The organism is Chitinophaga sancti, from assembly GCF_034087045.1.
GTDB lineage: Bacteria > Bacteroidota > Bacteroidia > Chitinophagales > Chitinophagaceae > Chitinophaga > Chitinophaga sancti_B.
Genome location: NZ_CP139247.1, coordinates 2,469,898 through 2,527,568, shown reverse-complemented (window position 1 = coordinate 2,527,568; position 57,671 = coordinate 2,469,898). Strand labels below are relative to the sequence as shown.

General features: G+C 45.6%; 35 protein-coding genes (2 of these 35 only partly in view). 5 read left to right on the top strand and 30 right to left on the bottom strand.

Features of this window, described 5'->3' with window-relative positions; all coding sequences use genetic code 11:
* From SIO70_RS10580 to SIO70_RS10485, 20 genes are all read right to left on the bottom strand, one after another.
* On the bottom strand, positions 1 to 1,000 hold the 5' portion of the coding sequence (locus SIO70_RS10580) for a TlpA disulfide reductase family protein (protein WP_320580838.1). It extends 140 nt beyond the left edge of the window; 1,000 of the gene's 1,140 nt are visible here — the first part of the coding sequence; it begins with the start codon at positions 998 to 1,000; its stop codon lies beyond the left edge, outside the window.
* 123 nt (positions 1,001 to 1,123) lie between these two features.
* Positions 1,124 to 2,212: a TlpA disulfide reductase family protein gene (locus SIO70_RS10575; protein WP_320580837.1), complete on the bottom strand. Its 1,089-nt coding sequence runs from the start codon at positions 2,210 to 2,212 to the stop codon at positions 1,124 to 1,126.
* 24 nt (positions 2,213 to 2,236) lie between these two features.
* Positions 2,237 to 2,842: a bifunctional phosphoribosyl-AMP cyclohydrolase/phosphoribosyl-ATP diphosphatase HisIE gene (gene hisIE, locus SIO70_RS10570; protein ID WP_320580836.1), complete on the bottom strand. Its 606-nt coding sequence runs from the start codon at positions 2,840 to 2,842 to the stop codon at positions 2,237 to 2,239.
* Between the two features lie 48 nt (positions 2,843 to 2,890).
* Positions 2,891 to 3,646: an imidazole glycerol phosphate synthase subunit HisF gene (gene hisF, locus SIO70_RS10565; protein WP_320580835.1), complete on the bottom strand. Its 756-nt coding sequence runs from the start codon at positions 3,644 to 3,646 to the stop codon at positions 2,891 to 2,893.
* Positions 3,647 to 3,658: 12 nt separating this feature from the next.
* Positions 3,659 to 4,801, bottom strand: a complete 1,143-nt coding sequence (gene hisA, locus SIO70_RS10560) for a 1-(5-phosphoribosyl)-5-[(5-phosphoribosylamino)methylideneamino]imidazole-4-carboxamide isomerase (RefSeq protein ID WP_320580834.1) — start codon at positions 4,799 to 4,801, stop codon at positions 3,659 to 3,661.
* A 3-nt stretch (positions 4,802 to 4,804) separates the two neighbouring features.
* Positions 4,805 to 5,401: an imidazole glycerol phosphate synthase subunit HisH gene (gene hisH / locus SIO70_RS10555; RefSeq protein WP_320580833.1), complete on the bottom strand. Its 597-nt coding sequence runs from the start codon at positions 5,399 to 5,401 to the stop codon at positions 4,805 to 4,807.
* Positions 5,402 to 5,406: 5 nt separating this feature from the next.
* Positions 5,407 to 6,177: a tryptophan synthase subunit alpha gene (gene trpA / locus SIO70_RS10550; protein WP_320580832.1), complete on the bottom strand. Its 771-nt coding sequence runs from the start codon at positions 6,175 to 6,177 to the stop codon at positions 5,407 to 5,409.
* 8 nt (positions 6,178 to 6,185) lie between these two features.
* Positions 6,186 to 7,397 (bottom strand): tryptophan synthase subunit beta, encoded by a 1,212-nt coding sequence (gene trpB, locus SIO70_RS10545; protein WP_320580831.1) that lies wholly within the window; start codon positions 7,395 to 7,397, stop codon positions 6,186 to 6,188.
* Positions 7,398 to 7,418: 21 nt separating this feature from the next.
* Positions 7,419 to 8,039 (bottom strand): phosphoribosylanthranilate isomerase, encoded by a 621-nt coding sequence (locus SIO70_RS10540; protein ID WP_320580830.1) that lies wholly within the window; start codon positions 8,037 to 8,039, stop codon positions 7,419 to 7,421.
* A complete protein-coding gene (trpC, locus tag SIO70_RS10535) occupies positions 8,040 to 8,840 on the bottom strand; it encodes an indole-3-glycerol phosphate synthase TrpC (RefSeq protein WP_320580829.1) in 801 nt (266 codons plus the stop codon).
* On the bottom strand, positions 8,837 to 9,832 hold the full coding sequence (gene trpD / locus SIO70_RS10530; RefSeq protein ID WP_320580828.1) for an anthranilate phosphoribosyltransferase: 996 nt from the start codon (positions 9,830 to 9,832) through the stop codon (positions 8,837 to 8,839). The genes trpC and trpD overlap by 4 nt, the downstream gene beginning before the upstream one ends.
* Positions 9,833 to 9,843: 11 nt before the next feature.
* The gene (locus SIO70_RS10525; protein WP_320580827.1) at positions 9,844 to 10,413 is read right to left on the bottom strand and encodes an aminodeoxychorismate/anthranilate synthase component II; all 570 of its coding nucleotides are present in this window, start codon (positions 10,411 to 10,413) and stop codon (positions 9,844 to 9,846) included.
* 1 nt (position 10,414) lies between these two features.
* On the bottom strand, positions 10,415 to 11,821 hold the full coding sequence (locus tag SIO70_RS10520; protein WP_320580826.1) for an anthranilate synthase component I family protein: 1,407 nt from the start codon (positions 11,819 to 11,821) through the stop codon (positions 10,415 to 10,417).
* 454 nt (positions 11,822 to 12,275) lie between these two features.
* Positions 12,276 to 13,412, bottom strand: a complete 1,137-nt coding sequence (gene hisB, locus SIO70_RS10515) for a bifunctional histidinol-phosphatase/imidazoleglycerol-phosphate dehydratase HisB (RefSeq protein ID WP_320580825.1) — start codon at positions 13,410 to 13,412, stop codon at positions 12,276 to 12,278.
* Entirely contained in the window at positions 13,412 to 14,461 is a 1,050-nt protein-coding gene (gene hisC, locus SIO70_RS10510; protein WP_320580824.1) for a histidinol-phosphate transaminase, read from the bottom strand. The genes hisB and hisC overlap by 1 nt, the downstream gene beginning before the upstream one ends.
* Positions 14,462 to 14,475: 14 nt before the next feature.
* Positions 14,476 to 15,750 (bottom strand): histidinol dehydrogenase, encoded by a 1,275-nt coding sequence (hisD, locus tag SIO70_RS10505; protein WP_320580823.1) that lies wholly within the window; start codon positions 15,748 to 15,750, stop codon positions 14,476 to 14,478.
* Positions 15,751 to 15,762: 12 nt separating this feature from the next.
* On the bottom strand, positions 15,763 to 16,617 hold the full coding sequence (hisG, locus tag SIO70_RS10500) for an ATP phosphoribosyltransferase (RefSeq protein ID WP_320580822.1): 855 nt from the start codon (positions 16,615 to 16,617) through the stop codon (positions 15,763 to 15,765).
* Between the two features lie 459 nt (positions 16,618 to 17,076).
* On the bottom strand, positions 17,077 to 19,368 hold the full coding sequence (bglX, locus tag SIO70_RS10495; RefSeq protein ID WP_320580821.1) for a beta-glucosidase BglX: 2,292 nt from the start codon (positions 19,366 to 19,368) through the stop codon (positions 17,077 to 17,079).
* 146 nt (positions 19,369 to 19,514) lie between these two features.
* Positions 19,515 to 20,963 carry an MGH1-like glycoside hydrolase domain-containing protein gene (locus tag SIO70_RS10490; protein WP_320580820.1) on the bottom strand — a complete coding sequence of 483 codons (1,449 nt, stop codon included), beginning with the start codon at positions 20,961 to 20,963 and terminating at the stop codon, positions 19,515 to 19,517.
* A 20-nt stretch (positions 20,964 to 20,983) separates the two neighbouring features.
* Positions 20,984 to 21,958, bottom strand: coding sequence for a pectinesterase family protein (locus SIO70_RS10485; protein WP_320580819.1), 975 nt, complete (start codon positions 21,956 to 21,958; stop codon positions 20,984 to 20,986).
* 111 nt (positions 21,959 to 22,069) lie between these two features.
* On the opposite strand from SIO70_RS10485, the gene SIO70_RS10480 reads away from it, so the two are divergent.
* The 5 genes from SIO70_RS10480 (at position 22,070) to SIO70_RS10460 (ending at position 31,543) form a co-directional block, all read left to right on the top strand.
* Positions 22,070 to 22,660 (top strand): RNA polymerase sigma-70 factor, encoded by a 591-nt coding sequence (locus SIO70_RS10480; RefSeq protein ID WP_320580818.1) that lies wholly within the window; start codon positions 22,070 to 22,072, stop codon positions 22,658 to 22,660.
* A gap of 123 nt (positions 22,661 to 22,783) precedes the next feature.
* On the top strand, positions 22,784 to 23,962 hold the full coding sequence (locus tag SIO70_RS10475; protein WP_320580817.1) for a FecR family protein: 1,179 nt from the start codon (positions 22,784 to 22,786) through the stop codon (positions 23,960 to 23,962).
* 235 nt (positions 23,963 to 24,197) lie between these two features.
* Positions 24,198 to 27,554, top strand: a complete 3,357-nt coding sequence (locus tag SIO70_RS10470; protein WP_320580816.1) for a SusC/RagA family TonB-linked outer membrane protein — start codon at positions 24,198 to 24,200, stop codon at positions 27,552 to 27,554.
* A 20-nt stretch (positions 27,555 to 27,574) separates the two neighbouring features.
* Entirely contained in the window at positions 27,575 to 28,954 is a 1,380-nt protein-coding gene (locus SIO70_RS10465) for a RagB/SusD family nutrient uptake outer membrane protein (protein WP_320580815.1), read from the top strand.
* Positions 28,955 to 28,981: 27 nt separating this feature from the next.
* Complete coding sequence (locus tag SIO70_RS10460; RefSeq protein WP_320580814.1) at positions 28,982 to 31,543, top strand: zinc-dependent metalloprotease; 2,562 nt, start codon at positions 28,982 to 28,984, stop codon at positions 31,541 to 31,543.
* 101 nt (positions 31,544 to 31,644) lie between these two features.
* Here the strand turns inward: SIO70_RS10460 and SIO70_RS10455 are convergent, their stop codons facing one another.
* The 10 genes from SIO70_RS10455 to SIO70_RS10410 form a co-directional block, all read right to left on the bottom strand.
* Positions 31,645 to 33,126 (bottom strand): RagB/SusD family nutrient uptake outer membrane protein, encoded by a 1,482-nt coding sequence (locus SIO70_RS10455; RefSeq protein ID WP_320580813.1) that lies wholly within the window; start codon positions 33,124 to 33,126, stop codon positions 31,645 to 31,647.
* Positions 33,127 to 33,150: 24 nt separating this feature from the next.
* On the bottom strand, positions 33,151 to 36,240 hold the full coding sequence (locus tag SIO70_RS10450; RefSeq protein WP_320580812.1) for a TonB-dependent receptor: 3,090 nt from the start codon (positions 36,238 to 36,240) through the stop codon (positions 33,151 to 33,153).
* A 311-nt stretch (positions 36,241 to 36,551) separates the two neighbouring features.
* Complete coding sequence (locus SIO70_RS10445; protein WP_320580811.1) at positions 36,552 to 41,756, bottom strand: family 78 glycoside hydrolase catalytic domain; 5,205 nt, start codon at positions 41,754 to 41,756, stop codon at positions 36,552 to 36,554.
* Positions 41,757 to 42,147: 391 nt separating this feature from the next.
* Complete coding sequence (locus SIO70_RS10440; protein ID WP_320580810.1) at positions 42,148 to 46,338, bottom strand: glycosyl hydrolase; 4,191 nt, start codon at positions 46,336 to 46,338, stop codon at positions 42,148 to 42,150.
* On the bottom strand, positions 46,331 to 47,308 hold the full coding sequence (locus tag SIO70_RS10435; protein ID WP_320580809.1) for a sugar phosphate isomerase/epimerase family protein: 978 nt from the start codon (positions 47,306 to 47,308) through the stop codon (positions 46,331 to 46,333). The genes SIO70_RS10440 and SIO70_RS10435 overlap by 8 nt, the downstream gene beginning before the upstream one ends.
* A complete protein-coding gene (locus SIO70_RS10430; protein ID WP_320580808.1) occupies positions 47,281 to 50,925 on the bottom strand; it encodes a family 78 glycoside hydrolase catalytic domain in 3,645 nt (1,214 codons plus the stop codon). Before SIO70_RS10430 ends, SIO70_RS10435 begins: the two co-directional genes overlap by 28 nt.
* The gene (locus SIO70_RS10425) at positions 50,925 to 52,673 is read right to left on the bottom strand and encodes an exo-alpha-sialidase (RefSeq protein ID WP_320580807.1); all 1,749 of its coding nucleotides are present in this window, start codon (positions 52,671 to 52,673) and stop codon (positions 50,925 to 50,927) included. The genes SIO70_RS10430 and SIO70_RS10425 overlap by 1 nt, the downstream gene beginning before the upstream one ends.
* A 12-nt stretch (positions 52,674 to 52,685) precedes the next feature.
* A complete protein-coding gene (locus tag SIO70_RS10420; RefSeq protein WP_320580806.1) occupies positions 52,686 to 54,389 on the bottom strand; it encodes a RagB/SusD family nutrient uptake outer membrane protein in 1,704 nt (567 codons plus the stop codon).
* A 10-nt stretch (positions 54,390 to 54,399) separates the two neighbouring features.
* Positions 54,400 to 57,204 carry a SusC/RagA family TonB-linked outer membrane protein gene (locus SIO70_RS10415; RefSeq protein ID WP_320580805.1) on the bottom strand — a complete coding sequence of 935 codons (2,805 nt, stop codon included), beginning with the start codon at positions 57,202 to 57,204 and terminating at the stop codon, positions 54,400 to 54,402.
* Between the two features lies 1 nt (position 57,205).
* Positions 57,206 to 57,671: the 3' portion of a glycoside hydrolase family 43 protein gene (locus SIO70_RS10410; RefSeq protein WP_320580804.1), read on the bottom strand. Its footprint extends 407 nt past the window's final position; 466 of the gene's 873 nt are visible here — the last part of the coding sequence; the start codon falls outside the window, past its right edge; the stop codon is at positions 57,206 to 57,208.

The following is a 57,671-nucleotide window of genomic DNA, read 5'->3' as shown; positions in this document are numbered from 1 at the left end:
CTTTCAAATCACTTACATGTGTCCATGGCAAATTATCTGCCTGCACAGCCGCCAGCCACTTATCTTTTTTATCATCCAGGCTCACACCTAAAATGTCAAATCCTTTATCTTTAAACCGGCTATAGGCCTTCACTACATTCGGATTTTCAGCACGGCAAGGACCACACCAGCTCGCCCAAAAATCAACCAATACATACTTACCTTTATAAGAAGCCAGACTAATCTGCTTACCATCGGCATCAGGCTGACTAAAGTCCATCGCCGGCTGCCCTATCGCTGTTTTACGGGCAGATTCCAGCCTTGCTGCAAATTCTTTTCCTGAAGGGCTTGTGCGCAATTTCTTACTCAGCTTATTATATATAGGCGTGATCTCGGTAGGATTTATTTCATAACCAGCATACTGGTTCAGTACGAACAATGCTATCGGGGAATTACTATTACTTTTGAGGTAATCGCCCAGAATCGTCTTCTGTTTAGCTTCCAGTTCATCAAATTTAGGCTCCAGCTTCTTCATTCCCTCTTCATCCTTCGCCATATACAACTGCCGGTACTGCTGTTGTAGTTCCTGCATCTGGCTGCTCACATCTTTTAAGTTCTCATTCAGCTGCTTAAAATCGTCATTCGCTTTAGAACCAGTCACGGTCGCTTTGCTGATAGAGTCCTGTGCTGAGATGTTCATCTTTCCTTTATCCAGGAATACGGTCAGGATATCCTTCTTCACCGGTCCTGTGAGCTCGGGTGCCGACGGATCCTGTACTTTTAGCAGCAGGCTGGCCATCATAGGCTCTTCCAAACTACCTGTAAAGGAGAATTTACCATCTTTTACTTCTGCACTATCCAGTTTATTCTTACTTGAATTACGGATACTCAGGTAAACTTTAGCTGGCTTTTGCAGTTGCGCGACAGATCCCTCAATGGTAAAGGGGTGCTCATTTTTCTTGTCCTGCGCAACTAAGACCACGGGCGACAATAGCGCCGCGGCCAATATTACTGACTTCATTAGTTTCTGATTTTATAACAAAAATCCCGATTACCATCAGGATAATCAAAGGGATTGTGATAAGCGGCCTAAAAATGCAAAAAGCCCGCAGAGCGGGCTTCAGCTATTATCTTTCTTACTTACTTATTTCAGTACCTGGGCAAGCTTCTCTTCCAGCGCCGCCCCTCTCAGGTTGCGGGCTATGATCCGACCCTTCGGGTCTATCAGCAGGTTCGCAGGGATCCCGTTGATGTTGTACAGCCGGGCAGCTTCGTTCCCCCATCCTTTCAGGTCCGATACCTGTGTCCAGTCCAGGTTATCATGCTTGATAGCAGCTACCCAGCGTTCCTTTTCCTGGTCCAGCGACACTCCAAGTATAGTGAAGTTCTTGTCTTTGAATTTGTTATACGCTTTTACCACATTCGGGTTTTCCTGGCGGCAAGGTCCACACCAGCTGGCCCAGAAATCTACCAGCACATATTTACCTCTGAAAGAAGACAGCTTTACTTTGTTCCCATTTACATCGGTCTGTTCAAAGTCTTCTGCTTCAACCACTTCTGTTTCACCTTTCAGATCACGCAGGTACTTACCCGCTGATTTGCCATACTTGGTTTCTTTCAGACCTGCGTCGAGAGAAGTATATAATGCTTCAAAGTCTTCAGGAGATAAACGGCTGCGCAGCTCATTCATTAATACCCAGATGCTGGCTATTTCCTTTGGATGGTCTTTTACCAGCTTTTTTCCGGTGGCAGTTACTTCATCGCTGAATTTAGCTGCTTTATCACGAAAGGCCTGCTTGGCAGCTTCATCGTCAGGATTAATGCCTTTGGCTTCTGCATTCAGTTCTCCCGCACGTTTCAGCAAGGGAGCAAAAGCCTTCTGGTATTCCTGCATGGCTTTGTCATCCGCACTACCCTTCATTGAAGTCGCAATGGGGAAGTCAGCAGCCGTGAGCACATAAGAAGTCTTCTCCTTGCCTGTTACAAACAGCAGGGGATTATTCACAGATTCCAGTACCAGGGCGTTTACCGCTGGTGCTTTGGTAGCATCGGTATTAAAGGTAAACTTGCCATCTTCTTTAATGACGAGGGAATCCTTTGGATTGTTGTCGTCATCACTATAGAGGTACAGCTTTTTGCCCTCCGCTCCCTTCAGGGATCCGGATACCTGCTGTGCAGTGATGGAAAGTGAGCATAGTACGCCTGCGGCGCAGATAACAGTAAGTCTTTTCACGCCCTAATATATGAAATATTTGTGTTACTTATGTCTTTGCTGCAATATCCCCAGTACGTCAGACAGTTGGTAGCCTTTGGCACTGAGCAATACCAGGTAATGGAACAGCAGATCTGCTGATTCATTCAGGAACAGTTCTTCACTGTCATCTTTTGCTTCGATCACCACTTCTACTGCTTCTTCCCCTACCTTCTGGGCAATCTTGTTGATGCCTTTGGCGAAGAGTTTAGAAGTATAAGAGCTGTCGGAAGGGTTATTTTTCCGATCGTTGATGACAGTTTCCAGTTTGGACAGAAAATCGTTGGAGATATTCTTTTCATCCCAACAGGTGTCCGCACCTGTATGACATACTACACCCGCAGGGTTTACCTTGATAAGTAGGGTATCGTTGTCGCAGTCTACCCGCAGGTCTACCAACATGAGGAAGTTACCACTCTCCTCTCCTTTTGTCCACAGCCTTTGTTTGGAACGGCTGAAGAATGTCACTTTTCCTTCCTGCAGGGTTTTGTCCAGGGATTCCTGGTTCATGTAGCCCAGCATCAGAACTTTGTGAGTAGCGGCATCCTGTATGATGGCCGGTACCAGTCCGTCTGCTGATTTTTGAAAATCTATCTGCTTGTAATTATACATTTGGTGCGCTCTTTAAAATTGACTTAGCAGTGCAAAAGTAGCTATTTATTAGAACCTGATGTTCACACCTTTTTGATAAAGATATGTCTTCAGGGCCGGGATCTCGATTTCTTTATAGTGAAAAATACTTGCCGCCAATGCTGCATCGGCCTGGGCATTTTCGAACACATCCGTAAAGTGCTCCATCGTACCAGCGCCTCCGGAGGCAATTATCGGTACATTCAGGTTCTGCGACAGTTTGCCGGTGATGTCCAATGCAAAACCCTGCTTGGTACCGTCATTGTTCATAGAAGTGAGCAGGATCTCGCCCGCTCCTCTTGACACCGCTTCCTTAGCCCAGTCATAGCATTTTACATCCGTTTTCACACGGCCACCATTCAGGTACACATACCAATCCCCGTCTTCAAAACGGGTATCGATCGCCAGTACCACACACTGACTGCCAAATTCCCTTGCCAGTTCATCGACCAGCTCAGGACGCCTGAAAGCAGAAGTATTTACTGAGATCTTATCAGCACCGTTCTGCAGCAATACACTTACATCTTCTACTGATGAGATGCCCCCTCCTACTGTAAACGGGATGTTTACATGCCTGGCAATACTTCTTACCAGTTCAGAGAGGGTCTTACGACGCTCGTTGGTAGCAGTGATGTCCAGGAATACCAGTTCATCCGCTCCCTGTTGCGCATACAGGGCACCCAATTCGATCGGATCCCCCGCATCGCGGATATTTTCAAAGTTCACCCCTTTTACTGTGCGGCCATCTTTGATGTCCAGACAAGGTATGATACGTTTTGTCAACATGGCTTGTGTTGTTTACTTCATTAATTGTTTCAACTCTTCCATTGAGATCTTTCCTTCATAGATCGCTTTCCCTACGATCACACCATTGCAACCTGCTTCCTGCAGTGCATAGATATCTTCCATATTGCTCACACCACCGCTGGCTACAAAGTCAATGTTGGGAAAACGCTCCAGGATCTTTTTGTACAGTGGGATGGAAGGCCCCTGCAGCAAACCGTCTTTCGCGATATCTGTACAGAAGATGTGATGCACACCTTCTTTGATATTAGATTCCAGGAAATCGTAAATAGTCAGGTCAGTCGTTTCCAGCCAACCTCCTACTGCGATCTTTTCTTCTTTTACATCTGCACCCAGGAAAATCTTGTCTGCACCATACGCTTTCACCCAGCTAAAAAACAGCTCGGGTTCCTTTACAGCGATAGAACCGATAGTAGCCAGGGCAGCACCGTTTTCATACACAATGCGGAGGTCGTCTTCTTTCTTGATACCTCCTCCAAAGTCTACTACCAGGCTGGTATGGCCAGCAATCGCTTCCAGCACTTTCCAGTTGACCACACTCCCCTTCTTAGCCCCATCCAGGTCTACCAGGTGCAGGCGGGTCACGCCAATACTTTCAAACTCTTTCGCCACCTCCAGCGGATGTTCATTATACACTTTCTTCTGTGCATAATCTCCTTGTGTGAGGCGAACACATTTACCATCTATAATATCGATTGCCGGAATCACGCTGAATTTTTGTGCGGATGCCTGACCCAGTTCAATTTTCATTTTGCGAAATGTATTATTTCCTTTTTTAAAAGGCGCACTGTCGTACACATAGCCTCTCTTTTCATAGAAGCCAAATGCCGAATCGCGGGCATCGCACCACAATGAAGGAATGCGTTCCCTGCGACAAAAGTCTTCCACATGAGCTAACAATATGCTCCCATAACCTTTTCCCTGGCAAGCCGGTGAAATAGCCAGCTTGCGAAAACGGGCGCTTACCCGCTCCAGGAACAAAGAAATGACACCGACTAGTGTAGATTGTTCAAACAATCCAAAGTGCAGGCCATCATCATCACCTTCTACCTTCACGGCATCCAGCGACTGATCAGGATACAGCACATCCCTGCGCAGGGTGAGTGTATCGACTGTATTGATTCTTCTTACCTGCATTGTTTATTGGATCTTCAGGAAGTTTTCCAGAATTTGCTGTCCTCCATCTGCTGACTTTTCCGGGTGGAACTGTACCGCATAAAAATTATCTTTCTGCAGGGCGCTGCTGTAGTTGATCACATAGTTCGTAGTCGCTACTGTATCTGCGCTCAGGGCCGCATAGTAGCTGTGTACAAAGTACATGTAACTGTTTTCACGCACATGCTCAAAGATAGCGCTGTACAATCCTGTAATATTGTTCCAGCCGATCTGTGGGATCTTCAGCAGGTTGTCTACCGGTGACTGGAATTTCTTTACTTCCACATCGAAAATTCCGAGGCAGGGTGTATTATTTTCTTCTGAGTGCTTACACATCAGCTGCATACCCAGGCAAATACCCAAAGTAGGTTGCTTCAGGTCCCTGATGAGGAGGTCGAGCTTTCTTTCTTTCAGGTAGTTCATGGCGGTGCTCGCCTCTCCTACTCCTGGAAAGATCACCCTGTCTGCAGCACGGATTTCGTCCGGGTTATCTGTAACCACACCTTCCACGCCAATGCGGTCCAGTGCAAATAATACAGAGCGGATATTACCGGCGTTGTACTTGATGATTACCGTTTTCATAAAAACTATTTTACGCTGCTGATAAAGTCTTTGACAGCAGTGTCGATATTGGTCGCATTTTCTATAGCGCGGATAAAGGCAGTACCTATAATTGCACCATTGCTGTGTGCACAGGCCGCCGCAAAGGTAGCTTTATCTTTGACACCAAACCCGATCAATACAGGGTTCTTTAACTGCAACTTTTCAAGTCTTTCGAAATATGCCTGCTGGTGGCCCATATTCTTGTCTGTACCAGTGGTAGAGGAAGATGATACAGCGTAAATAAATCCTTTGCTCAGGCTGTCGATCTTACGGATGCGTGCTTCGCTCGTTTCTGGTGTCACCAGGAAAATCAGGTGCAAACCGTAATGTTCAAAGACCGCTTTATATTCATTTTCGTACTCGTCCATTGGCAGGTCAGGCAGGATCAGACCATCTATCCCTACTTCAGCACATTTCTGGCAGAAAGCTTCAATACCATACAGCAAAACCGGGTTCAGGTACCCCATGAGGATCACAGGTACATGAATGCTTTTCCTGAAGTCTTTCAATTGCTCAAACAATACACGAAGTCCCATCCCATTTTTGATAGCGCGGGTGCTGCTCTCCTGTATCACCGGACCATCGGCCAGTGGATCGGAGAAAGGCATACCCAGTTCTATCAGGTCTGCACCATGCTGTTGCAGCGCCGTCATCACTGGCAGTGTATCATTCAATTCCGGGAAACCTGCTGTGCAGTATATATTGAGAATACCGTTTTTTTTACTGGCAAATAACTGATCTATACGATTGCTCATAAAATAATTTATTTATTGGGCAGATTACGAATGTATGTTTCCATATCCTTGTCACCACGACCACTCAGGCATACGACTACAACATCTGATGGTTTGAAAGGAATTTCACCCAGTTTCGCCAGTGCGTGGCTGGATTCCAGTGCAGGGATAATGCCTTCCAGTCGGGTTAGCTCATAAGCTGCCTGCAGCGCTTCATCATCTGTTGCAGCCAGGAAAGTACCACGGCCGGTTTCATACAAATGTGCATGCAATGGACCAATACCCGGATAGTCCAGACCTGCGGAAATGGAATATGGCTCAGTAATCTGTCCGTCGTCTGTCTGCATCAGCAGTGTTTTCGCAGCATGGATGATACCCAGTTTACCCAGTTGCGTAGTGGCTGCAGAGTGTCCGGAATGTACCCCTTTGCCCGCAGCTTCCACTGCAATGATCTTTACATCCGGTTCGTTCAGGAAGTGATAATATGTACCGGCAGCATTGCTCCCCCCACCTATACAGGCCACTACATAATCCGGATTCGGATTGCCGGTTTTTTCTTCCAGCTGTTTGCGGATCTCTTCGCTGATCACGGATTGAAAACGGGTCACCATATCAGGATATGGATGAGGACCTGCTGCTGTACCCAGTATGTAATGGGTAGTGACAGGATTATTGATCCAGTCACGGATAGCTTCGTTACACGCATCTTTCAGTGTTTGACTACCACTGGTAGCAGCTACTACTGTAGCACCCAGCATTTTCATACGTGCTACGTTCGGCGCCTGGCGCTGGATGTCGATGCTACCCATGTAGATCACACATTCCATATTCATCAGGGCACACACTGTAGCTGTCGCTACCCCGTGCTGACCTGCACCGGTTTCAGCGATGATGCGGGTTTTGCCCAGTCGCTTTGCCAGCAGGATCTGACCGATTGTATTGTTTACCTTATGTGCACCTGTATGGTTCAGGTCTTCCCTTTTCAGGTAGATCTGTGCACCATATTTTTCAGAGAGGCGCTTCGCAAAATATAAAGGAGAAGGACGACCTACATAATCCCGCAGCAATTGTTCAAACTCCTGCTGGAAGCTCGGTTCACGCAGAATTTCCAGGTACCTTTTTTGTAACTCATCCACGTTCGGGAAGAGCATCTCTGGCACATAGGCACCGCCAAAACGGCCATAGAAGCCTTTTTCATCTACATGATAGGGTAAGCCCAGCGTATTGTCAGCGATCTTCATGCTTGATTATTTTAAATAATTTTATAAAATCTTTATGGAGAACTGCTGCACGCTCACCATATCTTTCACTCCTGGTGCAGTCTCAAATTTACTGTTCACATCAGCTGCAAACAATGCCGGGTGTTCAAATGCCAGCAGGTCTTCCAGCTGCTCAGGGCCAATGCCGCCACTGAGGAAAAACGGATGATCGAATGGATAGGTGTGCAGCAACTCCCAGTTAAACAACCTGCCTGTACCACCATACGCCTTACCGGCAGCGGTGTCAAACAGGAAGTAGTTGGTCACAGGTACATACGCTGCCAGTGTATCCCAGTTCACATCCTCACCAATCCTGAAAGCCCTGATCACAGGCACCAATGACTGCAATGCTGCACAGTATGCAGGATCTTCGTCGCCATGCAATTGTACCAGGTGCAGTCCATAACTGCCGATGAGCTGTTTTACCTGCTCCAATGGTGCATTTACAAACACGCCTACTTTCAGGATCCCTTTCGTTTCGCGCACGGTGCGGGCATCCAGTCTATTCCCTACAAAACGGGGCGATTTCTCATAAAAGATAAAGCCGGCATAGTGTACACCCAGTTCGACCAGTTTATCCAGGTCTTCTTTTCTGGTGATACCGCATACTTTCAGTTGCATCATTTATCCTTTCAGTTTACCGGACAGCTCCGTTACAAAGTTTTCAAATGCCCTTGCAGGATTTTCTGTCTTCATAAAGTGTTCGCCAATGAGGAAACCATTAAAACCGGCTTTCTTCAACGTCACAATATTATCCGTGTTGCTGATACCGCTTTCCGCTACCTTACATTTGCCGGCAGGGATCTGTGACGCCAGTTCACAACTGCGGTTGAAATCTACCCTGAAAGTAGTGAGGTCACGGTTGTTCACACCTACGTTCTGAATATGATCTGTCACCTTGTCCAGCTGATCGCCACTGTGTACTTCCAGCAGTACTTCCAGTCCTATGTTGTGTGCAAAGGCAGCTAATCGTGCTACTTCTTCTTTTGTAAGACATTCTGCAATCAGCAAAATAACATCCGCACCAATTGCCTTTGCTTCCAGTATCTGGTATTCATCGATCACAAAATCTTTTCTCAGCACAGGAATATTATTCACTGCACGCGCCTGTACCAGATCGTCAGAACTACCACCAAAGAACTGCTCATCTGTCAATACTGACAGACCAGAAGCCCCATAGCGGGTATAGGCCATGGTCACATCATGTACGGTGGCAGTGCCATTGATCAGCCCCTTGGAAGGGGACTTCCTTTTGAATTCTGCGATGATACCTGTTTTCTCAGGGTTCAACAGAAAGCCGGACAATGACAAAGGCTCCCGTTTAAAGGCAGATGACTGTTCCAGCTCGGCTACCGGGCGTTGCAGTTTACGCGCGGCCACTTCTACATGTTTATGTGCGACTATTTCAGTAAGGATATTTTTCATGACTGCAAACTTATCAACTTCTTAAAAGAATTGTGTGCGGCACCGGATTCCAGCGACTCTACAGCTGCCAGGAAACATTCTTCGTACGTTGGGTAATTGCCCAGCGTATGCAAGCCCATAGCGGCATTCGCCATGACCACCGCATTCTGTGCCCAGGTACCTTCGCCCTTTAAAATTTTCATAAAGATTTTGGCGGCTTCTTCAATAGAGTTGCCTCCGTAAATATCTTCAGGGAAAACCTTGCGTTTACCCAGCTGCTCAGGCGTCCAGTCACGCTCACCTTTGTTGGTGATGACGCGGGTATCAGAGGTCAGCGAGATTTCATCATATCCGTCCAGGCTATGCACGATAGCATATTGCTTGTCCGTCTGCTGAAACAGGTAGTTATATACACGGGCCAGTTCCAGGCTATATACCCCAATCAACTGGTGCTGTGCAAAAGCTGGATTCACCAATGGACCGAGTACGTTGAAGAAGGTGCGTACACCCAACTGACGACGTACACCTGCTACATTTTTCAGTGCCGGGTGGAACAGCGGTGCGTGCAGAAAACAAACACCGGATTCTTCCAGTTCTGTACGCAGCTTCGCATCGTCGTTCTTAAATTTATAACCAGCCGTCTCCATCAGGTTTGAGGCGCCGCTGATCGTAGATACTCCTACGTTACCATGCTTGGCCACTTTACCACCGGCACCTGCTACGATAAAGCAGGACAGGGTACTGATATTGAAAGAGTTTTTACCATCGCCACCTGTACCTACAATGTCCAGTACATTGTAGCCATTCAGGTTGACAGGGATGCAGAGTTCCAGCAGGGCATCGCGAAAGCCGAGCAGTTCATCTACAGTGATGCTGCGCATGAGGTATACGGTCATGAAAGCAGCGAGTTCGCTTTCATTGTACATCCCCTTGGAAATACCGATCAGGATCTCCTTGGCTGCGCTGCGGGTGAATGTTTTATGTTCAAAAAGGTAATTCAGTATCTTTTTCATAATCCCGGGATTTATGCATTTAACCAGTTACGGATGATCTTTTCCCCTTCCGGTGTAAGTACACTTTCAGGGTGAAACTGTACGCCGCTCACATCATATTGCTGATGTTGCAGTGCCATGATATAGCCGTTGTCGTCCTTTGCAGTAACGGTAAGGCTGGATGGCAATGTTTTTTCATCTACTACCCAGGAGTGGTATCTGCCAACTTCGAGCTGGTCGGGGAGTCCGTTAAATAATCTGCCTTCCCTGTTGATGATGTTTACAGGGGTGGCTACGCCGTGGTATACATCTTTCAGGTTGATGAGACTGGCACCAAAAGCTTCGCCTATGGCCTGCTGGCCGAGGCATACGCCGAATATGGATTTGGTAGCCGCATATTCTTTGATCAGGGGCAGCAGCATACCTGCTTCTTCCGGAATACCAGGACCGGGAGAGAGAATAATCTTATCATAGTCTTTTACTTTCTCCAATGGAATTTCATCATTACGGAATACACTGACTTTGCCGTTGATGATCTTCTCCACCAGGTGTACCAGGTTATATGTAAAAGAGTCGTAGTTATCAAACACAAGAATGTTCATGTCAGATTTTTTGTGCCAACAGAATGGCCTGTTTTAATGCATTCAGTTTATTGTTCACTTCATCTTTTTCCGATTCGGCTACGGACTTTGCAACCACACCGGCACCTGCCTGATAATACAGGACATTTGATTTGCTCAGGATGCTGCGGATCATGATAGCATGGTTAAAGTCGCCGTTGAAACCAACGGAACCGATACATCCACCATAGAAACCACGTTGTGTAGGTTCGTATTCGTCAATGATCTGCATGGCTCTGTATTTCGGTGCGCCGGACAGGGTACCTGCAGGGAAAGTAGCTGCCAGCAGGGAGAAAGGATTGCCCTTCTGTACCTTGCCGGATACTTCGCTTACCAGGTGGATGACGTGAGAGTAATATTGGATATTGCGGTAAGAGTCTACGACTACATCAGTAGCAAGGCGGCTCAGGTCATTACGTGCCAGATCGACCAGCATTACATGTTCTGCATTTTCCTTTGGATCTTCCAGCAGTAATTTTGCCAGTTTACGGTCTTCCTCATCATTGCCGGTTCGACGGAAAGTGCCTGCTATCGGGTGAATGGTGGCTTTACCATCTTTGATGATAAGCTGGGCTTCGGGAGAAGAACCCATTAATTTGTAATCGCCGTAATCGAAGAAGAAGAGATATGGGGAAGGGTTGATGGAGCGGAGTGCGCGGTAGACGTTGAATTCGTCGCCTTTGAAGGATTGGTTGAAAGCGCGGGATAATACTACCTGGAAGACATCTCCTCTGAAGCAGTGTTGTTTACCTTTTTCAACAATTGCCATATACTGCTCATCGGTCATATTGCTCTGCTCATCTCCTGTAGCCGTGAAGTGGTAGTTCGGTACATCTTTCGAGCGGATCAGTGATTCTATCAGTTCAAAGTCGCTGTCCAGGCCATCTACACTGTTTTCGCAGAGATACAGTTCATCTTTGAAGTGGTTGATGACGATCACGTATTGATAGAAACGATAGCGCATGAGGGGAATGGTGTTCCCGTTTGCTTTATTCTTGTTGAATTCTATTGTTTCGAAGAATTGTACGGAGTCGAAAGTACTGTAGCCAAATAAGCTGTGAACGACGGGCAGAACTGGTTTGTCAGCGAAAGAGAAGTTGCTGAGGAACTTCTGAAGCTCGTCGAGAACGCTTTGGCGGCTTTTGAGTTGTTTCCTTTCTGGCGGGAGGTTTGGATACTTGAATTCAAAGTCGTTAGTGCTGGTTACTTCGATGCCTGCGATCGGTTTGATACAGATAAACGAATAGCTGTTTTCACTGGCGCGGTAGTCGGTACTTTCCAGTAGTACGGAGCCAGGGAACCGGTCACGAAGACGCAGGTAGATGCCCACAGGGGTGAATACATCTGCCAGCATTTGCTTTGATCTTGATTTTACTTGAATACTACCCATTTGATTTTGATTAGGTATTAAAACGAAGAAGGCCCGCTGTGTAACAGCGAGCCTTCGAATTATATACGATCACTACGGATCATGGCACTGTAACACATTATCAGGAACTGATATTGTGCCAACGCCAATGATTGTTTGTAATGAATGTGGTCATGTTTTGTTTGATTTCTATTTACGGAACAAATATCCGGGGAATTATTTGAAATTACAAATGTTCAGGAAGATTTTTTTCTGTCTCGCGGATAATTGTCTCGCTGGTGATTTTCCTGTCTCGCGAATGATTTCCTGCCGGAGGCAGGAAATCATTCGCTCGGGAGCGGTTTATGATCCGGCTACCGCCGGATCATAAACCGCGACAATTATATACGGCTTCGATGGCGATAGCCGGATCATCAACCGCGACTATTATATACGGCTTCGATGGCGATAACCGGATCATCAATCGCGACTATTATTAAAGAAGCCCCTTCGTACTTGGCAATTGCATATTAGATGGATTCCTCTTTACCGCCATCTTAATCGCCTTTGCAAACACCTTGAAGATCGCCTCTATCTTATGATGCTCATTCTCCCCTTCCGCCTTGATATTCAGGTTACTCTTTGACGCATCTGAAAAAGACTTAAAGAAATGGAAGAACATCTCCGTAGGCATCTCTCCTATCTTCTCCCTATTAAACTTAGCATCCCAGACAATCCAGTTCCTCCCTCCAAAATCAATCGCCGCCTGCGCCAGACAATCATCCATCGGTAAGCAATAACCATAACGCTCTATCCCTCTTTTATCACCTAAACCCTGCGCTACCGCTTCACCCAGTGCAATACCCACATCCTCGATCGTATGATGCTCATCTATATGCAAATCGCCCTTCGCTTTGATAGTAAGATCAATACTACCATGACGCGCTATCTGATCCAGCATATGATCAAAGAAACCCAAACCAGTTTCGATATCTGCTTTACCAGTACCATCCAGGTTCAATTCAATATGAATATCAGTTTCTTTAGTCGTACGTGTATGAGATACTTTACGCAATCCTAATTTCAGGAACTCATAGATCTTCTCCCAATCTGTAGACTCCAAAGCAATGACTGATTCCAGCGCCTTCGCATCTGCACTCACTTCAGCACCACCAAGACCAGTACCTTCATTCATCCAGATCGCTTTCGCTCCCAGGTTCTTGGCCAACTGTACATCCGTAATACGATCTCCGATCACAAATGAATTTGCCAGATCATAATCAGCTGTGAAATATTTCGTCAGCATGCCTGTACCCGGTTTACGCGTAGGGGCGTTCTCATGAGGGAAACTGCGATCTATATGAAACTCCTTAAAAAATACCCCTTCATTCTCAAACGCACGAACAATAAATTGCTGCGCCGGCCAGAAGGTATCTTCAGGAAAGCTTTCCGTGCCTAACCCATCCTGGTTCGTCACCATCACCAGTTCAAAATCCAGCTCCGCTGCTATACGCGTAAGCCAGGTAAATACCCTGGGATAGAATTCGATTTTATCAAGTGAATCAATCTGGTAAGTAGGTGGCACCTCTTTGATCAAAGTACCATCGCGATCTATGAAGAGAACTCTTTTCATTATTTGAAATTATTTATAGCATTTACCAATGTCACATTCTCTTCCGGCGTACCTACTGTAATACGCAGACAGCCGCCACACAATTCTACCTTAGAACGATCACGTACAATGATGCCCTGCTCTACCAGGTTATTGTAAATACCTTTTGCATCGGTGGTCTTCGCCAGCAGGAAGTTCGCATCACTTGGATAGATATGTTCTACCTGTGGCAATCCTTCCAGCGCAGCTGCGAGTTTATCTCTTTCTACAACTGCATCTTTGATCCAATCATTCACCTGCCCGATATTGTTCAATGCGGTTAATACGAGATCCTGTGCAGACTGGTTAATGTTGTAAGGTGCTTTCACCTTGTTCAGCACATTGATAATATCTTCTCCTGCAAATGCCATCCCTACGCGCAGTGCCGCCAGTCCCCATGCTTTGGAGAGTGTCTGCATCACTACAAGGTTTGGATATTCAGTCAGCTCAGAGATAAAAGTTTTCTGACGTGCATAGTTGATATACGCCTCATCTACCACTACAATACCATCAAAATTATTCAGGATCATTTCGATGTCTGAACGGTCAATGGAATTACCTGTAGGGTTGTTTGGAGAACAGATAAAGATCAGCTTTGTATACTCATCCACTGCTTCCTGCAATGCCGGCATATCTATCTGGAAAGTATCAGGTGTGAGGGATACTTTACGTACAATCACATCATTGATATTCGCACTCACTTCATACATACCATAGGTAGGCGGAAACAGTACAACATTATCAATCCCCGGACGGCAGAAGGAACGATACAATACATCGATCACTTCATCACTTCCATTTCCCAGGAAAATATTCTGTGGTGGTACCCCCTTGATCTCTGCCAGTTTGTATTTTACCTTCCACTGCATCGGATCAGGATAACGGTTATAATTCACCGGCAATGGTGAACCATAACTATTTTCATTTGCATCCAGGAAAATGGATGCTTCGCCTTTGAACTCATCTCTCGCTGTAGAATAAGGAACAAGGCGTTTTATGTTGTCGCGTAATAAGCTATTTAAATCGAACATACGTTAAGATTAAATTATTTCAGACGGAGGGTCACCGCATTCTTGTGTGCATCCAACCCTTCTGCTGCAGCCATGATTTCGATGGTACTACCTATATTTTGTAACCCTTCTTTGGTCAGGCGCTGGTAGGTGATCTTCTTGACGAAGCTATCCAGCGATACACCACTGTAAGCAGTGGCATAACCATTCGTAGGTAATGTATGGTTGGTACCCGAAGCATAGTCGCCGGCGCTCTCAGGAGAATAGTTACCCAGGAATACAGAACCTGCATTCACCACCGCATCTGCAATGGAGATATCATCTTTGCAGGCCACGATCAGGTGCTCTGGTGCATATTCATTCAGCAGTGCCATCGCTTCTTCATTGTCGCGTACCAGTATGATACGGCTGTTTTCCAATGCCTTTGCAGCGATGTCTTTGCGTGGTAATTGCGCCAGCTGTGCAGCTACCTGTTCCTGAACGGGTTTGATAATATCAGCAGTGGTGGTCACCAGCAATACCTGGCTATCAGGGCCGTGTTCTGCCTGTGACAGCAGATCAGCCGCTACAAAAGCAGGTACACAGGTTTCATCTGCCAGTACCGCTACTTCCGAAGGTCCAGCCGGCATATCGATGGCTACACCATCTTTGTTGATGAGCTGTTTTGCACAGGTTACATACTGATTGCCCGGACCAAAGATCTTGTGTACACGGGAAATGCTTTCTGTACCATACGCCATGGCAGCTATTGCTTGCACACCGCCTATTTTATACACACGATCCAATCCAATCTGCTCCGCTGTATAAAGCACTGCAGGGTGTACTTCACCTTTTGCATTGGAAGGGGTGCAGAGAATAATTTCCTTACATCCTGCTATCACCGCCGGAATACCGAGCATAAGGATGGTAGAGAACAGCGGTGCAGAACCACCCGGAATATATAACCCTACTTTCTCTATCGCTACCGGTTTGCGCCAGCATTGTACTCCAGGCATGGTTTCGATCACCTTGCCGGACTCCTGCTGTGCTTTGTGGAAGACTTCTATATTTTGTTTAGCCTGTAAGATGGCCTTTTTCAATGCGGGATCGAGGGTAGCTGCAGCCTGTGCAAACTCCGCAGGTGTGACTGCGAGTGCATCCAGCTGTACCTTATCAAATTGCTGCGCATACTTGCGAACGGCTGCATCTCCATTCTGGCGTACATCTGCGAGGATGTTGCCTACACTGGTTTCCAGTGCAGTGTTGTCAAATACCGGGCGGCGCAGCAGCTCCGGCCATTGTGAACGTTCTGGATATTCGAATACCAACATATGACAGCGATATTAAATGATCATCTTTTCAATTGGAACTACCAGTATACCCTGTGCACCTGCTTCTTTCAGGCTTTCAATGATATCCCAGAATTCATTTTCATTCAGCACTGAGTGTACGGAACTCCAACCCTCTTCTGCCAGTGGCAATACGGTGGGACTCTTCATACCTGGCAACAGGGCGATGATTTCTTTCAGTTTATCATTGGGTGCATTCAGCAAAATGTACTTGGTGTTCTTCGCTTTCTTTACTGCCTGGATACGGAATTGCAGCTTGCGGAGAATAGCTTGCTGCTCCGGGGTGAGACTACCGTTAGAGATCAGTACTGCCTCAGATTTCAGGATCACTTCTACTTCTTTCAGACCGTTCATAAACAGGGTGGAACCACTGCTTACCAGGTCACAGATAGCGTCTGCCAGGCCAATGCCGGGAGCGATTTCCACGGAACCACTGATTTCATGAATATCTGCAGTCAGGCCATGTTCCTGCAGGAACTTTTCGAGGATCACCGGATAGCTGGTCGCAATGCGCAGCTTGTCCATGTCTTTTACGCCATTGTATTCCACTGATTTGGAAACAGCGAGGGAGAGGCGGCATTTGCCAAATCCCAGTTTCTCAACTGTTCTTACAGGGCGATTCTTTTCCAGTACCACATTTTCACCCACGATACCCAGATCTGCTACGCCATCTTCCACGTATTGCGGAATATCATCATCGCGCAGGAAGAATACTTCCAGCGGGAAGTTACTGGCTTCTGTTTTCAGCTTATTAACACCATTGTTGATGTCGATACCGCATTCTTTCAACAGCTTGATGGAATCGTCGTGTAAACGTCCTGATTTCTGAATGGCAATTCTCAGTTTCATGTTCTTGTTAATGTTCCGTGAAAACAAAAAAGGGGCTTACCGTTTGGTAAGCCCCTGATGATGTTCTAATATCTTGATAGTACATATAGTCATCCCAGCCTACCTGCGTGGTAAGAAATGATGGTGATGATGTGTATGTACGTTTGCGTTCATATTTGAATTTATAACGGGGCAAAGTTAGGAAGTATTTTTTAAAATAAAATTAAAATTTTAAGGCTGTTATTGAATCATTTCAGAGATAGAACAATCATATGGGTAACCCGACCCTTTCCCGGAGGTAACCCGTACATAACCCGCCTCTTTATAGATGCGGGTTATGGGCGGCTTTTGGGCGGGATATAGGCGGCTTATAGGCGGGTTACCTCCGGGAAAGCCCTAAGGACGTGCTATAGAAGCCACGAATAAAAAAGGGCTAGCCGGTATGGCTAGCCCTTTTTTATTATACCTGTCAATATTGTATTAAGGTACTAATGCGAAGTCTGCAGACTGTGTATCGCGGCTGTTTCCACCCACAAAGACAGAGAAATCACCTGGCTCAGACACATATTTCAGGTCTTTATTATAGAATTTCAGGTCATTTACGCTCAGTTCAAAGGTCACTGTCCGGGTCTCTCCTTTCTTCAGGAAGATCTTTTTGAAGTTTTTCAGCTCCTTTACCGGGCGGGTTACGCTTGCTACTTTGTCCCGAATGTACAGCTGTACTACCTCTTCTCCATCATAATTACCACTGTTAGTCACTGCTACACTTACTTTTACATTGCCGGTTGCTGATTGCTTCAGCTGGTTTTTATCCAGCTGTACAGGACCGTAGGTAAATTTGGTATAGCTCAGACCATAACCAAATGGATACAGTGGTTCATTGGTGATATCCAGGTATTTGCTGGAATACTTATTCGCTGGATCCTCCGGACGACCGGTATTCTTATGATTGTAGTAGATAGGGATCTGACCTACGCTGCGGGGGAAGGTCATAGTCAGCTTACCGGCTGGGTTGTAATCGCCAAACAATATGTCGGCAATGGAGTTACCAGCTTCGGTACCCAGGAACCATGTTTCCACGATAGCAGGGATGTGGGCGTCTTCCCATTCCAGGGTCAGCGGACGACCATTCATCAGTACCAGCACTACTGGTTTGCCGGTAGCATATACAGCTCTCAGCAGTTTTTCCTGGTTTTCAGGAATACTGATGTTAGAACGGCTGGCAGCTTCACCACTCATACCATATGATTCACCCAATGCCATTACCACGATGTCTGATTGCTGCGCCAGGGCAACAGCTTCGGCCAGCATACCTGCACTATTGGCTGTATCTTCGGCTGTCAGCACGGCTTTCTGCAATGCTCTTTTCAGCAGCGTGGTATCGTTGGTATAGTGTGCACCACGCAGGTAAGTGACATTACCTGCACCTCCGAGTTTCTGTTTGATACCTTCCAGCAGGGTGATTGATTTTGTATAGTCTCCAGCTGCGGACCAGTTACCGATCATATCACGTTTGCTGTCTGCCAGCGGGCCTATCAGGGCAATTTTCGCCCCTTTCTTCAGTGGCAGCAGTTCTTGCTGGTTTTTGAGGAGCACGATAGAGCGGGCACCGATTTCGCGGGCAACAGCACGATTTTCAGGCGTCAGGATCTCTTTGGCAGGTCTTTCGTTGTCGCAATATAAATAGGGATTTTTGAAGAGGCCCAGGTCATATTTAGCGGAGAGTATACGGTATACGCAGGTATCAACCTGTGCCATGGTGATCTTTTTATCGGCCACCAGCTTTGCCAGCTGCCTGGTATATACGCTACCCTGCATATCCATATCTACACCGGCATTCAGTGCCAGTTCGCCTACCTTATATTCATCACCTACACCATGTGCCATCATTTCATTAATAGCCGTGTAGTCTGTCACCACAAAGCCTTTGAAGCCCCATTGCCTGCGCAGCAGGTCGGTCATCAGCCATTTGTTGCCAGTAGCGGGTATACCGTCTACTTCGTTGAAGGAAGTCATCACAGTCGCTACACCTGCATCGACAGCAGCTTTATAAGGAGGCAGGTAGTACTCGTACATTTTCTGGCGGCTCATGTCTACAGTGTTGTAGTCTCGACCGGCTTCCACAGCACCATAGAGGGCAAAGTGTTTTACACAGGCCAGAATAGTGTTGTTCAGAGAGAGGTCGGTACCCTGGTAGCCTTTTACTTTTGCTTTGGCTACCTGTACGCCGTACCAGGTGTCTTCACCTACTCCTTCGGCTACACGTCCCCAGCGGGGGTCACGTGCAATATCCACCATTGGAGAGTACGTCCATTGCAGACCGTCTGCACTGGCTTCTACAGCAGCAATACGGGCGCTCTTCTCCATGAGGGCCATATCCCAGGTACAGGCTTCTCCCAATGGAATAGGGAAGATGGTCTTGTGACCATGAATTACGTCATATCCGAATAATAAAGGAATCTTAAGACGGGTTTTCATTGCTATATCCTGTAACTGGCGGGTGTACTGAGGAGTGTACGCATTGAAGATGGAGCCACAGCGGCCGTCTTCGATGTCTTTTTTATATCCCGCATTCATAAACGGGCCGGTTACGTCCATTTCGCTGGTGAGTAGGTTTAATTGCCCGATTTTCTCCTCCAGCGTCATTTTTTTGATCAGGTTATTAATAAACGCCTGTTTACCATTCTGATTTGTCTTAGTCTGTGCAGTTGTTGTACCGCCTGCTATGCTTAACGCCAGCAAGCCGGTAAGGATTCGTTTACGGCTGTTCATAACATGTGTGTTTTTTGTTCGTATCAGAGTGGCGAAGATACAAAAATGCGATTGGTCTTATCATGATAAAAATTAGGTAATTGCAGAACGGGGCACTTCCGCCTTCGGCAGAAGTGCCCCGTTCCGGGCGTAGGCCTGCGGCCGGCTTAGAGTGCCAGCATTACGGATTTCAGCTTTTTGCCCCTGTATTTTTCTACATTATCTACAAATATGATGAATCCTTTGCTTTTGTAATTCCAGTTGATAGTGATCAGGTGTCCATGATAAGGAATATTTGATAACTGAAACCATTGCCATGGCACCATCGGATCGATGGTTACTTTATTATCTAATGACGGCCTGATACCTATCAGGTCATTAATGACAAGATCACAGAAACCGGAATGATTGTAATAACTACTTCGGGGATTATCTCCCTTTAACCAATATCCGTTCTTCTCATCCTGGTATTCTCCCAGGTAAGGCTGTCCGTTTTTCTGATGAGAACGGGCATAGGTACTGAGCATCTCATAGTAAATAGCGGGTGTCATGCCGCCTTTATAATGATAATCACGGAGCAGATTGGATAAAGCTTTCAAGGTCTGAGTAGTGGCAAACGGCCACAGTGCACCATCCCACTCACAGCCACCCGTACCATGACTACGAAAAGCAGGATGTCTTCTCTCTGCTGTTGTAATGCCCCAGGGCGCATTAAAACCAGCTGTATCGATCAATTGCTGCCATGCACGGGCATAAACTGCCTGATCATCGGGCAAATTAAAATACCAGGGGATAAAACCGATTTCTTCACGGGCATCTGACAAGCCTCCTTTTGCTAAGCGGACTTTAAAAAAACCGGCTTTGCTATCCCACATACTATCTTGTGTCAATGATTTTATTTTTGCTGCATCAGTTATGTATTTTTTAAACAGCGTACCATTGTGTGCCAGCTTTGCCATGGCGGCCATCGCCACCGCATTGCCATACATGTAGCTGTTAATCGTAGGGCGGATATTTTTCTCTTTCCTGCTACCACTGATAGACTCTTCCATACCATCTTTTACATCAAACTGCCAGAACAGTCCATCAGTAAGGCGCTTTTCCTTTTCCCATAAACGATAATCCGCATCCATATATGGGAGCAGATCTATTGCCAGGACTGGGTCTCCGCCTACCTTTATCCTTTCGTACACCGCCCATTCCGCCCAGCTGCTAAACTGGTGAAACTTAGGCGCCTTTTGCTGTGCATCTGCTATAAACCAATAGCGGATATCCTGGTTGATGTACTGGGTATCTCTCAGCCATCGGCCTTCATTGATGTGATGCCCCAGGGCACAACTCAGCGCATTGTACCTGCCTGCATGTTTTACCGGTAAGATAAACTCCGTAAATATGAACCCATCCGGCGTCTCTTTCAGGTGTTTTCTAAATGTCCACCATCGGTAGTAATAGGTCTTTTCAATAATGCTATCCGGACATTCCAGCAAAGGAATGTTTTTATTCAACCATTCATAAGCCTGTGCATTATTCACATAGTTCTGCACGGTTTCACTGTCTGCAGCATTGAACTGGTTTACATAACGCTGCAAGGGGCTTTGCGCACACACGGCTTGCACTCCTAATAAAAAAATTATAATTAAGGCTGTACGGTTGGATCCCACGCATTCAGAATTTTAGTGATTGTAATCGCTTTCGCCTCCTGCTTACTCAATTGCTTAGACCAGCTCACACGTTGGCGGGTGCCGGCACCCGGGCCATTATTATTATACTCCCTGTATCTGGCAGTCTGTTCATTCTCTGACTTATCCCAATTATGCCAGCCAACAGGCAGGATATGTTTACCCAATGTGCACTCCATAAACAATGTAGCGGCATAAGGTCGCCATGGCCGCCCCAGATACACTTTCGTAGCCGTATCTGCAGCGATCAGGTTGCAATGCATGAATACAAAACCATATGGCTGGTTTGCGGTCGTAGAGGCAGCTGTGACATAGGAATTCCTGATACTGAAAATGGTGCAATCCTTAAATACCACCGTGGCCGCACCAAATATGAAATCAGTGGTGCCTTCTATATAACAACTATCATAAAACTGCCGGCTATTTTCTTTTCCGGCATACAGTGTATCCTGGTTGCCCAGCAGTTTACAATTCCGGAATATACACCTGTCTCCTTCCACATGAAGTGCGACTCCTTGTCCTACCTGACCAGCTGCATTTACAATTGTTAAATTCCGGAGGACCACATCATTCCCCTGTACCAAAACGGTATAAGATGTAAATGTGCTGTACTTGTCCCTTCCATTTATATCTTTACCACCGGGATATGGCTTCCCTGAAAAATCACTATTGGTAATAATGGTACTATCCCGGGATTCACCTATCAGCGTAATCCCCGTCTTCCAGGAAGGGATGACCAGTTTCTCATGATAAGTTCCTTTCTTTATAAAAATGGTCACTCTCCAATACTGAAAGTCCCGTACGGCATTCACCGCATCCTGGATATTGGAGAAATCTCCACTCCCATCGTGGGCTACGACTAACAGTTTTTTCTCCTGGGCGGAGCTGGAAAACGTAACAAATAGCAGGCATAAATAAACAAGGTGCTTCATAACAGGAATTTATAGCAGGCGGAAGCTATAAAAATCCGCTTATTTCCCGAAGGTTTATTTACGCAATCGTTACCGGAAATAAATAGTGTCTTTTATGTAATTTTATCGTCGATGCACCACCCGGATGACATAGCACTAGTGAATAAGTTGGCAGGCAATGATGAAGTAGCCTTCGAGGCGCTTTTCCATAAGTACAAGGATAAACTATATTCATTCCTCCTACACCTTGGCAACTCCCCTACAGCAGCAGAAGACGTATTACAGGACGTCTTTATGAAGCTATGGACACGCCGTGCTCAGCTGGGTGAAATCGACAATTTCAATGCATATTTGTTCCGCATGGCCGCCAATCAGGCTATTAACCTGATGCGCAGGCAAAGCCGGGAAATCAGGATCCTCGATGAGCTACAATTGTATACCATCGATGAAAACGGCACCACACAGGCCATGTCGGAGAAAGAAGTGCAGGAAGTACTGGCCAAAGCGCTGGCAACCCTGCCACAACAGCAATATAAGGTGTTTATGCTCAGTCGTGAACACGGACTCAAGTATGAAGAAATTGCAGCAGAAATGGGCATCTCTGCCGCCACGGTTCGCAATCATATGGTGCAGGCGCTCAAAAAGATCAGAACGTACCTGGAGTCTTCACATATTATAAGCATTATCTATCTGTACATCATATTAGCAGAGAAGATGAAATAAGCATTGTTCATTAGAACTCCCTCTTTAAAAATATTCTAAATTCTTTTCGGATCGACTAGACCGAAAGTTTCAGTTGTTTGTCTTATACGTAAGGGACGAACATTTTTTAAGAAAATCAGCCACATGTCGATAGACAGGATCACAGCATTATTGGAGAAATTAACATCCAACACCTGCACCTGGCAGGAGAAAAAAGAGCTATTCACGCTCATCGAAAGCGTGAACGATCCGCAGCTAAAAGCTGTACTGGAAGCTGCGTGGCTACAATATAACAAGCCAGTTCATAACCTATCTGACTATTCCTCAAGAGTCATTCTCGACAACATTTTACAACGGAAACAGCCAACTAGAGTTCTATTTATCCGAAAATGGCGCGCTGCGGCTGTAGCAGCCGTAGCTGCGCTATTGATCGGGATCAGCATTTACAAATTTACAGGTACTCCTTCCGCCACAAAGGAACCAATTGCCATCGTATCAGATATTAAAGCCCCTGTCACACACAAGGCCACCATCACATTATCTAATGGACAACAGGTGCTGGCAGACAGTATCTCCGCTCATCAACTGGTTATGGAGGGTCAAACCAAGGTAGTCAGACTTGCCAACGGAGAAATTGTTTACCAACCACAGGGACAACACAACGAAATTTTACTCAATACGCTTACGAATCCAAAAGGAAGCCAGGTGACTTCGATCACGTTATCTGATGGAAGCCGGGTGTGGCTCAATGCAGGTACTTCCCTCACCTATCCTGTAGCCTTTTCAGGCCGCGAAAGGAAAGTGACAGTATCAGGGGAAGCCTATTTTGAAGTAGCCGCAGCAGGTGACCACAAAATTCCTTTTTTAGTAAATATTAAAACCAACCAAAGAGATAGCAGCCTTGTTACTGTGCTGGGTACACATTTTAATATCAAAGCTTATGCAGATGAAGCAGACACGAGAGTAACCCTGTTACAAGGTAGCGTGCAGGTAGATCATCAGCAACAGGGCCTCCGGATTGTGCCCGGACAACAGGCTACTTATGCTGCCGGCCAAAAGATCTATGTAAACACACCATCTACTGATGATGTAGTAGCTTGGAAAGAAGGGCTTTTTGCTTATCAGAACAACAGTATCGCACAGGTACTGCGCGATGCCGCCCGCTGGTATGATATAGATGTAGTGTACGCAGGCAAGGTACCGGGTGACACCTTCACAGGTGAGATACCACGTACGGCTACGCTGACTGAGCTATTACAAATTTTACAAATGAGCCGGGTTCACTTCCGGTTAGATGGCAGACAGCTTACTGTACTCAATTAAAATCATACACCACCTATACCAGGATCATGTGACCAGATACAAAAACGCCCCGAATGGGGGTTCGGGGCGCGAAAAATCTGAGTCACTTATCATAAATAGTCAAGCCAGACTAACTTATTTTATTACCGTCTGAACGGAGTCCATCCGGGATGACTCAAATCCAGCCAAATCTATGCTGTTAAATGCAAACGGCAAAACATTGCCGTGTCTGTCATCAACCAAACTTCTGTTGATTATGAAATTCACAGTCGTATTTGTATTGGTCGCTTGTTTACAGGTTAAGGCCAGCACTTATGCACAGAATGTGTCATTGAATGTTCGAAACGCTTCCCTGGAGCTGGTATTTAAAGAATTTAAGAAGCAAACAGGGTACAATTTCTTTTACAATGATGCGATGGTACGCACAGGTATTCCTGTGACCCTGGACCTGAAATCCATGCCGCTTGAGGAAGCTTTAAAGCAGGCATTGCTCAATCAGCCGCTTACCTTTTCTATTGTGAACAAAACAGTAGTGCTGAAAGATAAGATGGCCACACCGGATTTTACATCCGTGCCAGCGCCGCCGGAAGATCTGCATGGCCGTGTGGCCGATTCCCTGGGGAATCCGCTGATTGGCGCCACTGTCCGTGTGAAAGGGACTAAAGAAGTGGTGATTACTGACGGTGGCGGTATGTTCATCCTCAAAAATGTTGATGACAAACAAACCCTGATCGTCTCCTTTACAGGTTATGTCACAAAAGAAGTACCTGTAAAAGAAGGTAATTCGAGAGTTTACATGATCAGACTGTTACGCTCCAACAACCCACTGGATGAAGTGCAGGTGATCGCTTACGGTACCAATACCAGGCGTTTTAACGTGGGTAATGTGGCCACTGTGACTTCAGCAGATATCAAAAGCTCAGGTGCTACCAATATTACCAATGCCCTCAATGGTCGTGTACCAGGTCTGGAAGTAAATGTATTTAGCGGTGTTCCGGGTGCAAGACAAACGTTCCAGTCCAGGGGGCAGAATACGCTGTCCAGCTCTGCTTCTGCCATTGCATACGATCAGCCCCTCATCATCGTAGATGGAATTCCATTGCCTACACAGAACAATGACATCTCGATGTTACTGAACAGTTTCAACTCCGGCGGTGGCGCCAGTGGCTTCAGTGCATTGAATGGCCTGAACCCTTCAGATATCGAAAGTATCAGTGTGCTGAAAGATGCAGATGCTACTTCTATCTATGGTTCACAGGGTGCGAATGGAGTAGTGGTGATCACGACCAAAAAAGGGAAGCCGGGTAGAAACAGGGTGAATGTAAGCGTGGTAACTGGTCCCAGCAAAATCTCCCGCGGACTGGATATGATGGATACAAAGCAATATCTGCGTATGCGTCATCAGGCTATTACCATGGATAGTATCACCACCTTCCCTACAGATCAGAGTTATTTCAAAGACCTGTTTGTATATGATACTACCATGTATACTGATTTTGTTAAGAAATATTATGGTGGTACAGCTAACAGTACAGATGCACACCTGAGCATGTCAGGAGGCGCCACGAATAGCACCTATATGGTGTCTGCCGGTTATACCAGACAGTCTTATAATATGCCGGGCGACTTTTCTGATAAGCGCTACACGCTGCATAGTGCATTGAGCACACATTCATCAAATAACAAGATCAGGGCTGATTTTGGCAGTGATGTGTCTTACGAAACCAATAATTCTTCAGGCAGCACCACCCTGGGCAAAGCCATGATGACTGTGCCTGACCATCCGGATATGCTGGATGCAAAAGGTAACCTGGTTTGGACATACAAAGGGCAGGATGTAAGTTCTGATCAGTTGCTGGCGGAGCAAAAAAAGCCTTACAATATCAACAGCTACCTGTTTAATAATTACCTCCGTTTAACTTACGAAATAATTCCGGGATTGAACATTGCTGCAAATGCAGGCTGGGCTATGAACATGACCAAACAATATAGCGCCACTCCGCTTGCTGCCGTGAAACCTGGCAATGGTACCTCTGCCAGTGCCAACTTTGGCCAGAGCAATGACCAGACGATCAACGTGGAGCCACAGGTCGATTACAGAAAGACCATCGGAGATGGTGAACTGACAATATTGGCAGGGGGTACCTACAGGAAAGTAACATCCGGTTTTAATCAGCAGCTGGGTACTGGTTACACTGATGATGGATTATTGGGAACCATCATGGCAGCAACTGGTATCAGTGTATCAGATGGAGCTGATATCTCCAAATATGTAGCAGGGTTTGGCCGTATTAACTATGTCTATAAGGAAAAGTACATCGTCAACCTGACGGGTCGTCGCGATGGTTCCAGCAATTTTGGACCTGGCCGCCGCTTTGGTAACTTTGGTGCAGTAGGTATCGGTTGGATCATCTCCGAAGAGCGATTCATGAAATCATTCAAACCTGTGCTTAGCTTTGCGAAGATCTCCGGTAACTATGGTACCAATGGTTCCGACGGTGTAGCCCCCTACAAATATCAGCCATACTGGAAAGTAGCGTCCACAACTTCTACGCAGACTTTTGATGGTACCCGTCCTTATACAGCCAGCAATCTTTACAATCCGAACTATAGCTGGGCTTCCAAACATTCCATTAACCTGGGACTGGACCTCGGCTTTATTGATGATAAGATCCTGTTGAACCTGGCTTATTACCGTAGCAGAACCGGTAACCAGCTTACAGGTTATACACTGCCTACACAAACTGGTTTCAACAGTGTAGTGATGAACATGGATGCTGTGCTACAGGATGCAGGTCTCGAATTGTCCATTACGACCCGCAATATCACCACAAAAGATTTTAGATGGACTACGTCTTTCAATATATCCGGCAACAGGAATAAACTTATTTCCTTCCCAGGTTTAGCAACATCAGCTTATGCAGCTACCTATGCAGTTGGGAAATCTACCTCCATGATATATGGATTCAAATCTGCAGGTGTGAACGATACAACTGGTGTATTCCAGTATTACAAGGCGAATGGCACCATTACTTCTGCACCAGCTACATCCAATATCGCCAAGGGTGGAGATATGCAGGCAATTGCCAATGCACAGACTGATTTCTATGGTGGTCTGAACAACACTTTCTCCTATAAGAACTGGAACCTGAGCCTGTTCTTCAAATTCTCCAGGGCAATGGCCAAAAACTACCTGGCAGGTATCAATTATGCATCTCCGCTACCTGGTGGTCAGATCAATCTGCCTGCATTTATGCAGGATATGTTCTGGACCAAACCGGGTGATCATGCACAATTACAGCGCCTGACCACAGGTTATTATGGTGCTGCCAGAAACGGACAACTGGCACAACGATACGGTAGTTACTTCACCAGCTCTGATGCTGTATATAGTAACAATACTTACCTGCGTCTGAAGAGCCTCATGCTGTCTTATTCACTGCCAACAGCTACTGTGAAAAAAATGGGCATACAGGGTTGTTCATTCAATATCACTGCACAGAACCTGTTCACCATTACTAACTACAAGTTTGGTGATCCTGAAATGCCAGGTACGCTTTATACAGTGCCTATGCAGCTGATCGTAACTGGTGGTTTCAACCTGGAGTTCTAATTGTTTAAAATGTATCTATTATGAAGAAAAATCGTTCTCTATATATAATTGCGGCGGCAGCCCTGTTCGCAATGTCCTGTAACAAGCTGGTTGATATTCCTGCTCATCCAATTGATCAGATTACAGAAGGCACCGTTTTTAGCGACAGTGCAGATATCATATCTGCTGTAGCTGGTGTTTATTCCAACTTTAAAGCAAATGCTTCCGGCGGTACTATTGGTGCTACCTTGGTGACAGTAAATGGAGGCCAGGCTGCTGATGAACTGATATATGCCTATAGTTCTACTTATGTAAACAACGCCTACCTGGCAGACGATGGAACTGCGTCCACTTTGTGGAATTCAGCATACACCAATATTTACCAGATGAACAGCTGTATAGCTGGCATTAGCGGTACTACTGCTATCAGTGATTCTCTTAAACGTGCACTTGTAGCTGAGATGAAATTTGACCGTGCCTTTTATTACTTCCAGATGGTAAACCTGTTTGGTGGTGTACCTTTGGTGACAGTTACTGATTATAACGTGACCGCTACCCAACCAAGAGTAGCTGTAGATGAAGTGTATAAACTGATCCAGGCAGATCTGGCAGAAGCCCGTTCCCAACTCAAGGCAAAATATCCGTCTACTTCCGGCACCAAATACCGTCCAAATTTATACACAGCGATGGCACTTTCTGCCAAGGTATTCTTATACCGCCAGCAATGGGATAGTGCAGCGCTGATGGTGAACCAGATCCTATCCTCCGGTCTTTATGCAATGGCATCTACACCATCCGCTGTATTTTATCAGTCCAACAATGAAGTCATCTGGAACCTGCCCGGTAGCAATGTGAGCACTTCTAACTTTCAGACGGGTGAAGGTTATACCTTACTGCCATCTTCTATCTACTCTGCTCCGGCTTACCAGGTAAATCCTATCCTGGTGAATGCTTTTGAAGCAAATGATCTCCGTAAGGCAACCTGGATCACGCAAATTACATTATATGGAACCACATATAATTACCCGACAAAATACAAGAACAGAACATATGATGCAGCTAACAGGGAGGCATATGTAATGTTCCGCCTTGCTGATATGTACCTGGTACTGGCAGAAGCACAGGCACACCTGGGCAATACCTCAGATGCGATTACGAATCTGAATATCGTAAGATCAAGAGCGGGTCTCGCTGGCTACGCTGGTACTGACGAAAATCTGCTGACTGCCATCTACCACGAACGCCAGGTTGAAATGGCATTCGAGTGGGGCAACCGCTGGTACGATCTGAAACGTACAGGTACCATTGATGCCGTACTGGGTACTGAGAAATCTTCCTGGAAATCTACTGCTGCATTACTCCCGATTCCTTCTACACAGATACAGGCAAATCCCAGCCTTATTCAGAATGATGGTTACTAGAAATAAATAACAAAACTCAAACAAATCATGCTAAAAAGCCAACGTTCAACGATAGCCATCGCCATAGGAGTTTCTCTTATGGCGGTGACCACCGTTCATTGTCAGATCTTTAGACACAAGAAGAAACAACAGCCCACCGTACAGAAAGGCGCCACACCTGCTGACACAACCAAGAAGCCCACCAGCATACCGGTTAAACCATACAAGGATGTGATCACTGCTGATATGAAGTCCAGCAAGGGTTTTATTACTGTACACCAGAAAGATGAAAAGTACTTCTTCGAGGTTCCTAACAAAATGATGGGTAGAGACATTCTCATCGTGAGCCGTATTTCAAAAGCATCTGCCGAAATGCGCAATGGTAGCTCCGGTTATTCAGGCGATCAGATTGGTGAAACTGTGTTCAGGTTTGAACTGGGTCCTGCTAAAAAATTATTACTCCGCCGTATCTCTTTCAGAGAATATAGTGATGACAGTACCAAAGCAATGTTCGCCAGCGTACAAAAGAACAATGTACAGGCAATTGCCATGGCTTTTACGATCGCTGCTTACGCCCCTGATTCCAGCGGTGTTGTATTCGATGCGACAGACTTTGTAAACAGCGACAACGAAGTATTGTACTTCCAGAAAAAAGCGTTCAAAGACAAAGCTGGTATGGGTGCACAGGCCAATGACCGCAGCTTTGTAGATTATGTACGTGCATTTGCTTCCAATGTAGAAGTTCATGCAGTAAAGACCTACAGTGCGGGTCTGAACCCTACCTCTTCTTCCTATACTGTAGAGCTGAACTCTTCTATGGTCCTGCTGCCTGAAAAGCCAATGAAACCAAGAGCGATGGATGGCCGTGTAGGTTACTTCGCTGTAGGTCATATTGACTTCGATGCAGATCCACAGGGTGTAAAAGAAAAGATCTATGTAAAACGCTGGAGACTGGAACCAAAACCGGAAGATATAGAGAAATACAAACGTGGTGAACTGGTAGAACCAGCTAAACCAATTGTATACTACATAGATCCTACTACTCCTAAGAAATGGGTACCTTACCTGATGCAGGGTGTAAACGACTGGCAGAAAGCCTTTGAAAAGATCGGTTTCAAAAATGCTGTATATGCACGTATTGCACCTACCAAAGAAGAAGACAGCACCTGGAGCATCGACGATGCCACCCACTCTGCTATCATCTATCGCCCATCTGTGATTGCCAATGCAATGGGCCCAAGCGTATCTGACCCCCGTAGCGGTGAGATCATCGAGAGCCACATCTTCTGGTATCACAACGTAATGAGCCTGCTACAACGCTGGTATATGGCACAATGTGGTGCTGTTGATCCGCGTGCACTGAACAATGAACTGCCAGATTCCCTGATGGGTCAGCTCATCCGTTTCGTATCTTCTCATGAAGTAGGTCACACACTGGGTCTGCTGCACAACTTCGGTTCCAGCTCTACTGTACCTGTTGAGAAACTGCGCGACAAAGCATGGGTGGAAGCACATGGTCATACGCCTTCTATCATGGACTATGCTCGTTTCAACTACGTAGCACAGCCTAAAGATCATATTGGTGAAGCAGGTTTATTTCCACGTATTAATGACTACGATTTCTGGGCCATTCAATGGGGATATGATATGCACAAGGAATACAAAACTGCTGAAGAAGAAAAAACTGCCCTGTCCAAAATGGTGAGCGATAGCCTTGCAGCTAACCACCGCCTGTACTTCGGTAGCGAAGTGAACTTCACAGATGCCCGTTGTCAGAACGAAGACCTTGGCGACGATGCAGTAAAAGCAGGTGAATATGGTATCAAAAATCTGAAAAGATTAATGCCGGGTGTACTGAGCTGGGCTGGTGAGAAAGGGGAAGATTTTGATAAGCCAATGGAGCAAATCAAAACCCTGTACAGCCAGTTCTTCATATACATGGGTCATGCTGTGGCAAACATCGGTAGCGTATACGTGACTGAAAATATGGTGGGCGATGCTGGCAACAGTAACGTAGAACCAGCTCCATATGAAAAGCAGAAAGCAGCAATGGCATTTATCAACAAGCAATTGTTTGAAACACCAACCTGGTTGAACAGTGAGCTGCTGAACAGAACCACAATGAATTTTGCTACTGAGATTAACGATGCACAGCGCGATATGCTGAACGCTTTACTGGGCCGTGCACGTTTCAGCCGTCTCTTATGGTCTGAGCAGGTGTATGCAGCTGAGAAGCATGTAAAAGTATATACACTGACAGAAATGTTCGGGGACCTGAACAAAGGCATCTTCACAGAAGCTTATGCGGGCAAGAATGTAGATATGTACCGCCGTGCTTTGCAAAAAGGATATGTAGCCAGATTGATGCAGCAGGTATTTACAAGCCAGGTCGAAGGTAATATCAGCGATCAGGTCATGCCGTTTGGTTTCAACTTTGAGAAATCAGATGAAAGAGCTATGGTGAAAGATAACCTGATGACCATATTAGCCTTGTGTAAAAAACAAGCGGCAAATGCGGGACTGGACAAGCTGACTAAGTTACACTATGATGATATAGTAACGAGGATCAACGCGCAGTTAGCTGCAGAAAAACAAGGATTGATAAAGTAAAGATAAAATGAACGCAACCCCACCTATCCTTAAGAACCCTATTTAAAAAAAACGTCCGCTTTCGCGGACGTTTTTTTATTTACGTATTTTGAAAGCAGGTCCTACTTCCATTCTTCATTTTGTGTCAGGTTCTTATTCGCATCCAGTTCATTCTGCGGCAGTGGCCAGAGGTAATACTTGGTTGTGAAAGTAACACCCTGAATATTTGCAGCGCTGGTCGCATCTACAAATACATTGTTTGGCAGATCATAAATCATATGTGTCCGCTGTATATCGAAGTAGGCTTTGTCTTCGAAGGCCAGTTCATGATAACGTTCTTTGTACACCTGCTGGCGGAAATCAGCCTGGCTCAGACCTGACAAAGGTGCCAGGTTTGCCCTCGCACGGATTGCATTGATCTGTATATAGGCCTTATCCGTAGGGCCGCTTACTTCATTGCTGGCTTCTGCATAGATCAGCATGATCTCTGGCAAACGGAACAGGGTCCAGTTTTCATCTGAATTTGCATCGCCGGTAGTTGGATTTGCTGCTTCTTCCAGCCAGTATTTATACAGTGCATATTCACCGAAATCTCTGCCGTTGTAATTCGTGAAGAAGAATTGTTTTTCTTCTGTACGTTTATCGCCGGCTTCGTATGAATTTACAAACTGGTTGTATGGCATGAGCGCACCATATTCATCACCGAACTTAGAGATACCGATCTTTTCAGGAATGATCAGACGGGCAATGTTGTTAGAAATAATACTTCCGGAATACTGTACCTGCAGGATGAATTCACTACCGTTTTTATGTGCCCGGTCATGCAGGTAAGCATAACTGGTGAACAGTTCATAACCTCCACCATCTATTACTTCGGCAGCTTTATCGGCAGCCAGCTGGTAGTAGGCACTACCTTTCTGCAATGGATACCCTGCCATGGTCAGGTATACGCTGGACAGCAGAGATTTTACTGCCATTACAGATACGCGACCGGTTACGTCAGTCGTTGGCAAAGAAGAGGCTTCTGCCAGCTGAAGGTCTTTTACGATCTGGTCATATACATCAGCAGCAGCGGTGCGACTTGGGTACAGATCCGGACTGTTGGCGCTTACAGCTGTCAGTACCAGTGGAACATCACCATACAATCTCACCAGGTGGTAGTAGTAGAATGCTCGCAGGAAATACAATTGTCCCATCAGGTTGCTCTTCTGGGACTCATCCATACTTACATCCGGGATGTGCTGGATGGCCACGTTACAATTGGAGATACCATTGTAAAACCCTTTCCATACAGACATGAATACAGGATCGCTGGTACCCGCGGTGTGTTTGATCATGCTACTGTTGTAGGTACTCTGTCCCAGTGTTTTGGCATGTCCTACCAGCATTTCCATAGAGATCCATGGCGTTTCGCCATAGCCGTCTCCGTTCTGGAATACTCTCAGTTGTTCGTAAGCACCATCCACGGCTGATTGTGCCTGGGTAGCATTTTTATAATAATTATCCGTTGTAATGGATGAAGGATTCTTTTCTTCCAGGAATTTACTGCAGCCTGTCATTCCCATCAGGGAGAGGCTTAATAATACTATTATACTGCGGTTCATAATGTGCATTTAAAAGGTCCGTGATTAGAAAGTTACATTCAGTCCCAGCATGACAGTTCTTGCTTTGGGATAGTCATGGAACTGCATACCCTGTGCAAAGGTGTCGTCCCATGTGGTCGTTTCCGGATCATAACCTGTGTATTTGGTAATCAGGAAGAAGTTCTGTGCAGCGACATATACACGGGCATTGCTTACACCCATACGCTTACAGGTAGGCGCTGCCAGGTTGTAACCAAAGCTGATGTTCTTACCTCTGATGAAAGAACCATTTTCCACTTTGTGGTTATCCAGTTTACTGGTGTAACCGGCAGCAGTGGGCCTGATTTGTGCAATAGGCGTATTCTGGTGCTCAGGAGTCCATGCATTCAGTACGGTGGCAAAGCTGTTTGCAATACCTGTTCTGTCTTCAGAAGAGTGTTCTGACAGTTTGAATACATCATTACCATAGGAATATTGTAATTCCAGCAGGAAGTCAAATTGTTTGTAGCGGAAAGTGTTGGACAGTGTACCATACCAGTCAGGAATACCTTTACCAATGATGGTGCGGTCCTGGCTGTTGATCTGGCCATCGCCGTTCATGTCTTTGAACTTCAGGTCACCGGGTTTGGCCCCATACTTGGTGGCTTCTGTTTCTTCAGCTGTACCCCAGGTACCTTCACGCACGTAACCATAGAAGGAACTTACAGATTTACCCACACGCAGGATGTTGGTATAATCCAGGAAGTTCGGGTTCATGTAAATGTCTTCATTGTTACTACCCAGCGCAGTGATTTTGTTTTTCAGTGTGGAGAAGTTGAGCGTAGTATTCCAGGAGAAATTCTTACGATCGATGTTCACAGAATTCACACTGAACTCAAAACCGGAGTTCTGCAGGCTACCGATGTTACGGGTCAGCGTAGCATAACCGCTGGAAGCAGGTACTGGCGCATCGAGCAGCAGGTCTTTGGTATTCTTTTTATAATAATCTGCAGCGATGTTCAGACGGCTGTCGAAGAGGGAAACGTCAAAACCCACATCCACCTGTCTGGTTTTCTCCCATTTCAGGTCAGGGTTTGCCATGGTACTGATCACAGTACCGGCAGCACGGGTACCGTTGAAGATCAGGGTATTCGAAGTCATGTTCGCCAGTGACTTATACTGACCAATTTCAGAGTTACCGGTCAGGCCATAGCTGGCACGCAGTTTCAGGTTATTGACGGTTGGATTGTCTTTCAGGAAAGGTTCTTCAGACACACGCCAGCCTACTGCTGCAGATGGGAAGAAGGCAAACTTATTGTCTGCACCAAAGCGGGAGCTACCATCGTAACGACCCGTGAATGTAACCAGATAGCGATCTTTGTATGCATAGTTCGCTCTGGCAAAGAAGGAAGCCATTGCCCATGTATAAGCTTCAGACGATGGTGTGTTCACAGTGGACGCAGACCCCAGGTTATTCCATTCGTAATAATCATCACTCAGACTTTGAACTCCTACTACATATTTCAGGTAGTCCAGCTTCTGTATTTCCTGCCCTGCGGTCGCACTGATGCGATGGTCTTTACCGATAGTTTTATTGTACGAGAAGTGGTTTTCCCACTGGTAGAAAGTAGAGCGGTAAGAGGTGATCTCCGCATAGTTTTTACCATATTCATTGGCCAGGTTGGACAAGGTACTGTTGAAATAAGGATCGTACTCATCACGCACGTTAGCTCCCACGGTACTGGTAAATGTCAGGTCCTTGTAGAGCCGGATATTTGCATATGCGTTACCGTTAAATACGTTGTTATTATACAGACGGTTATCTTCATACAGCTGAGAGAGCGGGTTATCGCCTGATTCCATGCCTTCATAATCGCCTCTTTTCCCGTAAGTGCCGTCAGGGTATTTGAAAGGAACGATTGGAATCATTTCAATCATCTGACGTGGCACGTTGTTACCACCAGTGGTTGCATCCTGTCTTTTTTCCCTGTTTACCACATAACCGATGGAACCACCTACTTTCAGCCAGTCATTCATTTGACGGTCGATGGCAGCGCGGGCAGTATATCTTTTAGCATAAGAATTTTTAATCACCCCCTGTTCATCGTTATAACCAAGATATAAACCATAAGTAGATTTTTCATCGCCGCCTGTGAAAGACAGGTTATGTCCCTGGCTGATGGCGGTACGGGTTACGGCATCCTGCCAGTCTACATCATAGAGTGGATTGAGGTTGTCGTCGAAGAGGGTACCGATATATTGTGCACGTTTTACTTTAGGATCTTTGTATGCGCCATTTGCGAAGCCGGTAGGATCGAATTTGGCAGCATTGGCATAGGCCAGATCTTCAGTAGCAAGGAATTCTTTTGAATTCAGTACATCCTGTTTACGTGCCATTTTGCCGGCGCTAACATAACCGGAGTAACTCACCTGACCACCTTTTTTACTACCTTTTTTAGTAGTGATCATGATTACACCGTTCGCACCACGGGTACCATAGATAGCGGTAGCAGATGCATCTTTGAGGATGTCCATGCTTTCGATATCATTTGGGTTGATGGTAGAGATATCAGCAGGATATACGATACCATCTACTACATACAGCGGATCGTTGGTGGCCTTGATGGAACCAAAACCGCGGATACGTACGCTGGTACGGCCACCGGGGCGACCTGAGTTGGTATTGACGTTTACACCGGCTACTTTACCTGCCATGGCTTGTTGCAGGGTAAGAGAGGGTCTTTCCATCAGCTCATCAGCGCTCACGCTACCCACACTACCTGTGAGGTCCTGACGTTTGGTAGTACCATAACCGACTACTACCACTTCGCTCAGATCACTGGCAGATGAAGTAAGTACGATATTCAGGTTTGTCTGATCGCCTACAGGTACTTCTCTTGTTTCCATACCTACATAGCGAACTACAAGAACTGCGCTGGAATTGGGTACTGAAATAGTGAACTGTCCTTTGTCATCTGTGTATGCACCTATAGTAGTGCCCTTTATCTGCACGGATACATTTGTGAGGGGTCCTTCCTTACCTGAGACCTGCCCTGTGACCTTTTTTTGCTGGGCCATCAGGGTATGAAAGTGCAGCATGGTTAACAGGAATAGCAATCCTGTACAACGCATGAAATGGTTGTTTTTTTTCATCATGGAACTAATTTGTATGTGATCTGATTACTCTTTTATGGACATATGATACAGCCCCGAACACTGGTCAGTGCAAGGGTCAATAAGTAAATCGTTTTAGTTTAGTTAAACAAAGATGGTTGCTACGTTTATTTTTGGTTCAGCAATAAGTTTTAAGTGAAAAAATAACAAATGGATTAATCAAATAACTAACACACCGGATTAATCAATAAATGCCATAACGTGATCTTGCAAATACACAAGGTTGAGTAACAAATCTAAAAAAAAATTATAAACGTGCGCCTACTTTTTATATTTTTTTTAACAGTGCGGTATTAAATCACTGTAAATAAGTATTGGCCTGAGGTAATCCTGATAATGGCTCTACCGTTTTCGTAGTGTGTGGGCTTGATTGGCTGACTCATTTGAGTAATGTGTTGGGAGGGAGAGGCAGGGATCTTTATAGTTGCATTTGTGTTTGGGGGAATGTTTACATATAACTTAAAAAGTTTACTTTTTTCCCATTGGCTGACGATTGTACCATTGGGGGTGTTGTAGGTGCCTTTGGCGTAGGTGACATCACCTACTATTTCGGGGCAGATAATGATATCGCGGTAGGCGATGGAGTTTTCGGATTGCTGGATACCGGCTAGGCCACTGAAGAACCATTCCATGATATGGCCGAGCATGAGGTGGTTGTTGGAAACTTCGGCGAGGGCGGGCCATGATTCCGTGAGGGTGGTGGCGCCTTTGGCGAGCTGGTAGCCGTAGCCGGGCACATCGTTACGACAATTCATATCGTAGATAAGCTGGGAGGCGTTGCCCTGGTGGAGGGCTTGTACCAGGAAGTGAAAACCGATATCGCCGGCGGTGAGTTTATTATTGTTGGTTGTGATGCTGTCTACGAGGTTTTTGAAAACTTTAGTCTTGTTTGCTTCCCCTACGAGACCTACGCACAGGGGCATGGCCATGGCAGTTTGACTGCCGGTGGCGTACATGTTGGTTTGTTTATTGAAAAAAGTGTTGTTAAAATTTTGTTTGATGTTTATAGCTTGTTTTTGATAAGTTTTGGCTTCTTTCTTTTTTAAGATGGTAGCCATGTCGGCGAGTAGTTTGCAATCGTAGTAATAGATAGCAGTGGCAGTCAGGTCTTTGGGGGTTAATTGTGCTACGCCGGGACGGGCAGGACCATAGTCAAACCAATCGCCAAGACCGTAGGATAAGATGTGATTGTTTGCCTTGCTATTTAAGTAAGCAATGTAACGTTGCATCATAGGATAGGCGTTTTGCATGGTAATGCTATCACCATACCACTTGTAGAGGAGCCATGGAAGGATCACGCAGGCACTGCCCCATTCAGGGGAGTCACGGAAGCCGAAGCCTTTATCGTCGAAGAAGACATATTCGGGAGCGATGTCAGGAACGAGACCTTCAGGTGTTTGTGCATCGATCATGTCGTTGACTAACTTCTGATAGAGCAGGCGGATGTCGTAATTATATTGAATAGAATTGCCCATGAGGTAATCCTGTTCCAGCCAGCCGAGTTTTTCGCGGTGTGGGCAGTCGGTGACTACGCTTTGGAGGTTACTTTTGATGGCCCATTTGATCAAGCTGTAGATTTGATTGAACAAGGGGTTGGAGCATTCAAAGGTGCCGTTTTCAGGAGAGGAGTTTCGGTTGTGTAATAGCTTCAGGTCGAGGATCTGATCGGGGGTAGCGCCTTCTATTTGTACGTAACGAAAGCCGTAGTAGGTGAAACGGGGTTGCCATACTTCTATTTCATCACTTTTTAGGGTATAGGAGTAGTAATAAGGTTGGCCGGTGGCACGCTGGTTGGCGAGGCCGGTGGGGGTGAGTAATTCGGAAGGGGTGAGTTTGATGGTTTGCCCTTTGTGGCCTTTTATTTTTAGGGAGATGATGCCGGAGGCGTTTTGGCCGAAATCGTAGATGGTGGTGGATTGGAGGGAGGGGTTGGAGGGGGGCCGGGGGAAGATGTTGGTGGTGGGTTTGATGGAATTATTGGAGGAATGGGTTACATCAGAGATGCTGTTGATTGATTTTACGGAAGTATTGGAGGAGGTCTGAATTGAATCAGGGATATTGTTGATTGATTTTACAGATATTTTGGAGGAGGTCTGGATTGAATCCGGGAGGCTGGCGATTGATTCTACAGATATTTTGGAAGAGGTCTGGATTGAATCCGGGATATTGTTGATTGATTTTACAGGTATTTTGGAGGAGGTCTGGATTGAATCCGGGAGGCTGGTGATTGATTTTACAGATATAGTATCGGCGAGGGTGACCGGGTAGTCTTTTTCTTCTTCCAGTTTGCCGATGGGGGCCTTTACTAATAAAACATTTTTCCAGTTGCTGTCATCAAAGCCGGGACGGTCCCAACCATCCTGTTCTAATCTGGCATCGTAGTCCTCACCGCCGTAAATGCTGGTGAAAGTGATCGGTGAGGGTAATGTTTTCCAGCTTTGATCAGATAGAATGGTGGTAGTGGTACCATCTGTGTAAGTGATTAGTAACCGGCAGTACATTTTTGGATAGCCGAAGGCGGTGAGAAGTTTGTGATATCTTTCTTTGTTGATATAGTAGAAACCATTACCAACGATGACTCCAATTACGTTTTCACCTTTTTGGAGGTAATTGGCAATGTCGTAGGTGTTATAAAAAACACGTTTGTCGTAGTTTGTCCAACCGGGGGCGAGGAAGGAATTACCGGGTTTCCTGCCATTGATGGTAAACTCGTAATGACCAAGGCCGGTGATGGTGAGTTTGGCGGTTGCTATAGGTTTGTTGGTGGTGAAGGATTTACGGAATAAGGGGGTAATGGCGCGCTGTTGCGCTTTGGTTTTGTCATTGGGGAGACCGGGAACGAGCCTGAGGCTGTCGGGCATTTCTTCATAGCCGATCCATTGGGGGGAAGATGGTTTATTTTTAAAAGTGGTATTACCTGGTTGTGGAATTGGACTGGTGGCCAGCGGGTTTTCCTGTTTATTGAAGGTCATCTCAGCAGACTGCAGATTTGGAGTGCTGGCAATAAGGCGGATAGCGCCGGGTGTTTTGCCGGCTTTGATGATGACAAGTGCACGGCCATGGAAGGCTTTTCTTTGTGCTATCTGATTGCTTTGCAAGGATTGATTACTTTGCAATGATTGATTGCTTTGTGCTATCTGACTGCTTTGTAATGCCTGATTGCTTTGTGATATCTGACTGTTTTGTAATGCCTGATTACTTTGCAATGTTTGATTAGTTTGTGCTATCTCATTGTTTTGTAATGCCTGATTACTTTCCAGACTGCGTGGATTTGCATTACCTACACCTACGATAGTAGCAGGGCCTTCTAATTTGAAATTGATTAATGCCGTATCATCTGGATGACGATGGCCTGCACTATCCAGTAAACTGACAGTGATATAAGCAAGATCCTGATTATTAGGTGCAAGCTGTAATGTATCCGCTTGTAATTGTAGGCGAACAGTTTTTCCGGTTGTAGAAAGAGATACTTTCTTTTTCCCGGCAGTAGCTGTAAGGATACCTGCTGTATAAGGCACCTGCCAGCTGGCAGTATGATCTTTTACTGCTTTTTTACCCAGTGATTTACCATTGAGGAATAATTCTACCTGATCATAAGAGCTATAGGCTACTACTTCGAATGGTTTTCCTTCATTACCCGGCCAGTTCCAGCTGTCGGTCACATCCTGCCATTCCCAGCGGCTCCAGTCTACTTTGTCTGGATTGGTTGGATAAGTAGGATGTGGTGGATGCACAAAAATGGATAACTGATCCGGCATCCAAAGAGCATCGCGGTAGTAAGATTGCGGACGTTTCCAGCCACAGATATCAATATCTCCACAATAAGCAAGGTTCCATGGATAAAAGCCCTGATGCTGCATGTAGCCAAGCCAACCTATGCTGGTTTCGCCAATATAGTCGAAAGCCGTCCAGACAAAATCACCAATTACCCAGGGGTGTTTAATTACACCTTCCCAGTAAGCACCGGCATCCAGCGGGAAAGATTCTGTAGCCATGATGACACGGTTGGGTACCCGGGCATGATCGGGTTCGTATTTATCCAAAGCATAATTATACCCTGCCACATCGAGGGCAGAGAGAAAAGTGTCTTTATCAGGAGCAATGCCATTGACACCACAGGTAATGAGGCGGGTGCTATCCAACTGTAAAAGGTATTGACGCAGGGTGTGAGCGATGGCGGCAACAGCTGGTTTTTCCCTGTGAGGGATCTCATTGCCTATGCTCCACATGATGACAGAAGGGTGATTTCTATCCCTGTTTACCATGCTTTCAATATCCCGTTGCCACCAGTCGTTGAAGAATACATGGTAGTCTTCGGGGTTTTTAGGGTCTTTCCAGGTGTCAAACGCTTCGTCGATTACTAACATACCTAAACGGTCGCAAGCGTCTAAAAAGGCAGGAGAAGGGGGATTATGGGCACAACGGATGGCGTTGTATCCACTGGCTTTTAGCAGAGCGACTTTTCTCTCCTCTGCCCGATCATATGCTTTGGCACCAAGAGGGCCATTGTCATGGTGAACGCAACCGCCTTTTAGTTTGATGGGGAGACCGTTCAGGCGGGCACCGTTTATGGCATCAGCAGTGAAAGTGCGGATGCCAAAGGTAGTGCGGATCGTATCGCCGTCGATAATTGTGATGGCGGTGTATAAGTTGGGAGTGTCTATTGACCAGAGGGATGGTTTGGAGATCTGGAATTGCTGATCGGTAGACAGGGAAGATGAGCTGGATGACTTAGATGGGTTAGATGAGCTAGATGGGTTAGATGAGCTGGATGGGTGGGATAAGCTGGATGGGTGGGATAAGCTGGATGAGTTAGATGAGTTAGATGAGCTGGACAGTATGGATGGTGTAGTTGTTGTAATCAATATTCCCTTTTGATTGTAAATACGGGTAGTACCAGGCTTTTCCGTATGAATAGCAACAGTAGCTAAACTTCTATTTACAACTGGTGTAGTAATAACAATCTTGTATTGATTGCTTTTTAACCATACATGCCTGTAAATTCCGGAACCTGCATACCATCGGCTATTCTCCCCTTCGTTCCGCACGAGTACAGCCAGTACATTCTCTTTTCCGGGAATGATCTTATCAGTGATATCAAAACTAAAGGTGGTATAACCATATGGATGTTTGCCGAGTTTCTTTCCATTGAGCCATACAGTTGCATTCATGTAAACCCCATCAAATTGCAGTATGACGGTCTTTTTATCCGCCTTCAGCGTAAAATGTTTGCGATACCAACCCGTACCACCTGTTGTAAACCCGCCGCTTACCTGACTGATTGCCCCCGGATTAAAAGGAGAGTTTGTACCAGGCAGGTCTTCTATACTCCAATCATGTGGCAGGTCGAGTTTTCTCCATTCCTTATCATTGAATGAAGGATTTTCAGCACCTTGTGCATTGCCTCTATAGAATAACCAATTGTCATCAAATAGCTGCTGCGCGCTGGCTGGAAACAGGAAACCTAAACAGATGCAGATGAGTATAGTCCGGATCATATTTTACAATTCAGTTAAGAATTTATTTTAACATTTCTGTTAGCAATTGATTATAACTTCGCTTAGTAATTCAGTCACGATTTCTTTTAGCAATTAAGCGCGACTTCATTTAGTAACTCAGTCATGATTCTACTTAGCAATTAGACATAACTTCACTTAATAATCCAGTCACGATTTCAGTTAGCAATTAAGCACGACTTCATTTAATAACTCAGTCACGATTTCTGTTAGCAATTAAGCGCGACTTCATTTAGTAACTCAGCCTTGATTCTACTTAGCAATTAGACATAACTTCACTTAATAATCAAGTCATGATTTCAGTTAGCAATTAAGCACGACTTCATTTAATAACTCAGTCACGATTCCGCTTAACATTCGAGCATAACTCCAATTAATAACTCAATTTACTTTTCCCTTTATCCATTGAAGTCGCCACCGCTATCCCCCTATGCCCCACCTTATCTACCGCACAATAATAATGATACACTACTCCCTTCCACTTCACAACAAAAGATTTGTGCGCAAATAGATTATCATAAGCTTCAGAAGAATTAATCAGATCCGCTCCTTTCCAATCAGTCCAATGCACGAGATCATATGAACACGCAAAACGGTTAAAGGCTTCTTTTGGCTTGTCTTTCCAGAATGCACCATAGTAGAACATAACATAGAGACTATCCATTTGCTGAATCACCGCATCCCCTGTAATACCTGTATAATGATCCAGCAAAGGATCCTTTCCCCACCTTGCCCAATGTTCCATATCATCAGATACCGCCATACCGATCCGTTCCTTGCCTCGCTTAGGTTTCAGGCTATCCCCTTTTGCATTGTAATACATCACAAAAGAATGACCCGTTAGTTTTTTATCATCCCGGATGATAGAACTTTTGTAAATAGTATTGTTCTCCCACCATCCAGCACCTGTATCTGTAGCTTTCAATACGGGATGTGGAATTCGCTGCCATTCATGTGGTCTGGTAATATCTTTATTGGTGTAAGCAATACCAATGGATAACAAACCTGCTTCATAACCTGTACTTACACCCCCAAAGTAAGATAACCAATATTTCCCTTTGTAAGGAGTCCACTCGTAATTACCACCCCATTTGTAATCCTGTAAGGCCATGTAACCCGCTTTCTGATTCGCATCCCAGTTAGTACTGTCAGAAAAAGACATCATTTTGCCAAGGGTTTGCCAGTTAAGAAGGTCTTTACTTTTAGCCAGCCAGGTTTCGTAACCCCGACCGTCAAAGACGATATAGACCATGTACCACTGGTTGTTTTTCCTAAAGATACCCGGGCAGTCCATTTTGAGGGTATCATTCGCGGGCACCATCACAAGGCCATATTTGTAAGGAGTTTTGACTTCGTTGTAGACGCGTTCCATCACAGTGTCAGCTACCTGATAATCGGTGAAGAGTCTTACTGGGCCCAATAAACCTGCGGGGAGTAAATGATCACCAGCCTGCTTGTCTGAAAAAACAGTATAGGTTTCTTTGGATTGAATGCTATCTTCGGATCGGCTACTGGCAACAGTTTGAATTCTGTCTCCAATTATACGATTTGCCCATGTGTTCGTAACAGCTATGTCTATTTTATTCAGACCTGAATGCACGGCTTTAGAAATATCCACTCTGTAAGGCGGCGTCCAGATGATACCACAATCAATATCATTCACCTTTACAGCAGCGATATTGGCAATATTACCAACATCTAACAAAATAGTAGATGGAGAATTGGCTAAATGCACATTCTGAATATAATGAGCGGTACCAGAAAAGTATTTGATCTTCGCTGAGGCATGCTGGCTCCAATCCGTGAGCTTTTCAAATAGCACAGTATCATTGGGGGCAAAGCTCACCTTCCATGGATTATCCAGTGTCTGAAAGGGTGCATAATTGGTTTGTTTATGCGCATGATCCATTGGTTTGTCTGTGAATAAAACAAACATAGCGCCGTTCGGAGGAAGGGACAATGTCAGCTCTGTTCTATCTGCATTTGTTTTAAAAGCCTCCGGTTGCAAATAAGCATCATTAACAGCATCATACAATACAGGAGTTTTACCTTTTATCCGGAAGGACAATTGCAAGTGACGCTCCTTTTCCTGTTGATTAGAAACAAAATAGATCTCCTTATCAGGAGCAGAACGATGTGTCCATGCAATACCCTGTTCTCCTGATATGAAATCAGGGGGAATATCAATATGTTTTAAAGTATCCGTGAGTTTGAGGGATATACGATATCTCGCACTATCGCTCAACTTATTGTAAGAATCATAAGCATATCCATGCAAAGGATCTATCCAGTCTTCCGCCTTTGAGATATTTGCACTTGCAGTCACACCCACAAGCATCTCTCTGGTCGGCTCACCTACATTCGCCAATCTTCTCTTTTCTCTTTGTACAATGCTGTCTCCAAATAGCGTGGGTAATATTGGCACTAAGCGCTCTGGCAAAACAGCTCTTTTAGGCAGGTTGTCTCCTGTATACACACCAATATCCACAACGGGCTTCCCCTGTTGTAATAATTGTTGGCACCGGGTCACATAATTCACCATCGCTGATACATAAGGCCACCATGTCTGATCTCGCTGAAAATAGAGACCTATCCCATTCAGGGTCATCCCCGGCTTTTTGTCCATCCATGGATTATGTGCAAACACATGGAAGACTAATTTATTGATTCCTAATGCAAAGTTGCGATCAATGCCTGTTTTCAACATGCCTGGATATTCGTCCCAGTTATTTCGCAACTCTGTAAATGCTTCTGCCTGAATGATTTGTTTATCATATACATGCGCACCGGAAATGGCATCCAGCATGTCATTAGGCTTATCGTGGGTAGGACTTCTCAACCAAAATTCACCCATTGGATAATCAACAGCATGGTAATGCTCCATGCCATCCCCTGTGATCATAGGAGCCGTACTTTCAGCACTGAAAGCAACTCCATTTGTATGTGCCAATGCACTTAAAGTATCGTAGAAGTTAACCTGAATTAAGTTATTGATCGTACGACGAATATCTAATAAGAATTGCTCAGAGGCGGCAGCGTTATCCACAGGTATACCAGCCATTGCAGGGAGCCATTTAAGCAGGTCATATCCGTGTTGCTTTTTGAAGGCGGCGCTGAATACAGGCGACCAGTTTTGACTTCCACATTCCCAACTATCTACATGTAATACACTCAATTTCGCCCGCTTGAGAGCCTCGCCATACCAATGATCGAATTGGAAGCGCACAGCAGCGGGGTTGAACTTATCACATTCCAATCCTGCACCAGCACCACCGGTTACATTTTTATGCCCGGTGGAAGTGTGGCCTATGCGTAGAATGGTCCAGTCACCTTTGGGAGCTTTCCATTGAAGGTGGCCAAGGGTATCAATTCTGTTTGTCAGGTCAATGATCTGATCCCGGGGAATAGCCAGATCGGAATTGGTAATAGCATGGCCTGCATTAGTTATAGTATGACCAGTATTAGTTACAGCATAACCAGTATTAGTTACAGCATGGCCTGCATTAGTTATAGTATGACCAGTATTAGTTACAGCATAACCAGTATTAGTTACAGCATGGCCTGCATTGGTAATAGAATTGTTTGCATTGATTGTAACAGGAACTGTATTGTTAACTGTGTTGCTAATACGCCAGACAGCCCCACTTTTTCCTTCATACTGATCAATGCGTGGTTGATTAGATAAATGAATCCCTGTAATCTTCAGACTTTGTTTCCACTTCGCATTATCCAGGTCTTCCGCACCGGGTTCCGAACCTGCTTTATTATAATCAAAACGGAAATAACGACTGGTCGTCACCGGAATGGAATAGGTATGATCCGCATCTGAGTCAAGCCAGCCATGGCGCGGCGCCGTCATTTGCAATACTTCATGGAAGTGTGTACCATCGTCACTTACAGATAGCTTCAGGCGCTGCGCCTGATAGTTATTGCCACGAATAGTAATAGAGCGACAGGTAAATGGCACTGCATAAGTATATTGAATCCAACAGGGATCAGTACTTTTCACATTCTCCTTATTCTCTTTGCTGGAAAGGATCTGCGGATTTACATTGGGCAGACTTGTAGTGACTACCGGAGTCGATTTATCTTCTTTGATAAAAGGAAAAGCCAGTACGGCAATATCTTCATAATAACCTTCATTCGTAACAGGTTGCGGCAAGATGCCATTGAAATTCCCATTTACCTCAGTAGTTGTCCACACTACTTTTTGCATACTGAGCGCAGGTGTAATCCAGGGGCCCCCTCCTACTGCAAATCCATCACAGAAGTGCATACCTAATTGTAAACCGAGACTATCCGCCTGCTGAGAAGCATAATGCACCAGATCCCACCATGCAGGTGACAATTGCTCTGCCACAGGTGTATAAGTACTTTTGCCATTGATAGGCATAAGATAAGCCCCACCTAAACCTGCTTCTTTCATAGCTACCAGATCCGCATGAATACCGGGTTGAGATACCGCTGCATACATCCAGTACCAAAACACCCATGGTTTGGCATTTTCCTGTGCATACACAGTTGTGCTCAGTAATAAAAGGCAACAAATAAATATCCTACGCATGGAATATTGATTTCAGGTAAGCCGCATTTGCGCTAAAGTTCTTTTTTACATTCTTCGGATCTTTTGCATCACGGGAGCGTTCTATTACCAACCAGCCCCTCCATCCCATATCGTCCAGTGTTTTCTTCACTGCCGGCATATTGATCTTTGGATCATTTTCCAACCATACGCCATCTGTATTGGTACAATGGATCTGGCAGATACGATGTCGGCCCAGCGTAATTAGTTCCTGTTGTAAATCACGCCCCTCCTTTATAGCATTAGAGAAGTTGAAATAACTCTGAATATGCTTAGAATGGATCTCGTCTAATAACTTCACTTCTTCAGCAGCTGACAACGAGGTTTCTATGCCAATAACCACACCCGCCTTTTTTGCTTTTACCCCCGCTGCTTTGAGTCGCTGTATTATTTGTGGGCGTAATTCAGGATGTTGTACCAGGTCACCTTTTACACCAAGTGGCAGAAAGGCGATCTTTACTTTCATCGCCACCATAGTATCAATACAATCCTGCACCAGGTCAGGAGTTTCTGTTCTTTCTGCAAAAGACTGTGCATAAAAGCCTGACATAGCCATAGAGCTAATGGCAATGTTCAGTTCTTTTGCTTTGTCCAGGAACTGCTGGCGGGTAGCCGCATCCCTGAGTTTATTGTCGAATGCAGAACGGTTACCCAATCCTCCCATGTCGAGCTCCAACCCATCTGCACCGATCTCTTTGGTCAACTGAAAGGCACCCAGTTTCTGGCGTTTGAGGATCATCCAGTCACATACAGAAATACGATAACGTGGTTCTTTCCATATGCCGGATAGTGAACCGGACATAAACTCTCCCTCAACGGGTGAATAGGCCTCTAAGTCTTCTGCAGCAAGTGAGCTGGACATTGAAGCGCCTGTCGCGAGTGAACGTGGCACTAAAACGCCTGCTACCAGTAATGCCGATTGCGCTATAAACCTGCGCCTGTTGTTTTCCATATGTCGTTATTAATGGGTGTGAGTGCCAGTTGCCGGGGATCAATCTTCACATACCTGATCCTTTGCCGGCGCCAGGTGTATACAATGTGAATATATCCGTCTGACGATTGGATGACTGCGGGATAAGAGTATTGGCTCACCGGTGAATCTTCCAGCACTAAAGCTGCAGACCAGTGAATACCATCCTGACTCAAAGACACATTCAGTGGGGTACGCTTTCCTTTGCCAGCACCTTTTGGAGTACTGACATGGTTATACACTATCAGCTGCCGACCGTCCTGCAATGTGACGGCATCTGTGCCTGAGTTATTATTGGGCAATGTGTTCAATGAAAGCGGCGACCATGTTTTGCCACTATCCAGTGACCATGATTGCACGATATTACCTCCTTTGTTGCGGCAAAGAATCTGCATTTTGCCATTACTATATTGCAGGATACTGGGCTGAATAGCATTGATGGTACTGTCTTTTTGCAAAGGCCCTATCATCGTCCAGGTTTTTCCTGTATCGGCCGTCACTTCAAAGTGAATGTTCCATCCATGACCTTCTGTACTACTGGGGCACAAAAGTTTTCCATCCGGCAATAAGATGGGTTTATTCTTTACTGGGCCCAGGAAACCATCAGGTAATTGTCTGGCGATGGACCAGCTAATACCCCCATCTTTAGAGGTTTTCATGTATCCTTTCCACCCTCCTACATTAGGTCCTACTTTGTAAAATAACAATAGGTCACCACCCGGCATCTGGAATAATACAGGGTTCCAGCAGGCATAGCGCAATGTATCGTTTTGTATACCATTCGCTACCTCTACAGGAGCCGTCCATTTACCGGCAACCTGACGGCTTACCCAGATGCCGACATCAGGGTTTCGTTCTTTGGTACCGCCAAACCATGCCGCGACAAGCCCCTTACTGGTTTCAGCGATCGTAGCTGCGTGTGATTCAGGGAATGGTGCCGTAATGAAAATGTCTTCATCTATGACGATGCCTTTCTTCCAGCGATCAGGCTGGGATACATGGATAGTGTAATCACCAGATCCGATTTCATACACGATACGGTCATTTGCTGCTTTGATGAATTTTGCATCATTGCCTAAACCATTTATTTGCGCATGTTCATTGGCAGGCAAATAGATTGTAGCAGTCGTATTCGAAGGGATGGTAAATTGCCAGTCAAAACCGTCAGTCGTTTTTTTCCAATGTGAACGGATGAGACCATGCATAGATCTGTAACTGGCGTTTACCTCTTCCAAACCTGGCACAGGTTGCGGATTCATTATTATGTGTTTAAACCCGTTTTCACCTTTTATACCAGCAAGGCTTTGATAAAACCAAACAATTAAATCTCCTAATAGCATGATGTGATTCTGGGAGTTCATGTTTGGGGTAGCTTTATCCCCGTTCCATAATTCCCAAATGGTAGTAGCGCCCTGATTAATCATGTACCCCCAGCCGGGATAGTCTCTATCTGCAGCAATGAGATAAGCCAGATCAGGGCGTCCGTTTTCTGTGAGCACCCGCATCAGGAATTGGGTACCGATCACGCCAGTGGAGAGGTGATCACCATGCTGATGGATAGTATCGATGATGTTTTTGAATACCTGCTGATGCTCGTTTTCTGGCACCATATTGAAATATAGCGGGAGCAAATTGGCAGTCAGGGTATTGTTTGTATTGTTGCCATCCCTAAATTGCCGATTGAATGATTTTTTTACCTGATCCGCCTGTTGTGCAAATAAAGCCTGATCTGTCGGGTAGTGTAAAATACCTGCAAAGGTATCCATGACCGTGAGCAGGTGATAATACATAGCTGTAGCGATCAGTTTACCATCGGTTGGTGTAGGCGCACACCAGTCACCGTACTTATCCTTCGTCATGATGCCATCTACAAAATACTTTTCACGCATGTAGGTAAGCCAGCGTTTCATAGAAGGATAATGTTTGTGCATGGGTGCTATATCACCAAACTGATCGTAGAGATAACCTGCAATAAGAATATAAGCAGCCGGCCATGTCATATTATCAGAATAATAGCGCCAATAGGCTGGTGCTACGTCAGGGATTGCGCCAGCTTCAGTTTGTGCATCTTCTATATCATCCAGCCATTTCGCATACAACTTACTATTGTCAAAAATGAAACTCTCGCCCAGGGCGCCGGTCGTCCTGTCTCCTAACCATGGCATCCTTTCATTGCGCTGTGGGCAATCGATCGGCATGCCTTTGTAGTTGGAACGAATCCCCCATACAGCATTCTGGTATATTTGATTGAGAGTTGGATCAGACGTTTCAAATGTACCAATGGTAGTCAGGTCATCATTGATCACCTGCCCCTCTATATCTTCAGGTAGTACACCACTGATTTCCACATAGCGGAAGCCATGGTATACAAAAGTCGGATGCCATGTTTCAACACCGCCACCTTTGAGGGTATAAATATCCGTAACCTTTGCATCACGGAGATTAGCGACATACAGACTTCCATCCTTTTGCAGACTTTCTGCAAAGCGCATGATCACCTGCTGGCCGCGCGCCCCCTTTACTTTTACCTGTAACCAACCTGCAAAGTTCTGCCCCATATCTACGATCCATTTATCGCGCAGGGGCTTTATTGAGACGGGTTTGATAATGCCTGTAATACGTTGCGGTTCATTGAGCTGAGCCATGAGTTTTCCACCGGGTGCAGGTACGATATCCACTGCTTGCCAGTTCCGGGCTTTGAAACCGGGTTTACTCCAACCCGGCATTTCCTTTCCTGCATCATATTCTTCTCCGTCGTATTCGTTGTTGGTACGTATAGGACCATCTGCTGTTAACTGCCAGCTTTTATCACTGGCAATGATTTGCTTTTTGCCATTATCATATTCCAACTCTAATTGTAGTAATAAGCGGGGATACCCGAAAGTATTAATCTTGGCAGGCTTGTAGTTTTGGCGCATGGTGAAATAACGGCCATTACCAAGGGCTACACCAATCGCATTATCACCTTTATGCACAAGACTTGTCACATCATAGGTATTGTATCGCACCGTCTTTCTATAATCAGTCGGCGATTGTGCTAATACCTGTGTACCAATTCGATCACCATTTATAAAGCCCTCATACAGACCGGGACCAGCAATATATAAAGTCGCCTTCTTAACATGCTGCTGACTAGTAAAATCCTTTCTGTAATACCGGGCAGAAAGCCTTGAAAACTTAGTATGCGCACTATCCCAAGCAAATGAAGTATCCACCCCAATCCATTGCCCTTTCCAGTCATTTGCCAACAACAACCCCATACTCCAATGCCCCGGGGTACTCCATTCACTTTCTCCCTTATTTGTCCAGACTTTCACTTTCCAATAACAGTCCTGACGGCTTCGCAAACTGTTTCCCTTATAAACTACCTGAATAGATTGATCACTCACTACCCGCCCTGAATTCCACAGATCACCTTCATTCTTTGCCAGCTTTTCAGGTGTAGAAGCTACCAATACCTGGTAAGCTGTCTGCATCACCGCATGCTCCTTCCCTTGTATCTCCCAGCTCATCCTAGGCTGTGCAATATCAATCCCAACAGGATTCTCCAGCGTTTCACAACGCAGATGAAACAATAATATCAGCAACAATGCATGCATTACAATACTTTCGTTTTAAGTGACTGGATATAATAAATAGCAGTATTAGGCTCTACACTATTTCCATCCGGCAGATCCGTATCTACATCTGCAGGAGTATCTGCATCCGGGAAATGACGGGGCTCCCCTGTACGGAATACAATTCTGGCTACTGCATCTATCGGTGCAAAACTCAAACTGGTCAATACATCTTTGCCATTTACATGCACGGTGTAAAAACGATTGATAGTATTGACAGTAAGACGAATATGATATACGGAATCAGGTGCATACTTTAGAAAGTTTTTATAACGTGCACCAGCCTTTGCTTTCAATGTGCTATCTGCATCAAAGATGAGCCGAATACCCCCTGTGCCTTTTTTATCGACTAACTCAATTTGCAACTGACCATAATTATTTTGCTTTGGGGTAACAGTAAAAGAAACCTCTAATTGCGATGCAGGCGTGATCACCTTTTCTGCTTTTGCATAATCAAAAGGATCTTTATCAGAAAGCGTGATATGCTCCCCATCAATAATCACCGGTGCCCATAAAGGACTGTATGTATTCCACGAGGAATCAGAAGCATCTGTTGTAACCGGTACCGGTATAGCCGCCACCCATATATCCTCCTTGTTCATACTATAAGTCACCCATACTTTGCCATCCTCAGGCGTACCATTGCCTTCCTCTATTCCCCGTACATACTGTGGCCCATAAGATTTATAATTACCTCCATAACGCATAGGCGGTACTTCTCCATTTACCAGTAATAATTTTTTATAATCAAGCCCATCATCACTCACAGATAGGGCCAATGGCCACCTGTATTCAGAAGGATTGTATACTGTCACATATCTGCCATCAGCAGTACGTTGTCCCCATATCTTCGCATTACTATTTACAAAACCCGGCGCACGGGCCACCGCAGACCATGTTTTGCCTTCATCTTTACTAATAGCAGAAAGCGCATTTTTCCACAATCCCACCACATCATGGTTAGGCAGGTGGTAATAACAAAATGCTTTATAATTTTTTTGTAAAGGGATTAACGGATCATCTCTATCAGCTTCCTCATTCCACTGCATCATCATGAGTGGCGTAGCCATCAGCTCATTGCATGCCGCTATAAATGCCTTGTCTTTGCTGGTAGTATACGCAGGATAAGACGTGTTACCACTATTCCAACCCTTGTTATAATGTAGAAAATAGATAGGTCCATGTTTTCCATCAGGCAGTATTTCTCTCACCACCCTTCCTATTCCTTTGCCATCATTAGGATCATCTTTTGCATCCAGGCAAATGCCATAGTAACCCAATACCAGCAAGTGATTACTCTTTGATACATAAAACCCCATCCGCTGATGCATGACTGCATACAGATTACGAGCAACCCCGGGATGGCCTTCTTTCGAAGTGCCATCCGGGATCTTATAGGGGGGGAATATAACCAATGGTTCTGACCAGGCCTGTCCGTCTTTGGATGTCACGAGCAGCGTACGGCCCGGAGGTACGCTTTCGCCGATACTATCGCTCAGGTATTCCAGGTAAAACTGGTTATTCCAGTAAGCCAGCATGGGGGCATGGTTGTAAGTCCAGCCACCATTACTACGATTGGCCCGCATCACCTGTATGTTGTGCACACCCGTAGCAGGTTGTAACTGCCCGTGGTGGTAATCAACATTCACCAGCGTACTACCTGAATAATGTACTTTGTCCTGTGCCATCACAGTTGTCGTACACAATAAAATCGCGATCAGTATCCTCATAATCATTTACATTTAATAGCCGGGGTTTTGCCCAAATTCAGTTCCATTCGTTAATGCATCTATCTGTGTCTGTGGCACCGGGCGCAGCCGATGGAACTCCTGTACCTGTGTTACATCCGGATTGTAGGTATGAATACGGTCTACAAGTTTATCCGTACGTTTCAGATCAAACCAGCGAACGTGCTCACCCGCCAGTTCTCTCGCTCTTTCATCAAGAATGAAATCGAGCGTCACATCATTGGCTGTGATCTGCATGGCAGCTGTATAATCAACAGGTGTTTTCTTAGCAGCTCTTGTTCTCAATACATTGATGTAGGCAGCGGCGGCACTGTTATCGCCCAACTGGTAAGCAGCTTCTGCTCCGATCAGGTACATTTCTGCCAGCCGGATCACCAATACATCCAGGAAACCGGGTTGTGCATTGGCGGCGGTACGGGTAACAGGGTCCATGAACTTTTTCAATGGCACATAATCATTTCCCACCTTGATGGTTCCATTTGTATTGTACACACTGTCACGATCTATGACGAGGTAAGGACGGGTGCTCTTGTCAGATACTGAATGTTTAGTGATATACATTGCGGTATCCACACCAACTACCATTGTTCGCCCAACCAGCGATGGATCTTTGCCATAGTTTTTCACATCTGTTTCTGTCCAGGTATATGCTTTGTTACAAATCCACACTGTCTGAAAAGAACCATCAAAACGACTATCCTTTTCATCATCAAAGAAATCCAGCAAGGCACGGGTAGGCATAAAGTAGCGGGTACCATCTCTTCCATAATCCATACTCTGCTGCAAACCGGGTTTAGAGCTGTAGGTTGTGAGGAACCACATATGCAGCCGGTTTGCATTCTGATCATAGTCCAATGAATAGGTCAGCGAATTACTGATCGTATACAATGCTTCTTTGTTCTGCTTATTATTTTTAGGATTGAAAACATCCGCGTAGTTATCCCACAATGCTACACCAAATTCACCTTTGCGGGCAATGATCTCATCCACCGCAGCTTTTGCTTTTTTGAAATATTCCTGCTGTTCACCACCTGTATAATAATACGCGCAGGCAAGGTTTGCACGTGCCAGCATAGCCAGCGCAGATTTTTGTGTAGCCCTGCTGTATTCTGCACCATAACTTACAGGCAGGTGCCTGGCTGCATAGTCCAGGTCACTGAGAATGAGTTTATAAAAATCTTTGACATCGCTACGGGTTGCAGTTACAATCGCATCGTTTGTTTCGGTTGTAGACAGGATTACACCACCCCATTGTTCTACTACATGGTAGTAATAGAATGCGCGGAGGTAGCGCAATTCCCCTTCCCGCTGATTGCGCATCACCGTGTCTGTAAAACCTGCATTGCCAATACGGTTGATTCCTGCATTACAGATATTGATGGCTTTGTACATATTTCCCCAGGTAGTAATGTTGGGATTACCTTTGCTGGGTATAAAGTTCTCATAGCGCATCAGCTCATTGGCATAATTAGCACGCTGTGAGTTGAACCATAGGTCAGTTCCCATCTCGCCCATCCATTCTCCATTATCTTTTCCATACCAGGCGCGTTGTTCTGAATAGGCGGAATTCACAACAGTGATAAATCCTTCCGGGCTGGACCAGATCGCATCGGCAGTAATGCCCGAAGGATTGTATTCATCGAGGCTACAGGCTGTAATACCTGTGAGCATTAATATGATGAGTAAATAGTTTTTCATTTGTTTCGGTTTAGAAATCCACATTTAATCCTACTACTACCTGTTTGCTCAATGGTGATGATTCAGCACCCCCTCTTTCCGGATCATAATATTTCAGCAGGTGGCTACGTGCCTTTGTAAATATGTTAGCAGCAGTGGCATACACACGCAGGTTCTCAATAGAAAGCCTGTTACTCACTGCATGTGGCAAAGTGTAACCCAGTGTGATATTCTTTAGCTTGAAATAAGACCCGTTTATATAAAGCATGGATTGATAACCTGCATAGTCACTGAATTTGGTGCTTTTCTTAGGCCGGGGATAATCGTTGGTCGGGTTTTCCGGTGTCCAGTAGTTCACAAAAGCAGGACCTCCATTTTCTCCGCCTGCATTATAACGACCCAGAAATTCACCATAGATCATTTGTCCCCAGCGGGCGACAACGAATATTCCCAGGTCAAAGGCACGGTAGTTAAATGTATGCTGCCAGCCGATAGACCATTTAGGTACAGTAGAGCCTAAATACTTGCGGTCCGCGTCATTAATAACACTATCACGGTTCACGTCTGCCAGTTTAATGGAGCCGGGTTTAAAAGCTGTACCACCCATGGTGAGTGCAGCAGCTTTGTCCGCTTCGTTCGTCTGCCAGATACCCCGCTTCTGGTAAGTATAAAATGAATGCACCGGATGTCCCAGCAGCAGGGAATTCGTTTCCTTATCAATTATATCTTTATTCCCTACCAGGCTTTTGATTCGTTCCCTGTTCGTTGTGAACGTAATGGTGGATGTCCATTTGAAATGTTTGTGGGCAATATTCACCGTGTTCAATGCGATTTCTATTCCCTTATTGTTGGTAGAACCGATATTCTGGTATACAGATGATACGCCTGTGGATACAGGCAGGCTTCTGAGTAATAACAGTTTGGTTGTTTTTGTATTATACGCATCGATGCTGGCATTGATACGGCTATTCAGGAAAGACATATCCAGCCCTACGTTTGTAGTAGCAGACAGTTCCCAACCAAGATTGGTATTCCCGATAGTGCTATTGAACACATATCCGGATGCAGGCACCTCGCCGAACGAGATATTGTTTGCCTGTGTGAGACCTGACTGGGTGCCATATTCAGAGATAGCTGAGTTACCTGCTACACCATATGTCACTCTCAGCTTCAGGTCATCGAGGTTACGTGCATTGCGCATGAATGGTTCATCACTTACTCTCCAACCTGCAGAGACAGAAGGGAATCCAGCCCACTTATGTCCTTCGGCCAACCGGGAAGCACCATCCATTCTTTCACTGAACTGAAACAGGTAGCGACCCTTATAGCTATAATTAATTCTGGCGGCATAAGACATAGTAGCAGCACCCTTGTAAGTAGACTGGTGTTTTCTGCTGGTAGCTTCTGTTGCGTCCAGGTTATAAAAAAGTTGTGTTCCCAATACCTGCTTTACACCTGATGCACTACTGGTGTCGGCATCCTTGTGGGTATAGCTGCTCAGGGCGGTGATGGTAATGGCATGGTCGCCTTTATTCAGGTTGTAGGTAAGCACATTGTCCCAGTTGTAGAACCGGGTATTGCCATTGGTGATGGAGGTATAACTGGTGGCATCACTTGCCCTGTTCAGAGAGGTCGCTGCCTGGAAAATACCGTCCCTGTTAAAGCTGAGGAAGGTGCCGAAATTAGAGCGGAAAGTCAGTCCTTTAACCGGTGTGACATCCAGGTAACCATTCATGAACACAGTCGCACCGATTGTCTGATCCGTGGCCACTGTCGGCCCTCTGTCATCTGTAAGCGGAGAAATAGTGTTGGTATTTCCTGCTACCGGATAAACGTTTACATTACCGTATGCATCGTAAGGCACACCCAGTGGGGTGGTAGACAAGGCGACGCTCATAGGATCCTTCCGCTTGTTGAGGGAAGTATAATTGATCTGGCTCTGGATACCGGCTTTCGCAAAGCGGGAGATCTCCTGATCCAGGTTCAATCGTACAGAATAGCGGGTGAGGTTCGTATACTTCAATGCGCCGTTTTCCCTGTAGTAGCCGAAAGACATAAAGGCTTTGGTTTTGTCAGTGCCGCCGCTGACGGATACGGAATGACTCTGCTGGGTGCTGTTGTGCATCAGGAGGTCTACCCAGTTGACCCACTGGCCCTTTTGAATAGCATCGTACTCACCCTGGTTGGCAAAGATGGTGGCATCGTCAGGTAAGGTTTCGCCGGGATTGAGGCTGGCCCTCCAGGCTTCTCTTCTCAGCTGCAGATAGCTTTCACCCATACGGGGGGCCGGATATTGTGTATATCCGTTCGCACCATAGTAACCATTGTAGGATACTTTTGTCTTGCCGGGTTTTCCTTTTTTAGTAGTGATGATGACTACCCCGTTTGCCCCCTGTGAACCATAAATGGCGGTGGCAGAGGCGTCTTTTAGTACTTCCACGCTTTCGATGTCTGAAGGATTCAGGTAAGACATACTGCCTCCCTGCAATCCATCAATAATGTACAATGGACCATTACCGCCTGCAATAGAGCGGGTGCCCCTGATGAGCACATCCGCACCGGCGCCGGGAGCGCCACTGCTGCGGGTAATGTCCATACCGGGTACCCTGCCCTGCAGGGATTCCAGCGGATTGGCCACAGGAGCCTGCATAATCACATCTTTTTTGATGGTGTATACAGCGCCGGTGAGATCTCTTTTCTTAACAACGCCATACCCGATTACGACGGTTTCATTCAGGTCGCGCACCTTCATGGAATCGGGTGGATGATGTGTGGTGTCTTGTGCGTACGTGACTGCACAACAAATGGTCAGGAGGATGGTGAGGGATACTCGCATTTTATTTGGTTTGGGATAAAAGTCCTTTCAGGACCCTTTTCGTGGTTTTGAATATGGTGCCGTGTTTATGTCCGGTTGGCAGTGAGACTTTGGCTGAGATATCGGTAAAGCTTTTGAAATCGATTGTTTTTATTGCGCCGTAATGGTGTGTGCCATAGTTATCGTAATAAATAAGCCATTCCTTCCCTACTTTGGTCGCGGATGGGCCTTCAGTCAGTTTATCTGTAAAAGGCGCTGAAATCGCCTGAAATGGACCTGTAGCATGCTCGCTGAATGCCACCTTAATATCCCTTTCAGGACGGGTGTTGTCTTTAACCACCAGTATGTACCTGTGGTTCGCTTCTTTTACGATCGTACCGTCTATCACACTGTAGCCCGGGTCAAAGAAGAGCTTTGCAGGTGAAAAGGTCACGAAATCCCGTGTGGTGGTATAATACAGCCGGTGGTTGTTGTTTTCTTCTTCGGCG

Coding starts and splice junctions, on each gene's coding strand:
- hisIE (WP_320580836.1), bottom strand. CDS start 2,842: ATGTATAATTACAAGCAGATAGATTTTCAAAAATCAGCAGACGGACTG.
- hisF (WP_320580835.1), bottom strand. CDS start 3,646: ATGTTGACAAAACGTATCATACCTTGTCTGGACATCAAAGATGGCCGC.
- hisA (WP_320580834.1), bottom strand. CDS start 4,801: ATGCAGGTAAGAAGAATCAATACAGTCGATACACTCACCCTGCGCAGG.
- hisH (WP_320580833.1), bottom strand. CDS start 5,401: ATGAAAACGGTAATCATCAAGTACAACGCCGGTAATATCCGCTCTGTA.
- trpA (WP_320580832.1), bottom strand. CDS start 6,177: ATGAGCAATCGTATAGATCAGTTATTTGCCAGTAAAAAAAACGGTATT.
- trpB (WP_320580831.1), bottom strand. CDS start 7,397: ATGAAGATCGCTGACAATACGCTGGGCTTACCCTATCATGTAGATGAA.
- SIO70_RS10540 (WP_320580830.1), bottom strand. CDS start 8,039: ATGATGCAACTGAAAGTATGCGGTATCACCAGAAAAGAAGACCTGGAT.
- trpC (WP_320580829.1), bottom strand. CDS start 8,840: ATGAAAAATATCCTTACTGAAATAGTCGCACATAAACATGTAGAAGTG.
- trpD (WP_320580828.1), bottom strand. CDS start 9,832: ATGAAAAAGATACTGAATTACCTTTTTGAACATAAAACATTCACCCGC.
- SIO70_RS10525 (WP_320580827.1), bottom strand. CDS start 10,413: ATGAACATTCTTGTGTTTGATAACTACGACTCTTTTACATATAACCTG.
- SIO70_RS10520 (WP_320580826.1), bottom strand. CDS start 11,821: ATGGGTAGTATTCAAGTAAAATCAAGATCAAAGCAAATGCTGGCAGAT.
- hisB (WP_320580825.1), bottom strand. CDS start 13,412: ATGAAAAGAGTTCTCTTCATAGATCGCGATGGTACTTTGATCAAAGAG.
- hisC (WP_320580824.1), bottom strand. CDS start 14,461: ATGTTCGATTTAAATAGCTTATTACGCGACAACATAAAACGCCTTGTT.
- hisD (WP_320580823.1), bottom strand. CDS start 15,750: ATGTTGGTATTCGAATATCCAGAACGTTCACAATGGCCGGAGCTGCTG.
- hisG (WP_320580822.1), bottom strand. CDS start 16,617: ATGAAACTGAGAATTGCCATTCAGAAATCAGGACGTTTACACGACGAT.
- bglX (WP_320580821.1), bottom strand. CDS start 19,368: ATGAACAGCCGTAAACGAATCCTTACCGGCTTGCTGGCGTTAAGCATA.
- SIO70_RS10485 (WP_320580819.1), bottom strand. CDS start 21,958: ATGAAGCACCTTGTTTATTTATGCCTGCTATTTGTTACGTTTTCCAGC.
- SIO70_RS10480 (WP_320580818.1), top strand. CDS start 22,070: ATGCACCACCCGGATGACATAGCACTAGTGAATAAGTTGGCAGGCAAT.
- SIO70_RS10475 (WP_320580817.1), top strand. CDS start 22,784: ATGTCGATAGACAGGATCACAGCATTATTGGAGAAATTAACATCCAAC.
- SIO70_RS10470 (WP_320580816.1), top strand. CDS start 24,198: ATGAAATTCACAGTCGTATTTGTATTGGTCGCTTGTTTACAGGTTAAG.
- SIO70_RS10465 (WP_320580815.1), top strand. CDS start 27,575: ATGAAGAAAAATCGTTCTCTATATATAATTGCGGCGGCAGCCCTGTTC.
- SIO70_RS10460 (WP_320580814.1), top strand. CDS start 28,982: ATGCTAAAAAGCCAACGTTCAACGATAGCCATCGCCATAGGAGTTTCT.
- SIO70_RS10455 (WP_320580813.1), bottom strand. CDS start 33,126: ATGAACCGCAGTATAATAGTATTATTAAGCCTCTCCCTGATGGGAATG.
- SIO70_RS10450 (WP_320580812.1), bottom strand. CDS start 36,240: ATGATGAAAAAAAACAACCATTTCATGCGTTGTACAGGATTGCTATTC.
- SIO70_RS10445 (WP_320580811.1), bottom strand. CDS start 41,756: ATGATCCGGACTATACTCATCTGCATCTGTTTAGGTTTCCTGTTTCCA.
- SIO70_RS10440 (WP_320580810.1), bottom strand. CDS start 46,338: ATGCGTAGGATATTTATTTGTTGCCTTTTATTACTGAGCACAACTGTG.
- SIO70_RS10435 (WP_320580809.1), bottom strand. CDS start 47,308: ATGGAAAACAACAGGCGCAGGTTTATAGCGCAATCGGCATTACTGGTA.
- SIO70_RS10430 (WP_320580808.1), bottom strand. CDS start 50,925: ATGCATGCATTGTTGCTGATATTATTGTTTCATCTGCGTTGTGAAACG.
- SIO70_RS10425 (WP_320580807.1), bottom strand. CDS start 52,673: ATGAGGATACTGATCGCGATTTTATTGTGTACGACAACTGTGATGGCA.
- SIO70_RS10420 (WP_320580806.1), bottom strand. CDS start 54,389: ATGAAAAACTATTTACTCATCATATTAATGCTCACAGGTATTACAGCC.
- SIO70_RS10415 (WP_320580805.1), bottom strand. CDS start 57,204: ATGCGAGTATCCCTCACCATCCTCCTGACCATTTGTTGTGCAGTCACG.